This is a genomic window from Algibacter lectus, assembly GCF_004368925.1.
Classification (GTDB): domain Bacteria; phylum Bacteroidota; class Bacteroidia; order Flavobacteriales; family Flavobacteriaceae; genus Algibacter; species Algibacter lectus.
This window is the reverse complement of sequence record NZ_SORL01000008.1, coordinates 1-57,671: the sequence shown is the minus strand read 5'-3', so window position 1 is coordinate 57,671 and position 57,671 is coordinate 1. Positions and strand designations below refer to the sequence as shown.

Genomic DNA, 57,671 nt, shown 5'->3' with positions numbered 1-57,671 from the left:
TTTTCGATTTAAATCTTTTCTTTAAGTAGGTTTTTTATTACTTTTCATGATGTGAAATTTTAATAAAACCTGATAGGGTGTTAATATTGTGTGAACTAAAACCAGCGGTCTAAATAATTGTTTATACCTTTGTTTAAAGGTGTTTATAAATAGTTTAAGGTTTGTTTCGAGATAAATACTTGTTGATTTCTAAAAAATAAAAACAAAAATTTATTATGCGTGCATAGTATTTTTCGAAATAAAATAATTAACTTCGTAAACTCAAACAAACATATTCTTACTAAATAGCGATTATTATGAAAATATTAGTGTGCATTAGCCACGTTCCCGATACCACTTCTAAGATTAATTTTACAGAAGACAATACTAAGTTTGATGCCAATGGCGTACAATTTGTGATAAACCCTTATGATGAATTTGGATTAACACGTGCCATGTGGTTTAAGGAAAAACAAGGTGCCAGTGTAGATGTTGTAAATGTTGGTGGTCCAGAAACCGAGCCTACATTACGTAAAGCTTTGGCTATTGGTGCAGATGCTGCAATACGCATAAATACAGTAGCTACCGATGCTTTTTCTGTAGCTAAGCAATTAGCCCATGTTGTTAGTAATGGTGGTTACGATTTAGTTATTGCTGGTCGTGAATCTATTGATTACAATGGCGGAATGGTGCCTGGTATGCTTGCGGCTTTAACTAATGCAAATTTTGTAAATAGCTGTATTGGTTTAGAAATAGACGGTACAAGCGCTAAAGCGGTTAGAGAAATCGATGGTGGTAAAGAAACCGTTTCTACAAGTTTACCATTAGTAGTTGGTGGACAAAAAGGATTGGTAGAAGAAAGTGATTTACGTATTCCAAATATGCGTGGTATTATGATGGCTCGTAAAAAACCATTAACAGTATCAGAACCTGTAGAAGCTTCTCCGGAAACACAATCTGTTTCTTTTGAAAAACCAGCTCCAAAAGGTGCAGTTACTTTGGTTTCTCCAGATAATTTAGACGAGTTGGTAAGCTTACTTCATAATGAAGCTAAGGTTATTTAGAGAAAAGGAGTTAGTCTGAGTTTAATTTCAGAGTCTTTTCAAGTTTACAAAATCATTAATGAGATTTTCACTTCCGTGGAAATTAAAAAAATAAAGAATATATTATGTCAGTTTTAGTATATACAGAATCAGAACAAGGTCACTTTAAAAAAGCAGCGTTAGAAGTTGCTTCTTATGCAAAAGCCGTTGCAGACCAATTAGGCACAACTGTTACAGCTATTAGCGTAAATGCCGCAGATACATCTGTTTTAGGGAATTACGGAGTAGATAAAGTGTTACATGTTAATAATGATAAATTAAATAGTTTTAATGCCAATGCTTATGCAAATGTTATTAAGCAAGCGGCCGAAAACGAAAGTGCTAAAGTTATTATTATCAGCTCTAGTGCCGATAGTAAATATTTAGCACCACTTTTAGCGGTAGGGTTAAATGCAGGTTACGCTTCTAATGTTGTAGCAGCACCATCTAGCACAAGTCCGTTTACTGTTAAACGTCCCGCTTTTACAAATAAAGCTTTCGAAAACACGCAAATAAACACCGAAGTTAAAATTATTGGAGTTTCTAATAATGCATTTGGTTTAGTAGAAAATAGTGGTAGCGCTTCCGCGGAAGATTTTTCGCCTGCCATTCCAGAATTTGCTGTAAACGTTGAGTCTGTAGATAAAGCTACAGATAAAGTAACTATTGCAGATGCAGAAATTGTAGTCTCTGGTGGTCGTGGATTAAAAGGTCCTGAAAATTGGGGTATGATTGAAGAATTGGCCGAAGTTTTAGGTGCAGCAACAGCTTGCTCTAAACCAGTGTCAGATTTAGGGTGGAGACCACATAGTGAACACGTTGGGCAAACAGGAAAACCTGTAGCGTCTAATTTGTATATCGCTATCGGAATCTCTGGTGCTATTCAACATTTAGCAGGTATTAATGCCTCTAAAGTGAAAGTTGTAGTTAATACAGATCCAGAAGCACCATTTTTTAAAGCGGCCGATTACGGAGTAGTTGGAGATGCTTTTCAGGTTATTCCAGAACTCATCGAGAAATTAAAAGCTTTTAAAGCGCAGCAATAACATATTTTTTTTTAAATTGTAATAATATTCAGAACTGATTAAATTAGAATTTATCCATCATGCAGTTGGTAAAGTCCTAATTTAAACAGTTCTTTGCGTTTTTATTAATTATGAGTTTAGTAAGATTAAACATAAAGGGGATTTCCTATAGTCAAACCCAAAATGGTGCGTATGCATTAATTTTAAATGAAGTAGATGGCGACCGCAAACTCCCTATAGTTATTGGGGCTTTCGAGGCGCAATCTATTGCTATTGCTTTAGAGAAAGAAATTAGTCCTCCAAGACCCTTAACACATGATTTATTTAAAAATTTTGCAGACCGCTTCGATATTGTTGTAAAACAAGTTATTATCCATAAGCTTGTAGATGGCGTTTTTTATTCAAGTTTAATTTGCGAACGCGATAAAATTGAAGAAATAATCGATGCAAGAACTAGTGATGCTATAGCTTTAGCACTTCGCTTTCAAGCTCCTATTTTTACGTTTAAAAACATTCTTGATAAAGCAGGTATTTACTTAAAAGTGAATCCTAAAAAAGAGGATGATGATACGGAAGATAATATTTTGATGGATGAGTTGGTTGCAAATGAGCTTGAGCCTCAAGAGCCAGGAGAAAACTACAAAGCAAAATCTATCGAAGAACTTCACAACTTACTAGAAGAAGCCGTTTCGAATGAAGATTATGAAAAGGCAGCACATATTCGTGATGAAATTTCTAAAAGAGAATAATACCTAAGTCTATAATATGAATAAGTTGTTTTTGATTACTGTTGCTTTTTTTTTAGTTCTAACTACAACACTAACGGCGCAGGATGTAAACGAAACAATAACTGCCAAAATTACCCAAACTACAGATTCTGTTAGTAATGCTCTGCAAGATTCGTTAGTGGTTACTAAAGCAGAATTAAATGTCGCTCAAGTTGCCGAGTCTGTGCAACCAGAACCGCAAGTAGCAACGGCAACTATCATACCTAGCCAAGGGTTTACTTTAAACAGTTTATGGCGTGGTGTTTTAGGTATGGTTACGCTTATTTTTGTAGCGTTTCTTTTTAGTAGTAATAGAAAGGCAATCGACTGGAAAATTGTTGTTGTCGGTTTAGCTTTTCAACTTTTAATTGCTATTGGTGTTTTAAAAGTAGAATTTATAAAAACTATTTTTGAATTTATTGGAGGCTTATTTGTAAACGTACTCGATTTTACAAGAGCTGGAAGTAAGTTTCTTTTCGAAGGTTTAGTGGTAGATATGGATACATTCGGATTTATTTTCGCGTTCCAAGTGCTACCAACTATTATATTCTTTTCTGCATTAACATCTGTTTTATTTTATTTAGGCATTATCCAACGCGTCGTAAAGGCTATGGCTTGGTTGCTTTCTAAAACATTAAAAATTTCGGGAGCCGAAAGTTTAAGTGTTGCCGGAAATATCTTTTTAGGTCAAACCGAGGCGCCACTTTTAATTAAGGCGTATTTGGAGAAAATGAATAAATCTGAAATGTTATTGGTAATGATTGGTGGTATGGCAACCGTTGCGGGAGCTGTATTAGCAGCATACATTGGCTTTTTAGGTGGAGATGATGCTGATTTAAGATTATTCTATGCAAAACACTTGTTGGCGGCCTCAGTGATGGCGGCACCAGGAGCTATTGTAATTTCAAAAATATTATTCCCTCAAACCGAAGATGTAAATACCGATGTTTCTGTTTCTCAAGAAAAAATAGGATCTAACTTTTTAGATGCTATTGCAAACGGAACTACCGAAGGCTTAAAACTAGCGGTTAATGTTGGTGCTATGTTATTAGTGTTTGTGGCTTTTATAGCTATGTTTAACGGTATTCTTGGCTGGGTTGGAGATGTAACATCTGTAAACAGTTGGATTGCCAGTAACACATCATACGCTAAATTATCTATCGAACTTATTTTAGGTTATGCTTTTGCACCGCTTATGTGGCTTATCGGTGTAGCTAAAGAAGATATGGCTTTAATGGGGCAGCTTTTAGGTATTAAATTGGCAGCCAGCGAATTTATTGGATACATACAATTGCGCGATTTAAAAAATGCGGCAAATGCTACGCATTTAAGTTACGAGAAATCGATAATCATGGCAACTTACATGCTTTGTGGTTTTGCTAACTTTGCTTCTATAGGTATCCAAATTGGTGGTATTGGTTCTCTTGCTCCAGGGCAACGTAAAACCTTGTCTAAATTTGGTATGAAAGCACTTGTTGGTGGTACTATTGCTTCTTTAATTTCGGCGACTATTGCTGGAATGATTATTGGGTAAACAATTCCTGCGAAGACAGTAACTTTACAAAAGTATACAGCTTAATTTTTACAGAAGATTAAATAAACAATTGTTTTTACTAATTTTGTTACTAACTATTTGTAGTTATTTCAAGGTAATAAACAATCACTAAATAATAGAACCCTGTTTCTGCAGGAGCGATAATTATGAAACAATATCACGACTTAGTAAAACACGTTTTAGAAAACGGAAACGAAAAGGGAGACCGCACGGGTACAGGTACAAAAAGTGTTTTTGGATACCAAATGCGCTTCGATTTAAGTGAAGGTTTTCCGATGGTAACCACCAAAAAACTGCATTTAAAATCTATCATTTATGAGCTGCTTTGGTTCTTAAAAGGTGATACCAATACCAAATATTTAACCGAAAACGGTGTGCGCATTTGGAATGAATGGGCCGATGAAAATGGAGATCTGGGGCCTGTTTACGGGCATCAATGGCGTAACTGGAATAGTGATGAAATTGATCAAATTAAAGAAGTAATCCATAGTTTAAAAACCAACCCAAACAGTCGTAGAATGTTGGTTTCTGCTTGGAATCCTTCTGTTTTACCAGATAATTCAAAATCTTTTAGTGAAAATGTGGCGAACGGAAAAGCTGCGTTGCCTCCATGTCACGCGTTTTTTCAATTTTATGTGGCTAATGGTAAATTGTCTTGTCAGCTTTATCAGCGTAGTGCAGATATCTTTTTAGGTGTACCATTCAATATTGCTTCTTATGCCTTATTCACCATGATGATGGCTCAGGTTTGCGGTTACGAGGCTGGTGAGTTTATTCATACCTTTGGAGATGCGCATATTTATAGTAATCATTACGAGCAATTAGAGCTGCAATTATCTAGAGATATTCGTCCGTTGCCAACAATGAAGATGAATCCTGAAATTAAAGACATTTTTGATTTCGATTTTGATGATTTCACTTTAGAAGATTACGATCCACATCCACATATAAAAGGAAAAGTAGCGATTTAAGATTCGTGAGAGATAAAACATAAAAAAAGGGCTTCTAAAATTTTTTAGAAGCCCTTTTTTTATACCGTATTGATATGGTAATTAAACACTAACAACGCTATTCTCAGCAGAAGCGTAATCGCTCCAAACATAAGAGTCTGCAGCAGAGTCGTTAACGTAATCTCCGTCAACTATATATTTGAATTCATAAGAATTCTCAGCATCTAAATCAACAGTGCCTTTAAATGTTCCGTTCTTTAATTTTTTTAACGGTGTTGCTTTTTCGTTCCATTCATTAAAGCTCCCAACAATAGAAACTTTTTTTGCCTCCTCAGCTTCAATAGTAAAAGTTACTTTACAAACTGGTTTGCTTTTTAAATATTGTTTTTTAATAGCCATAGTAAAATATGTTGTTTTATTCTACAAATTTATAAAAGTTTATTAACTCATAATCATTTAAACGCCTTAACATCAAAAAATTATCAATTTAATAATATGGGTTCTAATTATTTCATGGTAAATAATAAAATTAGGCTGAATTTTATATTATTAGCAATCGTTAAATCGGCTTTTTGCTTGATTCTCAATTAGTTTTAGAGCTTATTAAGCTAGTGTTTCTCTAAAATATGACTAATTAAATAAACTTCGGCATATCATTAAAATGTTATAACTTTACATCTATTATTTTTACATCATGTTCGGAAAAAAAAGACCCACTCCACAAATAGATAAAGACCAATTAGAGCTTATAGAAAATGCTCAAAAACGCATTAGGCAAAAGAAAGGATTGTACATTCATTTTGTTATATTTCTTCTTGGTGCTGTTTTTTTAATAATTGCTAATACCGTTTTAGGTATTGGTAAAGAGGTTACTTTTTTTGGTAAAGAATGGTTTTTATACGCTATTCTAGCGTGGTCGTTTTTCTTTGTATATCATTTAATTACTGTGTTTGTTACTCATAAATTTATGGGTAAAGCTTGGGAAAAAGAACAATTAGAAAAACTTGTAGCAAAACAGCAAGTACGTATTGAAGCTTTAAAAAGCACTTTAGATAAAGAAGAGAAACTTATTGTGAAAAGTGAGGTTTTTAAAAGTGAACAGAAGGTAAAAGAAGCTATAAGTACAGGTAATCAAGAGCTTACTGTTATTGTCGCTGCAGCGGAAAACGATGCTATAGGAAAAGGTAATAAACTTATTTGGCATTTAAGTGACGATTTAAAACGATTTAAAAGTTTAACAAATGGCCATCATATCATTATGGGGCGCAAAACATTTGAGAGTTTCCCAAAGCCATTACCAAACCGTACACATGTTGTAATTACAAGACAAACAGATTACAAAGCGCCAGAAGGTGTAATATTAGTTAATAGTTTAGAAGAAGCTATTGAGGCTTCTAAAAGCGATGTGCAACCCTACATTATTGGTGGTGGTGAAATCTATAAGCAAGCCATGGCAGTTGCTGATAAAATTGAATTAACACGTGTACATGAAAGCTTTGATGCCGATACTTTTTTTCCGGAAGTAGATACTTCAATTTGGAAAGAAACAGCGCATAAATTTCATAATAAAGATGATAAGCATGATTATGAATTTACGTTTTTAACTTACGAAAGAAAATAGAAAAGCAAAAGGTTTGTTGCTTTAGAGAACTTCAATATTTATGGTGAAAGAAATTCAACTTCGTATTACATTAAAAGAAGAAGAACGTAGTGATATTCTAGTTTTAAAGGCTGCTTTAAAGTTAGAGATAGATCGAAAAGATATTACAGGAGTAAAAGTTTTAAGAAAGTCTATCGATGCGCGAAAGGCTAAAATTATGCTGAACTATAAAGTAGCTGTTTATATTCGCGAAGCTCTGCCAAAAACATCCGATTATACTTTTAACTATAAAGATGTATCTAAGGCGAAACCAGTTCATATTATTGGTTTCGGACCAGCAGGAATGTATGCGGCATTGCGTTGTATTGAACTTGGCTTTAAGCCTATTGTTTTAGAGCGCGGAAAAAATGTGAAAGATCGTCGTCGCGATTTAAAAGCAATAAATCAAGATCATTTTGTAAACGAAGATTCTAACTATTGCTTTGGTGAAGGTGGAGCAGGAACTTACAGCGATGGTAAACTTTACACCCGAAGTTTAAAGCGTGGTGATGTACGCCGTATTTTTGAGAATTTAGTTTTTCATGGCGCAACCGATCAAATTTTGGTCGATGCACATCCGCATATAGGAACAAATAAACTCCCGAAAGTGGTTCAAAATATTCGAGAAACCATATTGAATTATGGTGGAGAAGTTCATTTTGAAACCCGAGTTACCGATTTTGTTATTAAAGATAATAGCATAAAGGCCATTCAGCTTTTAAATAAAGAAGAAATGCCTGTTGATAAGGTTATTCTAGCAACAGGGCATTCGGCTAGAGATATTTTTTATTTATTAGATAAAAAGGACATCGCTTTAGAGGCCAAATCCTTTGCTATGGGCGTTCGTGTAGAACATCCGCAACATATTATAGATTCTATCCAATACCATTGTTCTGGTCCTCGTCATGAACTTTTACCAGCTGCATCTTACGGGTTAGTACAGCAAGTTAACGAACGTGGTGTTTACTCATTTTGTATGTGTCCTGGCGGATTTATTGTGCCGGCAGCTACTGCAAATGGAGAAGTTGTTGTAAATGGTATGTCGCCGTCTAAGCGGAATAATCTATATGCCAATTCTGGTATTGTAGTAGAAATAGATGTTAATAAAGATTTACCTAAATACGAGCAATTTGGAGCGTTAAAAGGTTTGGAATATCAGAAGAATTTAGAACGTTTGGCCTTTACGGCTGGCGGAAGAAGTCAGGTAGCGCCAGCACAACGTTTAACTGATTTTGTGGAAGGTAATTTATCTTCAAGTTTAAATGATACATCATACCAACCGGGATTAAATTCGGCGCCTTTACATTCGCTTTTACCGAAATTAATCGGGAGTAGGTTACGAAAAGGCTTTCAAGCATTCGGACAAAAAATGAATGGTTATTATACAGAAGAAGCCAATGTGGTTGGTGTAGAATCTAGAACATCATCACCAGTTTCTATTCCTCGAAAAGAGAGTTTAGCACATCCTCAAATTTCCAACTTATTTCCTTGTGGAGAAGGTGGAGGTTATGCAGGTGGTATTGTGTCTGCGGCTATGGATGGTGAACGTTGTGCGGAAGCAGCAACAGATAATTTGTAGTTTGCTAATTGGGTTTATTTTGCTAAAATCATTAAAACTATTGATAATAGCCAATAATTGTTATTTTTGCAGCACTAATAAAAGAACCAATTATGAACGCATATATTTTTCCAGGCCAAGGAGCGCAATTTTCAGGAATGGGTTTAGACCTTTATGAAAACTCTCCTTTAGCACAAAGTTTATTCGAAAAAGCTAATGAGATTTTAGGGTTTCCTATTACAGATATTATGTTTGAAGGAACTGCAGAAGCTTTAAAAGAAACTAAAGTAACACAACCGGCTATATTTTTACATTCAGTAATTTTAGCAAAAACGCTAGGGGAAAGCTTTAAACCAGATATGGTTGCAGGACATTCTTTAGGTGAATTTTCAGCATTAGTAGCTAGTGGCGCATTAACTTTTGAAGACGGATTAAAACTGGTTTCTAAACGTGCTATTGCGATGCAAAAAGCTTGCGAATTACAACCAAGTACTATGGCTGCCGTTTTAGGTTTAGAAGATGCTGTAGTAGAAAAAGTATGTGAAGAAATTGATGGTGTTGTTGTTGCTGCAAATTATAACTGCCCTGGTCAATTAGTGATTTCGGGAGAAGTTGAAGCAATAAATAAAGCTTGTGAGGCTTTAAAAGAAGCTGGTGCAAGACGCGCTTTAGTATTACCGGTTGGTGGAGCATTTCACTCACCAATGATGGAGCCTGCTCGTGAGGAGTTGGCAGCAGCTATAGAAAATACAACATTTAGCAAGCCAAATTGTCCAATTTATCAAAACGTAACGGCAACTGCTATTACCGATGAGGCGGAAATAAAAGCAAATTTAATTTCGCAGCTTACAGCTCCTGTGCGTTGGACACAATCTGTACAACAAATGATAAACGATGGTGCTACCTTATTTACTGAAGTTGGCCCAGGTAAAGTTTTACAAGGTTTAGTTAAAAAAATAAATAGAGCTTCGGAAACAGCTTCTGCAACGTTAGATACAAATAAGTAGATGAAACTTACAAAACGCTCAATTTACATTATTCTAGTCATTGTTTTAACCATTGCTGTCGATCAAATTTCGAAAATATGTGTTAGAAATACTATTGTTGGTCGTACAGATATTCATCCGGGTGAACGTATTTCTTTAATTGGAGATGCTTTTATTTTAATGAATGTTGAAAATACCGGTGCATTTTTAGGTATGGGCAGTGATTTAAATCCAACCTTAAGAATTATTTTATTATTAATTCTACCTATTGTTGTCTTAGCATTTGTACTTCGTCATATTTTAAAAGATACGAGTTTAGATAACCTATCACTTTTTGCTTTTGCAAGTATTATAGGCGGTGGTATTGCTAATGTTTACGATCGTGTGGTTTATGGTTCTGTAACCGATTTTTTCTTTATAGATTTAGGAGGTGTTTTTAGAACAGGTGTTTTTAATATGGCAGATTTATCGGTTACTACCGGAATGATAATTTTGGTAATTATGAGTTTTAAGAAGAAAGAAAAAGAAGCTTAGAGTTAAGCTATGTTTTTAAGAGTATAAAAAAGCCAACTAAATTATTTAGTTGGCTTTTTTTTATTCGATGTATTTTAAAATTTATTTAGTTTGATTTGCTTTAAAGCGATCGAAGTCGGAAGTTGAATCTGCTTTCGGGAATGTATTGTTACTCATATCCGTATCGGCAAGCTCAAAGTTAGGATCTAAATTTACCATAACAACCGTTTTGGCTTTTACGAATGTCTTTTTAATTTCATATTCATTTCGTCTCCAAATTTGAGCAGGAATTCTATCAATTTCCGAAGAACCATCAGAGTAAATCCATTCAATAATAACAGGCATAATTAAGCCGCCTATATTTTTTACAGTAACCTCGTAAATGTTTTTACCAGAAAGTTGTTTGCGTAATTCTTTTTCATCTAAGCGAGATGTAAATTGACCATATCCTCGATCTGGTGTAGATGTCATATTTATAACTTGTGGTCCGTTCGAGAAATCTGTAAAAACATCCTCCGTCATTTCTGCTTCAGTATTATTGTTTTTAGAAGTTTTTGTGTTTTCCTCTTTTACTGTAAACCATTTTACATTATGTAGTTGTTGGTTAACGTGGTCGGTGGTAAAAAACCATCCTTTATAAAACCAATCTAAATCGGTAGCAGTTGCATCTTCTAAGGTTCTAAATAAATCTCCTGGGTTTGGATGTTTGTATTTCCAACGGTTAGCATATTCTCTGAAAGCTTCGTCAAATAAATCTTTACCTATAATAGAGTTACGTAACATTTGTAATCCTACAGTTGGTTTCATGTAGAAATTCGCTCCAAATTGGTTGAATAGTTCATTATCTGAATTTGTCATAATTGGGCGTAGTATGTTTTTATCACCCATCATAAAAGGAACAATTTTTTTGGGAGTTACGTGGCTGTAAGAAGGGTATCTTTCTTTTAACGTGCGTTGGTGTAAAAAGGTGTTTAAACCTTCGTCCATCCACATCCATTTACGCTCATCAGAACTTACAATCATAGGGAACCAGTTGTGTCCTACTTCATGTATAATAGTGCCAATCATACTTGCCTTAGCTTTTTCGCTTATTTTTCCATCCGTTGGGCGGCCTCCGTTGAAACTAATCATTGGGAATTCCATACCTATGTTAGATGTGTTAACCGAAATGGCAACAGGATAAGGGTAATCGAAAGTAGCGTTAGAGTAAACCTCCAAGGCGTTTTTCACTGCTTTTGTAGAGACTTCTTGCCAAACAGGTAAACCTTCTTTTGGGTAAAGTGACATAGCCATAACTGTATGGCTTGGTAATTTTACAGCTTGTGCATCCCACATAAATTTTCTAGATGAAGCAAAAGCAAAATCACGTACATTTTCAGCTTTAAACTTCCAAGTTTTTTTATTGTTAGATTTTGTTTTCTTATTAAGGTCGGCTTCTTCTTCAGTAATAATGATTACCGGTTTGTCAAAGGAAGTTTTGGCTTGTTTTAAGCGTTTAAGTTGTGTTTTGTTTAATACAGATTCGCTGTTCTCTAGCGTGCCAGTTGCAGCAACAACATGATCGGCAGGTACTGTGATTTCAACATCGTAATCTCCAAATTCTAAAGCAAACTCACCAAGCTTTTGAAATTGTTGGTTTTGCCAACCTTCAGTATCGCTATATACGGCCATTCTAGGAAACCAGTGCGCAATTAAAAAGGCACTGTTATCATCTTCCGGAAAGTATTCATACCCTTCCCGCGAAAGCGTATACATACTTCTATCTGTTATTGGGTAAGACCAAGAAATTGAAAAACTAATTTGTTCACCAGATTTTAAAGGTGTATTCAATTTAACCTTCATCATGGTGTTGTTAATAAGTATTTTTAGATTGTTATTATTTGCATCTTTTACTTCTTTTATAGAGTAGCCAGCAGGAAAATCGATAACGCGGGTTAGAAATTGCATTTTCCGAGTGGTAATAAAATCTTTTACTTCATTATTAATACTACCAAAATCTTCGTTTTCTTTTTTGTTTACGTTTTGCTCTAATTGAAGCCATAAGTATGATAATTCATCTGGAGAATTATTAAAATAGGTTATGGTTTCTTCCCCCGAAAGGGTATTTGTTTTTTCGTCTATAGTTGCTTTAATGTTATAGTTAGCGCGTTGTTGCCAATAATCTTTCCCCGGAGCACCACTAGCTGTTCTGTACGTGTTTGGTGGGGCAATTAAATTATCGATAGGTTCGAATTTACCTTGCCACGGCTGGGTTTGTGCTGTTAAGTTGAAATTAACTAAAATAGTTATGATTAAAACAGGGAGTAGTCTCATAATATGACGCTTATATATCATTGATTTAAAAAAACACAAGATACTAATTATGGTTAAGTTTTGTAATAATTGTAAGGGTTTTGTAGAGAAAGAGGCCGGATTTTTGAATAAAAAAGGAATTGAATTACAATGTGTATCTTTTTATTTCTTAATTAATATAAGGTAAAAGTAGAATTAAGCTTTCAATTTAGTGTTAAAACAGGCGTTTTTATCTTGTTTACTGCTTTCGTGTTCAGTACATTTGTACCTTGATTACAGAAAATTAAGATTCTTCTCTTGAAGAAGAAAAATAAAATAAGATTTAATATGAGCAAGAAACAACAACCGTTAACTTTTGATGTTTTAATTGAAATACCTAAAGGAAGTAGAAATAAATACGAATACGATTTTACATTACACAAAATCCGTTTTGATCGTATGTTATTTTCTTCAATGATGTATCCTGGTGATTATGGATTTATTCCAGAAACTCTAGCGTTAGATAAAGATCCTTTAGATGTGTTAGTTTTAGGTCATCAGCCAACATTTCCAATGGTTGTAATGGAAGTTCGTCCAATTGGTGTGTTTTACATGACGGATGAAAAAGGACCAGATGAAAAAATTATTTGTGTACCGGTATCAGATCCTATTTGGAGTAATAAAATGGATATTGCTGATTTAAACCCACACAGATTAAAAGAAATAGAACATTTTTTCCAAGTTTATAAAGATTTAGAGAAGAAAAAAGTTGATACAGGTGGTTGGGGAAATGCTGAACAAGCAATTAAAATTTACCACGAATGTGTAGATCGTTATGATAAAAGTGAGCACAAGAAAAAACGCACTTTTACTATCTAATTAGTATATTCTTAAAATATTGCAAAATAAATGAGTCATCTTTAACTAAAGGTGACTTTTTTTATTAATTATATTTCCTTATTTTTAGCTTGGTAAAATTAACAACAACCAAAAATCAACTAACTCTTATGGAATTAATAATCAAATTATTACCGCTCTTCGGGGTAGGTGCATTAGTGTTCGTCTTTATTAAAAGTGCTTGGGTAACTAAGCAGGATCAAGGCGATGAAAAAATGATTCGGATAGCCAAAAATATTGCCGATGGCGCCATGTCTTTTTTAAAAGCTGAATACAAAATTTTATCAATTTTTGTGGTAGCCGTGGCTATTTTGTTATACTTCAAAGGTGTATCAGAAGTTGGATCGAGTGGTATTGTAGCTGTTTCGTTTATTATAGGAGCCATATGTTCTGCACTCGCAGGGTTTATAGGAATGAAAGTTGCTACTAAAGCTAATGTTAGAACCACGCAAGCTGCTAGAACATCATTAGGGCGAGCCTTAGAAGTTGCCTTTGCTGGTGGTGCCGTAATGGGACTTGGAGTTGTAGGTTTAGGAATTCTCGGCTTAAGTGGCTTATTTATGATTTATCAAAACCTCTGGCCTGGTGCAGAAAATTTAGCGATGGTATTAAATGTGCTTTCAGGGTTTTCTTTGGGAGCTTCATCTATTGCTTTATTCGCTCGTGTTGGTGGTGGTATTTATACTAAAGCAGCCGATGTTGGTGCCGATCTTGTAGGTAAGGTTGAAGCAGGTATTCCTGAAGATCATCCATTAAACCCAGCAACTATTGCAGATAATGTTGGTGATAACGTTGGTGATGTTGCAGGTATGGGGGCCGATTTATTTGAATCTTATGTAGGATCTATTATCGGAACCATGGTTTTAGGAGCATTTATTTTAACTCCAGATTTTAATGGTTTAGGTGCTGTGTATCTTCCCTTAGTATTAGGTGCTGTTGGTATTGTGATGTCTATTTTAGGAACCTTTTTTGTAAAAGTAAAAGATGGAGGAAATCCACAAACAGCATTAAACATTGGAGAATTTGGTTCTGCGGGTTTAATGGTTATAGCATCTTATTTTATTATTAATGCCTTGTTACCAGAATCTGTAGAAGGCTTACCATTTGGGGCTATGGGTGTATTTTGGGCTACTATTGCTGGTTTAATGGCTGGTTTAGCCGTTGGTAAAATAACAGAATATTACACAGCTACAGGTAAAAGACCCGTAATGTCTATAGTAGAACAATCGGAAACGGGAGCCGCAACAAATATTATTGCAGGTTTAGGTGTGGGTATGATGTCTACAGCTATTCCAATTCTTTTAATTGCAGCGGCCATTATTGTGTCACATCATTTTGCTGGATTATATGGTATTGCAATTGCAGCGGTTGGTATGTTAGCAAATACAGGCATCCAGTTAGCGGTAGATGCTTACGGACCAATTTGTGATAATGCCGGTGGAATTGCAGAAATGGCAGAGTTGCCAAGTGAAGTACGTGAACGTACAGATAAACTGGATGCTGTTGGTAATACAACTGCAGCAGTAGGTAAAGGTTTTGCTATTGCTTCTGCAGCCTTAACAGCGTTAGCATTATTTGCGGCTTTCATGAAAACGGCTAATGTAATTGCAATTGATGTCTCTCAGCCAACAATTATGGCAGGGTTATTAGTTGGTGGTATGCTACCTTTTGTATTTTCGGCCTTGTCAATGAATGCGGTTGGTCGTGCTGCAATGGCTATGATTGAAGAGGTGCGTCGTCAGTTTAGAGATATTCCGCAGTTAAAAGCAGCTTTAGCTGTGATGCGTAAATACGATTCGGATATGACGAAGGCTACCAAAGAAGATCGTGCTATTTTTGATGCGGCCGATGGTTATGCCGAATACGATAAATGTGTAGATATTTCTACAAAAGCATCTATAAAAGAAATGGTTTTTCCTGGTTTATTAGCTATTGCAGTACCTGTTGCTGTAGGTTTTATTGGCGGAGCCGAAATGTTAGGTGGTCTGCTAGCGGGTGTAACCACTTGTGGTGTGCTTATGGCTATTTTTCAATCTAACGCTGGTGGTGCATGGGATAATGCTAAAAAAACTATAGAGGAGCAAGGTAAAAAGGGTACTGATGCGCATAAAGCTGCTGTTGTAGGTGATACCGTTGGAGACCCTTTTAAAGATACCTCCGGACCATCGCTAAATATTCTTTTAAAATTGATGTCGGTTGTAGCTTTAGTTATCGCACCAAGTATTGCATTATCTGCCGATAGTGTTGTGGCTCATGTAAATAATACAGAAGTTATAGAAAAGGTTGAGGTTAAAAAAGAAGTGAATGTCGAGGTTCATAAAAATGATGATGGTACGGTTAAGGCTATAGTAAAAACGGTAACAACAAAAAATGGTGAAGGTTCTACAACTTACGAAAATTTTGAAGGAACCAAAGCTGAGGTGAAGAAAAGTCTTGCTGCTTTAGGTGCAGATGCTAAAGATGTTTTAATTGAATTAGAAAAAGATATAAATAAAGTTGAAGAAGAGGTTTTAAATTAGGTTAGACTTCTTTTTTTAGTAATTTTGAAAAACCACGTGGAAGCGTGGTTTTTTGTATTTTTACAATCTATATGTTTAAAAAAGACCCTGTCCAAATTATAGCATTTCAAACTTACGGTACTTTCAACCGTGTGTATTTGCGTGGGCGAGCTATAGAAGATGAAAGTATTAATTTAGAACAAAAAAGTGTTTTAAAACTACTGATTAATGCTTGGAAACGTTTTGAAACAGATGAAGTAAAACATGCAGAACTCAGTGTTAGGCTCGGAGATGATCACGTGTTTTATACTAAAACCGACGAGAGAGGTTATTTTTTGCTAGATGAAACTGTTGATGATATTAGTAAATATCAGGATGATGAAGGTTGGGTTGAGTTTGAGTTTTCTTTTAAAAATAAAATTGTTAAACGTTTAATTCAATCGGAGAATAAGTTTTCTGCTCATATGCTTATTCCTTGTAAAAGTGCTGAATTTGGAGTTATTAGCGATATAGATGATACTATTTTACACACCGGTATTGTGTCTATGTTTAAATGGCGTGTGCTTTTTAATACGTTTTTAAAATCCGCAGGAAAGCGATTGCCTTTAGAAGGTGCCGCTGCATTTTATAAGTTATTACATCAAGGTAAAAAGGAACATGAAGCAAATCCTATTTTTTATGTAAGTCATAGCCCTTGGAACTTGTATCGATATTTGGATTACTTTTTAAAGCAAAATAATTTCCCAAACGGGCCAATTATCCTTAGAAAGTTTCCGAGTGTTTTTAAACGAAAACCTAAAGACGAGAAGCCCGAGAAGCAAAAAGAGATCATTAATTTACTGGAATCTTACCCAGACTTAAAGTTTATTCTAATTGGTGATTGTGGAGAGCATGATCCTGATATTTATATAGAAATAGCACAGGTATTCCCTAATAGAATTTTAGCTATTTATTTGCGCAGTGTTAAGCACAAAAAGAAAATGCTTCGTGTTTCTGGGTTGTTTAATGATTACAAAACTACACCAGTTTTATTGGTAGAAACAAGCGAAGAAGCTATTGAGCATGCTCGAAAAAGTGGATTTGTATTGTAGTGCAAACAATAAAATCAACAACAGTTTAAAATAAATTCAGGTTTTAAGAAACAGGTTGTTCTAAAACAGCCCATTTATTTCAGCATCAATAGTGTTTATTACAAAACCTAAATCTTCAGGATTATCAACAAAATCTAAGTGGTCTACATCAATTATTAAAAGTTTTCCTTTGTTGTAACCGTGTATCCAAGCTTCGTAACGTTCGTTTAATCGGCTTAAATAATCTATACTTATAGAGTTTTCGTAATCACGACCACGTTTTTGTATTTGGGATACTAAGTTTGGTATGGTACTACGCAGGTAAATTAATATGTCCGGACCTTGCACAAGAGATTCCATTAACTCGAAAAGCGACTTATAATTTTCAAAATCACGATTCGTCATTAAGCCCATAGCATGTAAGTTAGGAGCAAAAATATGAGCGTCTTCATAAATAGTACGATCTTGTATAATGGCTTTTCCGCTTTCGCGAATTTGTAAAACTTGACGAAAACGACTATTCAAAAAATATACTTGCAGGTTAAAACTCCAGCGTTCCATTTGGTTGTAAAAGTCGTCTAGGTACGGGTTATCTACCACATCTTCCAATTGAGCTTCCCAATTGTAATGTTTTGCTAACAGTTTTGTGAGAGTGGTTTTTCCAGCGCCTATATTTCCGGCAATAGCAATATGCATAGTGTTATTTTATTTTTAATTGAAACTCGTATAAAGTTTTGTGGGTGTAAATATACAAGGTTTCATTGATTACAAAAAACTGATTTATTATTATATTAGGAAGAATAATATGTGCAGGTTGTTCATCGTTTTTATTCAGGTAGAGTAAATTGTTATCCTTTTTTAGTATCAAGTTTTCACCGTCTGCCGCAATAGCTGTGTAACCCTTGTTATCTAGTTTTTTTATTAAACTCCCAAAATAATTATAAGTATACAGTTGGTTTTTAGTAAGTAACCAACAATAATTAAAGTTACTTTTTAGGTCTAAAACTTGGCTTTGTACGGGCTGTGTTTGGGCTCTAGAGGTTTTTTGTTTATAATCGAAAAGTTCAAGGTTTTGAATGTCTTGGTTAAAAACCCAAACCGTGTTATCATGTCCGGTAGAAACATGAGAAACATTTTTGTAGTCGTTAATGGCATTAAAATCGGTTTTAAAAATTTCCGATAAGCGGTTGTCTAGAATTATTAAGGTATTGAAGTCTTTATAGAAGATATTAATTTTTAACGGGTTAAAAGTGTTAGCACTTTCAATATTTCCTAATTGTAGGTTGTTGTAATTTAAAGTTTTATTGTTATGGTTTTTGTAGAGTACATTATTGTTTATATAGCATGTAGTGCCAAAGTTATTAACCGACACTAAATGTTCTACATCTAGTAAAGTTTTTTTGACTAACGTTGCTTCAATAGGTTCTTGAGAGAAAATTGAAAGGGTAAATAAAAAAAGTAGAAATGTAGCGTGTTTCATTCGATTGGGAAATTACAAAAATTGAATCAATTTTTCAGGCATTAAAAACTGTATTTATTTTAAGAGTATTTTAACATTTTAAGATTAAACTATTGGGTATCTCTTTAAGTCTAAGCTAAAATTAAAGTTTAATTTTAGTAACAAAACAAAAATATAAGAATAATGAATTTTAAGATTTTAAAACCAGCATTAACCGCATGTTTACTTTTTGTAACGGTATTATCTTTTGCTCAAAAAGACTTTCAAGGTAAAGCATACTACGAGTCTAAAACTACTGTAGATATGAGTAATTTTGGAGGAGGGCAACTAAGTGAAGAGCGTAAAAAAGAAATTGCTGGCCGAATGAAAAGTATGCTAGAGAAAACTTTTATTCTAACTTTTAATCAATCGGAATCTGTATATAAGGAAGAAGAACGATTAGAGGCGCCAAGTACAGGTAGAGGTCCTCGTTTTGGAGCTATGAGTTTTACTGGTGGCGATCAATATAAAAATGTAAGTAATAAAGAGCTATTGCAAGAGCAAGAATTTTTTGGAAAACAGTTTTTAATTAAAGATGAATTACAACAGTTGAAATGGGAGTTAGGCTCGGAAACCAAAACCATTGGACAATATACTTGTTTTAAAGCTACAGCAGTAAAGGAGGCTTCAGGATTTGATTTTAGTAATTTTGGAAGAAGACCATCTGGAGATGACGATAAAAAAGACGAAGAAGAAAAACCTAAAGAAGTTGTTGTTACAGCTTGGTATACACCACAGATTCCTGTAAACCAAGGACCAGATACATATTGGGGGTTGCCTGGTTTAATTTTAGAAGTTAGTGCAGGCAAAACTACAATTTTGTGTTCTAAAATTGTTTTAAATCCTTCGGAAAAAGATGAAATGAAAGTGCCGTCTAAAGGAAAAGAAGTAACGCAAGCAGAATACGACGCCATTGTGAAGAAAAAAATGGAAGAAATGCAAGCTATGCGTGGTGGTAGAGGAGGAAACCGTGGTGGTGGCGGAAGACGCTAATAGCAATCATTTTATTATAAGTAATTAATCGAAAATTTATTCTGTGAAAAATTTAATCGTTTTTGCACTGCTTTTAGCGGTAAGTACAACCTTTGCTCAAGTTAAACTGGAAGGTGTTGTTAGAGATAGTATTGGTGACCCGTTAGAATTAGCAAATGTTATTGCTATAAATCAAGATACGCAAAAGCTAGATGCTTATGGTATTACAAACCCAGATGGTCGTTACAAACTTTCAGTAGAGAAAAATGCCAAGTATAATATTCAAGTGAGTTATATCGGCATGAGAACGGGACAGGCTGAGGTGATTACAAAAGAAAGCGCAATAATTCAAGATTTTGTTTTAGTTGAAGATAATGCGCTAGATGCTGTAGAGTTAGTTTACGAAATGCCTGTAACCATTAAAGGTGATACTATTGTTTATAATGCAGATTCTTTTAAATCAGGTACAGAACGAAAACTAGGAGATGTTTTAGATAAACTACCAGGAGTAGAGATTAATGATGATGGTGAAATTGAAGTAGAAGGCGTAAAAGTTGGTAAAGTTATGGTTGAGGGTAAAGAGTTTTTTGATGGAGACTCTAAGTTGGCCACTCAAAACATTCCTGCAAATGCTATTGATAAAGTTGAGGTGCTTAAAAATTATGCCGAAGTTGGCCAATTAGGTGGAGTAACCAATAACCAAGATAACATTGCTATAAACATTAGACTTAAACAAGGTAAAAAGAATTTTTGGTTCGGAAATGTTACTGCCGGTGGTGGTACTTCAGATAATGATTTATTGTATTTATTTCAGCCAAAATTGTTTTACTACAGTCCGGAATACAGTATAAATGTAATTGGAGATTTAAATAATATTGGCGAAATAGCGTTTACACGTCGCGATTATTTCAACTTTACTGGTGGTTTTAGAGCTCCAAGCAGAAGTAGTGGAACAAACATAGATTTAGGAAGTAATAATTTAGGATTTTTATCACTTCAGAATAATAGAGCCAAAAATATTAACACCAAATTCGGAGCTGCCAATTTTAGCTATTCACCTAAACCAACTTTAGATTTAAGTGGTTTCGCGATTCTGTTAAGTAACCGAACAGATTTAACAGAAATTAGCGATGTGCAATTTTTAGATGATACTTCTCGTGATGAAAATAAAGAAAGCAATACACGCCAACGTAGCGATATGGCTATGTTGAAGTTTAGTGCCAAGTACAAACCAAACGGAAGTAATCAATTAGATTATGATGTGTTGGCTAGAACATCTAAGGAATCGCAAGATCAGTTTGTATTATCATCTCGAGTTGGAGATGTTAGTGAGCTAGAAAGTTCTTCACCATTTAGTATTAATCAAAACTTGAATTATTATTACACGTTAAACGAGAAGAATATTTTTGCTTTAGAAGTGCAACATTTATGGCAAGATGAAGATCCTTTTTACAATGCTATTCTAGAAAACGACCCGACTAATAACGATAATGATTTAGACGACCCTATTAACCCGAGTGATGCTTATGATGAAACAGCTAGTGATTTAGGTTTCGATAGAGATCAAATTCAATATGATATCAATCAGGATAAGCGCGTAAAATCTAATCAAATGGATGCTAAGGTTGATTATTGGAATATTCTAAATCAAAAAAGTGATGTTAATTTTACTGTGGGAACCATCTATAGTAAACAAGATTTCGATTCTAATATATTTCAAACTTTAGATGATGATACCGATTTTAACTCCACTCCAACCATTAACGATGGTTTAGATACAAATGATATTGCTTACACATTTACCGATGTTTATGCAGGAGCGCATTACCGCTTAAAATCTGGAATTTTTACATTTACGCCTGGTTTTTCTGCACATGCTTATAGTGCGAAAAATGATCAGTTTGATGTAGATTATACCGATAACTTTTTTAGATTACTACCAGATTTTAATATGTTGATTCAGTTAAAAAAGAGTGAGCGTATTATTTTTAATTACGATATGCAAACTAACTTTACCGATGTTAATCAATTAGCTAGAGGTTTAGTTTTAAACGATTATAGTTCTGTTTTTTCTGGAAATCAGGAATTAGAAAGTGCTTTGGCTCATAACTTCAATTTATCTTATTTCAGTTTTAATATGTTTAATTACACCAATGTTTCGGCGCGATTAAATTATAGCAAAACAGTAGATAGAATTAGAACAAATTCCGAATTACCTCTCGGAAGTGTTATTAGAGTTAGTAGTCCTTATAATTCAAATCTAGCCGATGAAAGCGCTAGTGCTAATGCTCGAGTTCAAAAAACAATGGGTAAGTTTAGAGCAACAGCTACGGGTAACTTAAGTTATACCAAATACAACCAGCTTGTAAACGATTTGCCATTTGCTAACGAAACTTATTCGCAAACTTATAGAGGGGAATTAAGAACTAATTTTAAAGAAGCGCCAAATTTTGAATTAGGGTACCGTTACAGTATTCAAGATAATGACCAAGGCACACAAAGAACAAAGTTTTTTACTAAGGCACCATCGGTAGAATTTGATGCTTTAATCTTAAAAAGTTTCACTTTTAAGACCGATTATTCATATAATGACTTTTCAGATGAAGAAAAAACAATAAATTCTTATGAGTTTTGGGATGCGTCTTTAGCTTATAAAAAAGATGAGGACAGCAAATGGGAATACGAAGTTAAAGCAACTAACTTATTAAATACCAGGTCTCAAAACCAGAGTAGTGTGGGCACAATTTCTGTAAGCGCAACCGAATATTATATACAACCACGCTTTTTAACTTTTAGAATTAGATACGAATTGTAAAAAAAACGAAATTTGTTTTGTAGAATTAATAAACAGTAATATATTTGCGGTCAGTTTTGGGGAGATACTCAAGCGGCCAACGAGGGCAGACTGTAAATCTGCTGACTACGTCTTCGCAGGTTCGAATCCTGCTCTCCCCACTTAAAACCGAAAAGCCTGCTATTAGCAGGCTTTTTAATTTTAGATACTTTCTAGATTAAATTAGTTATCATTTCTTAAGTGTTGTGTAAGTATCGGCCTAATGTTTTTTGTTAAATAGAGCTTAAAGCTATTTTGTAGCTATTATAATTTTGTTACATTTGACTGCAAATTAATTTAACACAAAAAAATGAAAACAATTAAAGTTTTAAGCCTAGTTGCTCTTACAGCATTAATGGCATCTTGTAATAACACAGGAGTTACAAAAAAGCCTGTAAAAACAGAATTAGATTCAGTAAGTTATGCTATCGGTATGGATGTTGCTAGAAATGTAAAAACTAGTTTCTCTGAATTTGATAACGAGTTGTTTATTCAAGGGTTTATGAACGCTATTGATTCTACTGATATTTTAATAGATCAAGCAGAAGCTCAAAAAGTAGTACAAGCTTATTTCCAAAAGAAACAACAAGCTGATATCGCTAAACAAAAAGAAGAAGCTGCTAAAAAAGCAGAAGCTGAGTTTGGTGAAGTTAAATTAGCTGGTGAGAAATTTTTAGAAGAAAACAAATCTAAAGATGGTGTTCAGGTAACAGAAAGTGGTTTACAATATATTGTTGAGAAAGAAGGAACAGGTGAAAAACCAACAACAGCTTCTCAAGTAAAAGTACATTACCATGGTACCTTAACCGATGGAACTATTTTTGATAGTTCTGTAGATCGTGGAACTCCAGCTACTTTTGGTGTAACACAAGTTATTCCAGGGTGGACAGAAGGTTTACAGTTAATGTCTGTAGGTTCTAAATATAAATTCTTTGTACCGCAAGAATTAGGTTACGGAGCAACTCCAAGAGGTGGAAAAATTAAGCCTTTCGATGTTTTAGTATTCGATGTTGAATTGTTAGAAATCGTTAAGTAATTTAAAACATTATTCTTTCAATTGTAATGTTGAGGTTTTCAACTTATAATTAGAATGAAATGTTTAAATATATAAAAAAGACTGCCTGAAAATGGCAGTCTTTTTTGTTTTAGTAAATTCAAAAAAATAAAGGTTGTAACTTTGCAACTTAATAAATTGAAGACTATGAACCATAAAGCAGGTTTTGTAAATATTATTGGTAATCCAAACGTTGGAAAATCAACACTAATGAATGCCTTTATAGGTGAAAAATTATCTATCATCACTTCTAAGGCACAAACTACACGCCATAGAATTTTAGGTATTGTAAATGGAGACGATTTTCAGGTTGTATTAAGTGATACTCCTGGTATTATTAAGCCAGCTTACGAGTTGCAAGAATCTATGATGGGGTTTGTAAAATCGGCCTTTGAAGATGCGGATATATTAATTTATATGGTAGAAATTGGAGAACAAGCTTTAAAAGATGAAGCATTCTTTAATAAAATTAAAGCGTCTAAAATCCCTGTTTTATTACTTTTGAATAAAATTGATATATCAGATCAGGAACAATTAGAGACTCAAGTGCAACTTTGGGCAGAGAAAGTGCCAAATGCAGAAATTATTCCTATTTCGGCTTTACAAGGTTTTCAAGTGAAAGAAGTATTTCATAGAATTATCGAGTTATTGCCAGAATCTCCAGCCTTTTATCCAAAAGATCAATTAACGGATAAACCAGAGCGTTTCTTTATAAATGAAACTATTCGCGAAAAAATCCTTCTTCATTACAAAAAAGAAATTCCTTATGCTGTAGAAATAGAAACAGAGGAGTTTTTCGAGGAAGAAAAAATTATTAGAATGCGATCTGTAATTATGGTAGAGCGCGAAACTCAAAAAGGTATCATAATTGGCCATAAAGGCACAGCTTTAAAACGCGTAGGTGTAGAAGCTAGAAAAGATTTAGAAAAGTTTTTCGGTAAACAAATTCACTTAGAACTGTATGTAAAAGTGAATAAAAACTGGAGGAGTAACCAAAAGCAGTTAAGGCGTTTTGGGTATAATCAGTAAAAAAAACTAACGTTATCTTTTTAATTAGGTAACCTTTAGTTAAAACTTGAGTCGCATCTTTGTACCATTCAAAAAATTGGTATTTTGAAAAGTTTGAGTTAGTTTAGTTTAAAAGCTTTGGTTGGTAGCAATTAGAGCTTTTTTTATGCCTTACAAATACTATTCATAAAATTGTATAAGGCATTCATTTCTTTTTGGTTAGAAAATTTACTCACTCTACCAGCAAAGTATAATGCAAACCAAATTCCTGTTAAAACAACCAACCCTATTATTTGCGTTTGGTAAGAGGCTTTTAAAGCCCAATTGCTATAAGCCCAAATGCTAAACACAATAAAAAGCATAGCAACGGCAAAATGAAAAAATATAAACATAGTCCAAACGGTTGGACTTGGCCCAAACAAACCACGTAATAAACAGTTGTTTTCATCGACTTCATTTATCTCTAAATGTAGTTGCGGTGACCAAAAATGTTGTTTTTCTTTGGGAAGTTTGATAAATACATGATCGTCAACTGTAGATACAATAAAATCAGACTGTAGGGTCCTGCTGTCTTCAAAGTCCTTTAAAACCGAGGTATTTGTTCTTGGTAGTTGCATTTTAAACCGAGGTCTAAGTACAATTTCGTTTAGTGGTGTATTCATAATTAATTCATTAGGAAAGTAAAATACTCTTTTCTATCGAACTAAACACTATATTTGCAGCCGCTTACAGGATATGTAATGCATAAAAACAAAACTTATGAGTAATATAGTAGCAATAGTAGGAAGACCAAATGTTGGCAAATCAACTTTTTTCAATCGTTTAATACAACGTCGTGAGGCAATTGTAGATGCCGTTAGTGGTGTTACAAGAGATCGCCATTACGGTAAAAGTGACTGGAACGGTAAAGAATTTTCGTTAATTGATACCGGCGGATACGTTTTAGGTAGTGATGATGTTTTTGAAGCAGAAATTGATAAACAAGTTGAATTAGCAATAGATGAAGCCGATGCCATTATTTTTATGGTAGATGTTGAAACTGGTGTTACTGGAATGGATGAGGATGTTGCAGAGTTGTTACGTAAAGTAAATAAACCTGTTTTTCTTGTTGTAAATAAAGTTGATAACGGTAAACGTGCTGCAGATGCTGTAGAGTTTTATTCTTTAGGTTTAGGTGAATATTATACTATTGCGAGTATAAATGGTAGTGGAACCGGAGAGTTATTAGATGCTTTAGTTGAAGCTTTACCTGAAAAGGAAGAAGTAGAAGAGGAAGTATTACCTCGTTTTGCGGTAGTTGGCCGTCCTAATGCAGGAAAATCATCATTCATAAATGCTTTAATAGGAGAAGATAGATATATTGTTACAGATGTTGCAGGAACAACTCGTGATTCTATTGATACAAAATATAATCGTTTTGGATTTGAATTTAATTTAGTAGATACTGCTGGGATTAGAAGAAAATCTAAAGTGAAAGAAGATTTAGAGTTTTATTCTGTAATGCGATCTGTTCGTGCTATTGAACATGCCGATGTCTGTTTATTAGTTTTAGATGCCACTCGTGGTTTCGATGGTCAGGTTCAAAATATTTTTTGGCTAGCCCAAAGAAACAGAAAAGGTATTGTTATTCTTGTAAATAAGTGGGATTTAGTAGAGAAAGACCACAAATCAATGAAAGAGTACGAGCGCGTTATTAAACAACAAATGGAGCCGTTTACAGATGTGCCTGTTGTTTTTATTTCTGTATTAACAAAGCAACGTATTTTTAAAGCTATTGAAACGGCTGTTGAGGTTTACCATAACAGATCTAAAAAAATAAAAACAAGTAAGCTTAACGAGGTGTTTTTACCACTTATTGAAAACTATCCACCACCAGCATACAAAGCAAAATACGTTAAAATTAAATACATTATGCAGTTGCCAACACCGCAGCCGCAGTTTGCATTTTTCTGTAACTTGCCGCAATATGTAAAAGAACCTTATAAACGTTTTTTAGAAAATAAACTTCGTGAAAAGTTTGATTTTAAAGGCGTTCCAATTAGTGTTTACATGCGTAAAAAGTAAATCAAAAAACTGATAATTTTATAGCGTTGTTTTTAGATTAAGTTATGTATTTTTATATACTAATAACTTAATCTAAAACAATGATAAATCACCTTACAAAGCACCACGCTATATGCTTGGTTCTAGTTAATGTTGTCTTATTTTCTTGTACGTCTAAAACCAAAGAAAAAATAGATGAAATCCAGAATCCTTTAGTTCAAAAAAGTATATTACAATATCAGGCTCCTCAATTTGATTTAATTAAAGATGAAGATTTTGTGCCTGCTTTTAAAGAAGGTCTAAAAATACACGATTCTGAAATTGATGCGATAACCAACAATACAGAAGCTCCAACATTCGAAAATACCGTATTGGCACTCGAATTAAGTGGAGAGGTGTTGGATAGAGCAACAAATGTATTTTACAATCTTACAGGCTCTAGTACCAACCCTACATTACAAGCCATAGAGAAGGAGTATGCGCCTATATTTTCTTCGCATTCCGATAATATTTATCTTAATTCTAAAATTTATAATCGTATAAAAGCATTAGATCTTTCAACCTTAAAGGGTGAAGATTTAAAGTTAGTCGATTACTATTTAAAGCGTTTTGAAATGGCAGGCGCCAGTTTATCTAGTGAAGACAAGGAGAAGATGATGGAAATTAATAAAAAACTTTCCGTTTTAAAAACCGAGTTTAATAGTAGGTTGTTAAAAGCGCGTAAAGAAGCGGCTTTGGTTGTTGATACTGTTGAAGAATTAGATGGCTTAAGTTCTGATGATATTGAAAGAGCAAAGCTAAAAGCTGAAGAAGCTGGACTTGAAGGGAAATATGTTCTTGGATTGTCTAATACTACTCAGCAACCTTTGTTAGCGGTGCTAAAAAATAGAGAAACCCGTAGAAAGTTATTTGAGGCTTCATTTACAAGAGCTGAAAAGAATAACGCTGCAGATACTAGGCAAGTTGTAGAAGAGATAGCGCTTTTACGTATGCAAAAAGCCCAATTAATGGGAAAGAAAAATTACGCAGAATGGAAACTTCAAAACCAAATGGCTAAAACTCCAGATCGTGCTTTAAATCTGTTATCAGAATTAGGCAAAGCATCCGTGGCTCAAGCAAAAAAAGAAGCTGCCAATATACAAAGTATTATAGATGCTCAAAATGGTGGTTTTAAATTAGAACCATGGGATTGGAGTTTTTATGCAGAACAAGTTAAAAAAGCTAAGTACGATTTAGATCAAAAAGAACTTGAACCTTATTTCGAATTAAACTCGGTTTTAGAGAATGGTGTGTTTTATGCTGCGGAACGTATGTATGGTATTACGTTTAAAAAACGTACAGATTTACCGGTTTACAATCCAGATGTTATTACTTATGAAGTTTTTGATAAAGATGGGTCTAGCTTAGCATTGTACTACTTAGATTTTTACACACGCGACACTAAAAAAGGCGGTGCTTGGATGAATAGTTTTGTTAATCAGTCTCATTATTTAAAGCAAAAACCAGTAATCGTTAATGTATTTAATTACATAAAACCTACTGAAGGTAACCCAAGTTTAATAAGTTTCGATAATGTAACCACTATGTTTCATGAGTTTGGCCATACATTACATGGTTTATTTGCTAACCAACAATATGTGTCTTTATCTGGTACAAGCGTACCTAGAGATTATGTTGAATTTCCTTCTCAAATAAATGAGCACGCGGCTTTAGAGCCAGATGTTTTAAAAAACTACGCAATACATTACGAAACTAAAGAAGCCATTCCTCAGGCTTTAATTGATAAGTTAATGAAGGCTGAAATGTTTAATAAAGGTTACGATGTAACAGAATTATTAGCAGCATCTGTTATTGATATGATGTGGCATACTGTAGAAAACGAAGCAGATTTTAAATCTGTTTTAGAATTTGAAAAAGAAGCTTTAGCTAAAAATGGATTACTAGTAAGTGAAGTGCCTTCTAGATACCATACACCTTACTTTGCACATGTTTGGGGTAGTGGTTATTCTGCAGGATATTATGCTTACACGTGGAGTAAAACATTGGATTATAATACTTACGATTGGATTAAAGCAAACGGTGGTATGAATCGTGAAAACGGAGAACGTTTTAGAAAACATATATTATCTGTTGGTAATAGTGTTGACTTAAATAAAGCCTTTACCGATTTTGTTGGACATGATATGGAAGTGGATGCTTACATTAATAATGTAGGCTTCTAAAAGAAGTAGATTAAATTTTTTTTTTAATAAATATAGAAAAGGAAGGCGTTAATAAATGCTTTCCTTTTTTTTATGGTATAAATTTACCAGCCACCAGAAGCACCGCCTCCGCCAAAGCCTCCGCCACCGAAGCCTCCGCCAAAACCACCTCCGCTAGAGCTTCCGCCTCCAAAGCCACCACCAAAACCTCCAGAAGAGCCTCTTCGGTAGTTGCCACGGCCCATATTACTCAAAATAATAGCTTCGAGTATATCGGATCCTGCAGATCTATTTCCTCTGTTATTTCCACCGCCACCGCGATTGTTTTTGGAAATAGAGATAAGTATAACGATAAAAATAAATACCAATAGCATAATAAAACCAACAGGAATACCTTCTTGATTAGAAGCTTGTCTTGTTCCTTTGTATTCACCTGTTAGTACTTCAAAAATAGCATCGGCACCTTTGTTTAATCCACCGTAATAATCATTCTGTTTAAAATATGGAATAATATCAAGGTTAATAATTCTGTTAGACATCGCATCGGTTAGTAAATGCTCTACGCCGTAACCCGTGTTAATGGCAATACGTCTATCATCACGAGCTAATAGAATAAGCACGCCGTTATCTTCTTTCGCTTGTCCAATTCCCCAGGCTTGTCCCCATTTAGCGCCTAAATAGTTAATGTTTTCACCTTCGGTGGAAGCAATAATAGCTACTACTATTTGGGTTGAAGTCGTGTCGGAATATTTTATAAGTTTTTGCTCTAAGTTGCTTTTTTGTGATGCACTTAAAAGATTGTAGTAGTCGTAAACACTCGTTTGAAAATCCGGTGTTTTAGGGATTTCATATTGTGCAAAAGAAAAGTTAGTGCATAAAAGTGTAGTGAGTAAAACAACGAAAAAAAGATTTTTCATTTTAAACTGCGACCGAATACTAGATGCTGAGTGCTGCATGTTTTTCACTATCCTTTTGAGATTTCGTTAGATAATTCGTCGATATCATCATGTTTCCAAGGGAAAAAAGATTCTAACTGTTCGCCGGCTTTTTGAATACCTTCAATAATACCTTGCTTAAAATTACCAGATTTAAAGTGCGATTGCATCACATCTTTTGTGCTGTCCCAAAAGTTTTTTGGAACAACTTTGTTTATACCTTCATCACCATAAATTACAAATGTTTTATCGTCTATAGCGACGTAAATAAGTACACCGTTTTGCAATTTTGTGTTGTCCATTTTTAAATAATGAAACACTTCTAAAGCTCGATGTGCAGCATCGCCATTAGAAGTGTTTTCAATATGAACTCTTATTTCTCCAGATGTATTTAATTCGGCTAAACGAATAGCTTCAACAATGTCTTGTTCTTCTTCGCTTGTTAAAAATGCTTCAACTTTATTAGACATGCTCGTTTTGTTTACTTTGGTGAAATATTAAATATAATAGATGCGTTTATTAGAATTCAAAGTCTACGTCTGGTGCTTTTTCACTTCCAGCTTCAGCTTTGAAATAATTTAATGGTTCAAAATTGAATAAACCTGCTAATATGGAATTAGGAAACGTTTTAATATGCATATTGTATGGCTCTACGGTTTCGTTAAAGCGATCTCTAGCAACGTTAATTCTGTTTTCTGTACCTTCTAATTGACTTTGTAATTCTAAAAAGTTTTGATTTGCTTTTAAATCAGGATAGCGCTCTACAGTTACTAATAAACTTTTTAAAGCTCCAGATAAGCCGCCTTGTGCTTGGTTGAATTTTGCTAATTGTTCTGGTGTAATATTTGTTGGGTCTATAGTAATAGAAGTTGCTTTAGCTCGTGCTTCTATAACGGCTTGTAATGTCCCTTTTTCAAAATCAGCTGCACCTTGTACTGTTTTTACTAAGTTGCCAATTAAATCGTTTCTACGTTGGTAGCTACTTTCTACATTTGCCCAAGTTTTAGTTGCTGTTTCTTTTAAAGTTACAGCGGTATTGTTAAATCCTTTACCCCAAGAGTATGCGCCAATGGCAAGAATTGCAATTATAATTAATGGTAAAAATTTTTTCATGATAAAATAATTTGAATGTTGATTTTAGTTCTCAATATGTTAGACCCAATATTTCTTAAAAAGTTACTGTTTTAACACATAAAATTTAGTTTAACTTCAGTACATCTTTAGTTGAAACTTAAAGATGTTCTTTTATTTTGATAAGTTGCGTTTTAATATTCTCTAAAGTATTAATAATTTCAAAGTTGCTTAGTGCTTCTTTTTTTTCTTCCTTTAAATGTGTTTTCGCACCTTCTAGCGTAAAGCCTCGCTCTTTCACCAAATGATAGATAAATTTTAAGTTTTTAACATCTTCTGGTGTAAATTTACGGTTGCCTTTTGCATTTTTTTTAGGTTTAAGGACATCAAATTCTTTTTCCCAAAAACGTATTAAAGAGGTGTTCACGCCAAAGGCTTTGGCCACTTCTCCAATAGCATAGTATCGCTTTTCTGGTAAATCTATATGCATTAATCTAAAGATTGATTTTCTAATGAAGCGTGTTCTAAAAGTTTGCTGTATTCTTCCGCAGTTAAACTTCCGTAGTAGAAGTTCATTGGGTTTATGCGGTCGCCGTCTTTAAAAATTTCGTAATGTAAATGTGGTGCTTCCGATCTTCCAGTACTACCAACAAATCCAATTAAATCACCACGTTGTACTTTTTGATTTTTTCGCACATTGTATTTGTATAAATGCGCATATAAACTAATGTATCCAAAGCCATGATCTATTCTAATATGGTTTCCATAACCTGTAGATCCAGAATCTGCACGAACCACAATACCATCACCTGAAGCGTAAACAGGCGTGCCACGTGGAGCTGTAAAATCCATACCCCAGTGCATTTTTCGAGCCTTTGTAAAAGGATCCGATCTCATACCATAACCAGAGGCCATACGTTTCAAATCTTTGTTATTCACGGGCTGAATAGCTGGTATTGCTGCTAGCAGTTTTTCTTTTTCTTTAGCAAGTACAGCAATTTCATCTAGCGATTTAGATTGCACAACAATTTGCTTTTGTAAAATATCTAAACGCTTATTACTTTCAATAATAAGTTTAGAGTTATCAAAGCCTTCTAAGTTTTTATATCTGTTAATTCCACCAAAACCAGCGCGTCGTTGTGCTTCCGGAATTGGGTTAGCTTCAAAATAAACACGATAAATATTGTTGTCTCTATCGGCAACATTAGCCAAAACGTTTTCGGCTTCGTTCATTTTTTTATTCAGCAATTCATACTGCAATTGCATGTTATGTAATTCTCTTGCGAGAGACCGTTCTTTGGGCGATTCTACGTATTGACTTGCTATAAAAACGAACAAAAAACCAAAGAGTGCCGATGCTAAAATAAACATAAAAGCATACTTAAACGTCGTTCTTTTTCGGCGCTCAATCTTTCTGTAAGAAAGTGAATCAGAATCGTAATAATATTTTACCTTACTCATTACTATTTTTATACTATTTTTGCGCTTTACAATTTTTGTTTCAGTGCTTTAAATTTTAAAAGCAGAACGAACAAAGCTAATCATTTATTATTAATAGAATAATAAAACCGCTGTTTGTAGTTTTTTTAACTGAAAAGTAAAGATAAAAATTGTTTTGTAATTAATAGAAAATAACTGAAAAGAGAATATTTTATATATGAAGTCTCAAGACATCCGCGCTAAGTTTTTAAGTTTTTTTGAAGATAAAAAGCATAGTATTGTGCCATCGGCTCCCATGGTTTTAAAAGATGATCCAACCCTTATGTTTGTAAATGCAGGGATGGCGCCTTTTAAAGAATATTTTCTTGGAAACGCCCAGCCTAAAAATAATAGAATTACCGATTCGCAAAAATGTTTGCGTGTTTCTGGAAAGCATAACGATTTAGAAGAAGTTGGTTATGATACTTACCACCATACATTATTCGAAATGCTTGGTAACTGGAGTTTTGGCGATTACTTTAAAAAAGAAGCTATTGCTTGGGCTTGGGAACTTTTAGTTGATGTTTATGGCATAGATAAAGATATCTTGTACGTTACTGTTTTTGAAGGTAGTGACGACGACGATAATTTAGGTATGGATACCGAAGCTTACGATTTTTGGAAACAATATATTTCTGAAGATCGTATATTAAAAGGTAACAAAAAGGATAACTTTTGGGAAATGGGCGATCAAGGACCATGTGGTCCTTGTAGTGAAATACACGTAGATATTCGTTCTGCGGAAGAAAAAGCTAAAATTTCGGGTAAAGATTTGGTAAACATGGATCATCCACAAGTGGTTGAAATATGGAACCTAGTTTTTATGCAATACAATAGAAAAGCGAACGGAAGTTTAGAGGCTTTACCAGATAAGCATATTGATACAGGTATGGGGTTTGAACGTCTTTGTATGGTTTTACAAGGTGTTCAATCTAATTATGATACCGATGTGTTTACGCCAATTATTCGCGAAATTGAAGCGGTTACTAATAAAACATATAATAAGGACGAAGAGGTAGATGTTGCCATTCGTGTGATTTCCGATCACGTTCGTGCCGTAGCGTTTTCAATTGCAGATGGCCAGTTGCCAAGTAATACTGGAGCAGGTTATGTAATTCGAAGAATTTTACGTCGTGCTGTACGTTACGGATTTACATTTTTAGAGAAAAAAGAACCTTTTATTTATAGATTAGTTACTGTTTTAAGCGAAAAAATGGGAGATGCTTTCCCGGAATTGAAAGCTCAAAAACAACTTATTGAAAATGTTATAAAAGAAGAAGAACAATCATTTTTAAGAACATTAGATCAAGGTTTGGTGTTATTAAATAGAATTGTAGAAACTACAAAAGGTGATACAGTTTCGGGAGAGAAAGCTTTCGAATTATATGATACTTATGGTTTTCCTATAGATTTAACGGCGCTTATTCTTTCTGAAAAAGGATTGAAGTTAGATGAAAAGGGCTTTAATGAAGAATTACAAAAGCAAAAGAATCGTTCGCGTGCAGCTAGTGAAATGTCTACAGACGATTGGACGATTTTAAGTAACGATTCTGAAGAAGAATTTGTTGGTTATGATTCGCTTGAAGCTAATGTAAAATTAACAAGATACCGTAAAGTTGTTTCTAAAAAAGATGGCGAAATGTATCAGTTAGTATTTAACTTAACACCGTTTTACCCAGAAGGCGGAGGGCAAGTTGGAGATAAAGGTTATTTGGAAGACGCCCATGGCGATGTGGTTTATATTTTAGATACTAAAAAAGAAAGTAACGTTATTATTCACTTTGCTAAAAATTTACCAAAGCATATTAACGAAAACTTTAAAGCGGTAGTAGATGAAAAACAGCGTAATCGTACGGAGAGTAACCATACAGCAACACACTTATTACATCAGGCCTTAAGAGAGATTTTAGGAACTCATGTAGAACAAAAAGGATCGGCTGTAAACTCTAAGTATTTGCGTTTTGATTTCTCGCATTTTTCTAAATTAACAACAGAAGAATTGCAAGATGTAGAGAACTTTGTAAATGCCAGAATAGAAGGTAAGTTGCCTTTAGTTGAAAAAAGAAATGTACCAAAAGAAGAAGCTATTGCTGATGGTGCAATGAGTTTGTTTGGAGAGAAATATGGCGATACGGTTCGTGCTATTCGTTTTGGACAATCTATTGAGCTTTGTGGTGGAACACACGTTAAAAATACAGGTGATATTTGGCATTTTAAAATAGTTTCGGAAGGTGCTGTTGCAGCTGGAATTAGAAGAATTGAAGCTATCACTAACGATGCTGTAAAAGATTTTTATTCTGAAAACAACAGAACATTCTTCGAAATGAAAGATTTACTTAACAATGCTAAAGAGCCTGTAAAAGCACTTCAGAATTTACAAGATGAAAACAACAATCTTAAAAAGCAAATTGAAGGTTTATTAAAAGATAAAGCTAAAAATATAAAAGGTGAATTAAGAAGTGAATTAGCCGAAATTAACGGCATTCAGTTTTTAGCCAAAAAATTAGATTTGGATGCTGGCGGATTAAAAGATGTTGCTTTCGATTTAGGATCGCAGTTTGATAATTTATTTTTATTATTTGCAACCGAACAAAACGGAAAAGCATTATTATCTTGTTACATCTCGAAAGAACTAGTTGCGAGTAAAGGCTTAAATGCTGGGAAAGTAGTTCGTGAACTTGGTAAACATATTCAAGGTGGTGGTGGTGGACAACCATTTTTTGCAACTGCTGGAGGTAAAAATCCAGATGGTATTACAAAAGCATTAGATGGGGCAAAGGCTTATATTGTATAAAACAGAACAGTTTTAGTCCATTGTTAATAATGAAAAAGCGCTAAACCTTAATTAAGGGTTTAGCGCTTTTTTGTATGTAGAAATAGCACGTTCTCGTGCAAATTTATGTTCGACCATAGGTTGCGGATAGGTTAATTCATCATAATCTTCAACCCAACGGCGTATGTAAATAGCATCTTTATCAAATTTTTTCAACTGCTCGGCAGGGTTAAAAACTCTAAAATAAGGTGCGGCATCACAACCTGTGCCAGCAGCCCATTGCCAATTTCCGTTATTTGCAGAGAGTTCGTAATCTAGCAACTTTTCAGCGAAATATGCTTCGCCCCAACGCCAATCTATTAAAAGGTGTTTACATAGAAATCCGGCAGTAATCATGCGTACACGATTATGCATATATCCCGTTTTGTTCAATTCGCGCATACCTGCATCTACCATGGGGTAGCCCGTTCTTCCTTCGCACCAAGCTTTAAAGTCTGCTTCGTTATTCCTCCAAGGTATCGCATCGTATTTTTGTTTGAAATTTTCGGTAACTACTTTAGGAAAATGAAAGAGGATTTGCATGAAAAATTCGCGCCAAATAAGTTCACTTAAGAATATAGCATTTGTTTTTAATGCTAATTTCACCATGTTTCTGGTGCTAACAAGTCCAAATCTTAAATGTGGTGAAAGGTATGATGTTTGATCTTGTGCTGGAAAATTTCGGACTTCATCATAGCGATCTAAAGCCGTTAAATTATATGGTTTTACTAGTATTTTACTTTTAGTAAATCCAATATCTTCTAAAGAAGGAAAAGTTAAATTAATCTTGTGAAATCGAGTGTTATCAATCTCATAATTTAATACATCTGCTTTCTCATCGAATTTTTTTAACCACTTATTTTTAAATGGTGTATATATTGTATATGGGGTATTATCGTTTTTTAGAATATCGTTTTCTTCAAAAATTACTTGGTCTTTGAACGACTTTGTTTCTATGCCCTTAGATTTTAATAATTTTGAGATTTCAAGGTCTCTTTTTATGGCGTAAGGTTCGTAATCTTTATTAAAAAATACACGCTCAATGTTATGCTCTTCAATTAGAGCTTTCCAAACTACTAGAGTCGAGCCTTTTTTTACAACAAGGCTCGATCTAAACTCGGTAAGTTCTTTGTTTATGTTTTCTAGAGTGTTGTGAATAAAGGAAACCCTAGCATCGTCTTTAGGTAGTGAGTCTAAAATATCATCATCAAAAATAAAAATAGGTAATACATTATTACTCGATTTTAGAGCATAATGTAAAGCCGTGTTATCTTCTAGTCTTAAGTCGCGTCGAAACCAAAATAGAGTTATTTTATTTTCCATTAAAGTAGGTTTCTAAGGTTTTATAACGGTATTCGAAAATACCTTTTAATTGTTTTTTTATGAAAAGAGTTTGAGCTAAATCACCTAAAATTCCAAAAGGTATTTTATATGAGATTTTATCTTTCATTAATGTTTTTCCGTCAGGTTGGCTGTAAAACCAATGTTCATGATGCCACATCCTGTATGGACCAAAACGCTGTTCGTCTATAAAGAAAGATTCGTGTTCAACTTGTGTTATTTCTGTAACCCAATTTGTTTTTATACCTGGAAGAATACCAACTTTATAAGTTATTATTTGTCCGGCATAAGCCTTTTTATCAACTTCAGATGTGATTTTAAAACCCATTTCTGAAGGAGTGATTTTTTCTAGATTATTAGGAGAGCTAAAAAAAGACCAAGCTTCATGTAGCGGAATGTCGATTTCTTGTGTAGCCTCTAAGGTGTAAATTCCAGAATGTTTTTTTATATTAATCATAATAAAAACTTAGAGTTTTAGACTAGTTATTCCCGCATCTATTGGGAATGTTTGTCCGGAAATTGATTTAGCATCGCTAGATAACAAGTATTTGGTTAGTGCAGCTACTTCATTAGGATCTAAAATAGATTTTAATGGGTGGCGTTCGCTCATGGTTTCTCTTTGTTTTTCATTACGTAATAGTCTGGAAGCTAATGGTGTGTCTGTAATAGTTGGCGCAATAATATTGAAACGTATTTTTGTTGCATATTCTGCTGCTAACGATTTTGTTAAACCTTCTAAAGCCGCTTTACTTGTTGCAATACTAGCGTGAAAAGGCATGCCCATTTGTGTGGCTACACTACTGAATAAAACCACGCTTCCACGACCTTCTATTAGAGCTTTTTCATAATGTTTTATAGTTTTTATAGCACCTAAAACGTTAATGTTGAAATCGTTTTTAAAGTCGTCTAATTCTAAGCGAGATAGTGCTTTTAGATTGATACTTCCTGGGCAATAAACTAAAGCGTCTATGCTATCTATTTCTGGTAACTCATCTTCTAAAACATCTAAAGTGTGTTGCGTAATTGTAGAAGATGTTTCTATTGCCGTACGGCTTATGTTTACAATGCTATACGTGTCTTTTAAGGTGTTTATAATGGCTTGGCCAATACCTTTACTGCCACCAATAATGACTAGTTTTTTCATAATTATTTATTTAGGTCTTTGGTAGGTTAATCTTTTATTTTTAGTTGGTATGGCGTAAGTGTCTAAGCCATTAATAACAGCTGTGTTAGCTTTCATTAAGTCTGCAAAACCATCATGCTCCACAAGATCATCGTTAATGTATAAATCTGTTATTTCACCTAAAATTAAAATAGTACCATTTGCTTCTATATCTATTTTTTGTAAAAATGTCATACCCATTTTTATTGTCGATTGCTTTACAAAAGGCGCATAAAAATCGTTATTGTATTCCTCCTCTAATCCTGTTTTATTAAACTCTGAAACATCTTTAGGGTACTTGGCAGATGTATGATGAGCATCTTCAACTATCGCTTCGTTAATATGATTAATGGTGTAATAACCTGTTTCTATAATATTATCGAAAGTATGGCGCCTTACCGTAGTTGGTCTCAGTACAAAACCTAAAATAGGTGGGGCAGAACCGTAATGCACTACGGAGCTAAAAACAGCAACATTTGTTACTCCTGATTTAGATTTTGTCGCTATTAAATTTGCAGGTTTATAGCCCGTAATACTATTAATTAGGTTTATTTTATAAATGTGATCGAGTTGGTCTATATCGTTACGGTTAAAATACATTTATAAGGTTTTATAATTGTTTATTATAATATGGTTTGGTTGTAAATCGTGCATTAAATTATACAATCCGAAAAATGTTCTATTGATATATATGAAATGTTTCGAGCCACGATTACCATTCATTTTTTTAAGTTCTGTGCTTTGTGCGTATTTAGTGCTTAGCTCTGCTATTTTGTTGAAAAATGTAGGATTTGAAAAATCGAAAACCTCTTGTTGCAAAGGCGTTGTGAAAAGCGATAGCATTTCGTGAAATAAGGTTTTAAAAAACACAATTTCTTCGGATGTATCCGTTGGTTTTAAAATTTCTAATTCATATAATTTCGCTTCAAAAAAAGCTGGGTCTTCGATGTTTTCTTTTTCAGCTAACTCAAAATAAGGCGTGTAAAAAGTTAGCGGAACTTCTTTCATACAACCAAAATCGATAGCGACTAACTCATTTTCTGGCGATACTAAAAAGTTACCAGGATGGGGATCTGCATGTACTTTTTTTAAGGTATGCATTTGGAACATGTAAAAATCCCATAAAGACTGACCAAGTTTATTTGAAACCGCAGGATTATTATTCTGTTTTGTGAATTCTGAAATATGAAGTCCGTCCATCCAATCCATTGTTAAGATTTTGTTAGATGAAAATTCTTCGTAATATTTCGGGAATTTTAAATTCGGAATATGTTTGCAAGCTTCAGATATTTCAATACTTTGCTGAAGTTCGAGCGTATAGTTTGTTTCTTCTATAAGTTTATTCTCGATTTCTTTAAAATAATCGTCGGTACCTTCACCTTTAATATTGAACATACGTAAAGCGATAGGTTTAACAAGAGCCAAATCTGATGAAATACTATCTGCAACACCTGGGTATTGAATTTTAACGGCAAGTTTTTTGTCTCCTTTTGTGGCCTTGTGTACTTGACCAATACTGGCTGCATTTACAGATTCTGCTGTAAACGTATCGAAAACTTCCGATGGTGTTTTTTTGAAATATTTTTTAAATGTTTTAGCAACTAGTGGTGCTGATAAAGGCGGAACAGAAAATTGCGACAAAGAAAATTTATCTACATAAGCATTGGGCAAAATATTTTTCTCCATGCTTAACATTTGAGCTACTTTTAGAGCGGAGCCTTTCAGGTTTTTTAAACCATCGTATATATCGGTAGCATTGGCTTCATTTAAATTATCTTTAGCTTCAGCCTCTGTTTTTACCATTTTCTCACCATAATATTTGGCGTAATTTACGCCAACTTTTAGGCCTGTACTCACTAGTTTAGTGGCACGTTGTATTTTTGATGTTGGTATTTTGTCTATTGTTTTCATGTGGACATTGTTTTTTCTTTCCAAAGAAACTTTGCAAAATCTAAAACACTTTCTAGTGGTTTTATTTCTTTTAAATCGAAACTAACTTGTACCGATTTTTCTATGAAAATATCTGTTTTTTCAAAATTTGGTGATGTGTCTTCCAACCAAAACTGTATGGTGAATAATAATTGCGCCCAAGCGGTTTCGTTGGCGCCCTTTTTATTTAGAGAATTCAGTGTTTTGTTTTTTAGATCTACGCTATGGGTGTAAATCTCACTTTCTATATATTTAAGAAAAGTTGACCTAAGTTTAGATAATAGCTTTAAGGCTTCTAGCTTATTTTTATTTTGTGCTAATTTTAAATAAACATAAGATCTGTTTGCGTTTAGCATTTCGAAAAAGGTGAAATAAAAGCTTAATAACTTATCCTTTGGTGCGTAATGCGTATAATCTTCATTTTCTACTAATAGCGCCAAAGTGTTTTCGCAAAAAAGTGAAAATATATGTTTTTCTAAAACATCAAAATTGCTAAAATATTTATAGAAATCGTTTTCTTCAAAATTGTTAGCATGTGCAAATGCATACACTGTTTTTGGTATGTTCTCGTCTGTCAATAAAGCAGACATGTATAAATCTATTATTTTTTCTGCTGTAATATTTTTTTTTCTAGCCATGAGTTTTTGTTTTAATTGTTAAATACAATGTAGACGTTTAGACTTGTTGCAATCGTCATCCATATTAAATATGGAGCTATAAATAGGGTGTAATACTTTACCGTTTTTATATAGTTGAAGGTGAAATAACCTATTAATAACCATAGTGAAACAATAAAAATTAAAGCGATTAGCGTTTGGTGCTGATTAAAGAATAGGTAATTCCATGATACATTTAAAAACCATTGCAAAGCGTAGAGCTTCATTAAAGGTTTAAAGCCAAACGGAAAATTAAGGCTTAGCGCTGCCATGTAAACAGCAAAACTTATCATAATCGTGGTCCAAGCAGCCCCAAAAACCCATCCTTCTGGTGTCCAAGGGGCTTTGTTTAAGGAGGCGTACCAAGGTGATGTTTGTCCGTTATCCATCAAGAGAACACCAACACCAAGTGCTAAAATGTTTATGCACAAAAAAATAGTGAATCTTACTAGTTTGTTATTTTCCATGTGCTTTTTGTTTAAATGAATTGAAAATTAATTGTACTGAAAATAATAAGGTGAAGGCGTAAAAAATATCTTCAAATGGTATCGTGAAAATTCTAAAACCTAAGTTTTCGTTGTTATTATACCATACAACGGGTTCATCTATAAAGCTTCCTGTTAGTATTCCGTTTACTAAAAGAAACGGTAATAAAATGATTAAAAAACTTAAGAAGTAACGTTGTAATACTTCCAAATGAAATTTTAAACCATAAATTAAAAGCACCATAAAAAATATAAAATTTAAAGTTGTGTACCATTTCCCGAAATGAAATAACAATAAAACAAATACTAGAATGAGTATTAAACCTCCACTTATTATGGTTGCTGTTTTCGAGAGTTTAAAATTTGGTAAATAATAGGCTAAAACTTCGTGCGTAAACAAACAGGCATAAGGAATACAGAAGAAAAATAACCACTCTTCTATTGGCATACCTAAAATTGCAATTGGTAAATGGTAGGAATCGTTAAATCCCCAAATGCCAAATTTTGTAAAAAGAACATCCCAAATTATAAAAGGTATTGCCACTATTAAAATGCTTAAAAAGGCACTTTTAGCGTATTGTATAAAGTGAAATTTTTTTTCAAAAACACTATATAGCAAGGGAATACTTAAACTCCCTAATGTTAATATGAGATATAAGTATGGCATTATTGTACTTTTTTAAAGTATTTTAAAGGAACAAAAAGCATCCCGAAGCATTCGCCGTCTGGTTTGTCTAAGTGTTTGTGGTGTATTTTATGCGCTTTTCTTAAGCCGCGTAAGTACCAATTTTGAGTGTTTTTAAACCAACTAAAACGTCTATGTATTAACACATCATGGATTAAAAAATAAGCTAAGCCATATAATAAAATACCTAAGCCAATAAAGAATAAAAAATTAAGTTCTGGTCGAATCCCGAAAAAGAACAATAGAATACTAGGCGTTGCAAAAATGATGAAGAACGCATCGTTTTTTTCGAAAACATGTGGGTATCCCGGTTGGTGGTGGTCTTCGTGTAAAAACCAACCAAACCCATGCATAATATATTTGTGTGTGCACCAAGTAACACCTTCCATAATTATAAAGGTGATTAATGTTGTGAGTATATAGGTTAAAATGATCATAGGGTTGTGTAATTTAAAATGTATGTATCCAAGTAATCGCTGTTGTCTTTAATTTTTAATAGTTCTGATAAAAACTGTTTGTCATGTTCTATATCCGAATTATAATTTAACATCTTGGGTAATTGTTCTTGTATAACCAAACGCACATATATTAAGTTCGCGTTTTTTGGATCTTTTATTATCAATTGCTCAAGCTTAGTTTTTCCCTTGTTAAAGGTGTTAAGTTTTTGCCATGGTAATACTTTATATTCTGCTTGTTTCATTTCTAAAGAAATAACATAGGCTTGAATATCTGTGCTATTACTTTTTATATATTTTGTTATGTATTCTATTTCTTGAGTTTTATTTTTAATATCATGATACTCAACAATGTGTTCTGGTGTCGAGTTCTGAAATAAAAAGAGTAACACACACCAATAGTACATTACATTAAATTTAGCTTATATTTTACGTAGCTTCGAGCTAGTAGATTCATCTTCATTGGGTTAGATACTCTGATTCGAGTATTTATAATTTTTTCTGAAGGCGTGTTTTTAAGTTTTTTAAGTAATTTTCTATAGTATCTATAAGCCATGTACACTCCAAATTTAGCTTCAACAGGTAGGTTTAAGATACCGTTTTTATAAGCAAATTCAAAATCAGATTCAATATCTTGAATAATGATATTTTTTGAAATGGCATCGAGCTCTTTAAGGTTTATGTTCGGAAAATATGAACGGTTTAAAACGTTAATATCATCTTTTAAATCTCTTAAAAAATTTACTTTTTGAAATGCAGAACCTAAACGTTTTGCGGCTTCTTTTAGATCTTCATATTGCTCGTCGTTTCCATTTACAAAAACTTTTAAACACATAAGGCCAACAACATCGGCAGAACCATAGATATAAGCTTTGTATTCTTCGTCGGTAGTATATTCGGTTTTATGCAAATCGGCACGCATACTTTTTAAAAATGCCTGAGTTAAATGATCGGGAATTTTATATTGATTCACCGTATGGATAAATGCATTCAAAATAGGGTTAAGGCTAATGCCTTGCGCTTTAGATGCGTAATAATCTTCTTCAAATTTATTTAATAGAAGTTCCTTGTCATATTCATGGAAAGAGTCTACTATTTCGTCAGCAAAACGGACAAAACCATAAATATTATAAATAGCCGATCGTATTTTTGGTGAAAGCATTTTTGTAGCTAACGAAAACGAAGTGCTATACTTTTGGGTTACCAACTTACTACAAGAGTAAGAAACCTCGTCAAACAGTTGTTTCATAGTTGTTGTGTTTCTAGTTATCGTTTTTCAAAATTAAATCAGAAGCTATTTTTCCAGAAATTAATGCTGGAGGAACTCCTGGTCCAGGAACTGTTAGCTGCCCTGTAAAATATAGGTTCTTAACTTTTTTACTTTTTATTTTTGGTCTTAAAAATGCGGTTTGTGTCAAAATGTTAGCCAAACCATAAGCGTTTCCTTTATAAGAGTTGTAATCTTTTTTAAAGTCGTTAACACAGAAGCTTTCTTTAAATAGAATATGATCTGTAACGTTTTGGCCGGTTAATTTTTCTAACCTTTTTATTATAATGTTGAAATATTTTTCTCTTAATTCTGGTGTATCCTCTAAATCTGGAGCTAACGGAATTAAAAATGTAGCCGCTTCTTGGTGTTCCGGAGCAAAAGTATCATCCGTTATGGACGGAAAACTTGCATAGAATAAAGGTTCTTCTGGCCAACTCGGGTTATCGTAAATGGTTTTAGCATGGGTGTCAAAATCTGTATCAAAAAATAAAGTGTGATGACATACATTCTTTAATTTTTTATCTAACCCTACATAAAACAATAAAGAAGATGGAGCAAAAACTTTCTTATCCCAATATTTTTCCGAATATTGACGGTGAGATTGTGGTAATAATGTTTCTGTATGGTGGTAATCTGCGCCACTTAAAATTAATGTCGAAGGAATAAATTCGCCATTAACTGTAAGTCCTTTTATGTTTTTGGTTGCATCCACTTCAATAGATTCTACGTTAGCATTTGTTTTGAATGAAACACCTAAGCTTTTTGCTAGTAATTCCATAGCTTCAATGACTTTATGCATGCCACCTTTTGGGTGCCAGGTACCTAAACCAAAATCGGCATAATTCATAAAGTTATAAAAAGCTGGCGTATTACTTGGCTTAGCACCGAGAAATAATACGGGAAATTCTAAGATTTCGATTAATTTAGGGCTTTTTATATCTTTTCTTACCTGAGTTCTTATGCTCGAGAAGAACTGAGTAATTTTACTAATGGTTGTTGGAGTCACCAACTCTAAAGGAGAAACACCTGGTTTGTAAACCAAATCGTTAATAGAAACATCGTAATTAAACTTAGCCGATTTTAAAAAGGCTTTTAAGTGTTTAGAGCTTCCTGCTTCTTCGCGCTCAAAAAGTTCGTAAATTTCTTTTAAAGTTCCTGGGATTGTAAGAGCTTCGCCGTCTTCAAAGTAAGCTTTGTAAGCTGGGCCTAATTTTTCTAACTCGTAGTAATCTGATGGTTTTTTGCCAAAATCAGCAAAGAATTTTTCGAATACATCCGGCATCCAGTACCAAGTTGGTCCCATGTCGAATGTAAAACCATCCTTTTTTAATTGGCGTGCTCTGCCTCCAATTAATTCGTTTTTTTCTAACACTTCAACGTTGCATCCTGCTTGTGCAAGATAGCACGCCGCCGATAAGGCAGAGAACCCGGATCCGATAATATGTATTTGTTTTTCCATTTTGTTTAACAAATATACAAAATAAGTTAAACAAAAATTAAATTAATTAAACTTCTTTTAAAAGAGGAAGTATATTCGGAAAGAATTTAATGTCCGATTTAAATGCCGATTCATCAAGTTCCTGTAATTTATAACCTGCTGCTAGTAGTTTGTGTTGTGTTGGTGCTAAGTTTTTGTCTAAATCTTTAAAGTATCCTTCTACTAGATCTACACTCGGACTTACGGTAATAGACGTTATAAAACACATTTTAGAGTCGCTATTAAAAAAGGAATTTAAGTTGTCCATTGGTAAGCTTCGTCCTAAATATATGGTTTTGTATCCTTTTAATAATAATTCGTAGTTAATATAGAGTAAGCCAATTTCGTGTATTTCATTTTCTGGCAAAAAGAGCACATAAGTTGTAGTGTCGCTTAAGTTAGAATAGCCTAGTTTTTCGGTTTCAATTAATATTTTCTGTGTTATTAAATTTGATATAAAGTGTTCGTGTGCAGGTATTAAAGTGTTAGTTTGCCAGAGCAGTCCAATAAAATTTAATAAGGGTATTAAGTTTGTTTTTATAACTTCACTAAAGGTGTTTTGTTGAAGGAGTTTAGCGTATGTGGTGTTAAATAATACGCTGTCAAATTGTATCATGGCAAGTTTAAAAGCTTGCGTAGAATGTTGGTTTAGGGCATTTTTGTTGGCTAGTTCTCTTGCGGTGTGTTGAATAACATCGTAAGGCATTTCTGCAATTTTAGAAATTTTATAGTTGTTATCCTTTAGTAATACAATGTTTAAGAGCTTTTTTAAGCTTTCGGTAGTGTAGTATCTTATATTGGTATCTGTTCGCTTTGGAGCTAATAAATTGTATCGTTTTTCCCAAATACGAATAGTATGCGCTTTAATTCCTGAAATATTTTCAAGGTCTTTTATTGTAAAGTTGTCTTTAATTTCGTTCAACGTATTTTAGTTTTTGTTAAACAAATGTAAGCTTTTTAAATAAACTAGCGACATAGGTTTGTTCATTTATGTTTACTTTTGAAGCATAGAATTATAATATTAGTATGAAATTGAAAACGGAAATACCTTTTGTCTCGAATGAAATTGGTTTAGTAGATTATAGTTCTGAAGTGCTTTTGTTTGGTAGTTGTTTTTCTGAAAACATCGGAGAAAAGTTAGAGTATTTCAAATTTAAGAGTCATCAAAATCCATTTGGAATTCTTTTTCATCCGCAGGCAATTTATAATTTAATTGAAAACGCCATTCAACATAAAATATACACAGAAAGTGATGTGTTTTTTCATAACGAACAATGGCATTGTTTCGATGCACATTCAAAATTAAGTCATTCATCTAAAACTAATTTAATAAACCAACTTAATACACAGGTAGTAGCTACTGGAAATTATGTAAAAAACGCGTCGCATATTATTATTACGCTAGGCACAGCTTGGGTTTATAGTTTTACTGAAAGTGATAATGTAGTTGCTAATTGTCATAAAGTTTCTCAAAAACAATTCAAAAAAGTGTTATTGTCTGTAGACGAAATTTCGAATACACTTAGAAATATATTAACGCAAATTAGATCGGTAAACTATAACGCAACAGTAATTTTTACGGTATCGCCAGTAAGGCATTTAAAAGATGGTTTTATTGAAAACTCGCAAAGTAAAGCACATTTGTTAGCGGCTATTCATGCTGTAGTATCTAATAAATCTTATTATTTTCCTTCCTATGAAATTATGATGGATGAACTGAGAGATTATCGTTTTTACGCGGAAGATATGATTCACCCGAATACAACAGCAATCAACTATATTTGGGAGAAGTTTCAAAAGGTTTGGTTGTCTCCAGATACTTCAAAAATAATGAATAAAGTAGATGTTGTTCAAAAAGGGATGAAGCATAAACCTTTTAATCCTAGTTCCGAAGCTCATTTAAAGTTTTTAAAACAGCTAGAAATAAAAAAAGAGCAGCTTCAAAATCAGTTTGCACATATGGTTTTTTAGTTTATCATTCACTTATTTACGTAGTCTAAGTCTAACATCCTTCTGTAATTATTTTTTTTAGAAGCTAAGAGGGTACTGTTTGTCGGGAAACTAGATTGCTTTTAAACTTATTTAAATAACGTTTTGTCGAAAAATTACCACAAATAAAGATGATTCAGTTAATTTTAGATTGCTATTAATCAGTTCATTTAGAAACACCATTCTTGCAGATTTTTTATAATTTTTGCAGATGGTGTTTTTTATTTCTATACTTTTCAGAATAGTGAATTATGTTTTTATTAATTTAAAAGACTGTTAACCTTAATGTAACACCAGTGAAACGGTAGTTGTCTATATTTGTACCGTTAGCAATTGCTAACATAAATTACATTAGTTAGGCTTCATATGTCGAAGTAAACTGATGTTTTTTTATTTTAGCCATATGCGAAAAATTCTATTTGGTGTTGTTATTACTTTAGTTGTGTTATTCATCTTTAAATATTGTGGTGAAAAACAAGAAGATAAAATGGTTCTTAAAGAGAGCTCGGCACTTATACAAGAGCAAATAAAAAATGTTGGAAAACTAATAGTAACCGAAGGGCATTTTAGTGAGGTGTTTAATTACAAAAACTCTAAAGACATTTTCGGAGCCTACTTAACTTCAGAAAAAAAGGCACTCGTAGTTGTTAATGCCGATGTTACTATTGCTTACGATTTGAGTAAAATTGAATTTCAGGTCGATGAGGCTACTAAAACATTAACTATTATTAGTATTCCAAAAGAAGAAATCAAAATTAGTCCAGATTTTGAATACTACGATATACAAGCCGATTTTTTAAACCCCTTCGAAGCTAAAGATTATAATGATATTAAAGCTATTGTCAATAAATCTTTAGACAAAAAACTAGAAAAATCAGATTTAAAAAGTAATGCGCAAAACCGTTTAATAAGCGAGCTTTCTAAATTCTATATTTTAACCAATTCTTTGGGCTGGACACTGCAATATAATAGTACGCCAATTACCAAAACAGAAGAACTACTTAATCTAAAATTATAGTTTCCCCTGTAGGCTTTTCCAGCCGCCGCCATTAGTAGCTTCTATGTTGTTTGTGTTTAAAATTTTTGCAGCATTTGCAGAGCGTCCACCGCTTGCACAACATGTAATAACGGGCTTGTTAAGCTTTTTTATGTAGTCTATTTTAGTGTTTATAGTCTGTAACGGTATGTTTTTAGAACCTGTAATTGCACCTTGTTGGTATTCGCCAGGTGTTCGTACATCAATAATTATTGCGCCTTTTTCTTTAAACTCGGTTATAGCGTTGTTTTTGTTACCGAAAAGAAAATTTAATAGTCCCATTTTTTTATAATTTTAAGCAAATATGGTTATGTTTTATTAAAAGAATGTAACTGCTGTTACTTAATAATTTTATGTATATTCAAATCTTAATTTATTAAATAAACATGGAGCCATACGTTACGTTAAATATAGAGAATAAAGTTGGATATGTGGAGTTTTATCATCCCAATAGAAATTCTATGCCAAGCGATATTTTAGATTTACTGGCGCAAACTATTAAAGGTGCTGGTGAAAATGATGATGTAAATGTAATTGTTTTAAAAAGTGGAGGCGATAGAACATTTTGTGCCGGAGCAAGTTTTAATGAAATAATAGCGATTGAAGATGAAGAAACAGGTTTTCAGTTTTTCTCTGGTTTTGCAAAAGTAATTAATGCCATGCGAAAATGCCCAAAGTTTATTATTGGCAGAGTGCAAGGTAAAAGTGTTGGTGGAGGTGTTGGTTTGGCGGCAGCGACCGATTATTGTTTAGCAACCCAATATGCTTCTATTAAATTAAGTGAATTAAGTATTGGTATTGGTCCATTTGTGATTGAGCCTGCTGTTTCTAGAAAAATTGGCAAGAATGCCATGTCGCAAATGACTATAGATGCAGAAACGTTTTTTTCTTCGGAATTTGCAAAAGAAAAAGGCTTGTTTTCTGAAGTGTTTGAAACCGTAGAAGAACTGGATAATGCTGTTAAAGTTTTGGTAACTAAGTTAGCAAGTTATAACCAAGAAGCAGTAAAAGAAATGAAAAAAGTGATGTGGGTCGGTACCGATTACTGGGACGATTTACTAAGTGAACGCGCTAAAATTAGCGGAAAATTAGTGCTTAGTGAGTTCACAAAAAACACATTAAAACGCTTTCGTTAAGTTTAAGCGAGCTGTTTAGTTGTTCTAACAATTTCTAATCCGTCGTCAATTAATTGCCCAACGTTTGGTCTGTTTTGTTTTACGGTTTCTAAGTGTTTAACAATACTGTTACAAAGCTTGGTTTCATTTTCAATAGAAGCCAATTCAAAAATTTCTATAGCTAGAAGCCAATCTGTCGGGTGGTTTTCCATAAGTTCTTCTAGTACTTTTGTTCTCGAAATGGTCTTGTTTTTTCCTTCACGATAGTCTCTAATTTGTTGATAGAGATTTTCGAGTTCTAATCGTCTTTTAGATTTTTTAATATGAATAGTTTTAGATGAAGGTTTATGTGTTATTAAATCAAAACTATTTAAATCGGCAGGACCAGAAAAAGCAGAAACAACCGTTTTACCCACGGCCATATGATAGATGCCAAATTCTGGTTTAAATAATATAGAATCTAAGTGCGTTACAGTACAATTGTTAAAACTGATAAGAATTATTTTACCTTGAAGATTGCGTTTGCCGGTAATAATTTCTCCAGAAACGGTTACGCCACCTTCAAATTCTAGTGTGGTTACTTTTTCTTCATATATATTGTAGGCGCTTAAATCACGCGGACTCATATCTTCAATGGCAATGTTTATACCTTTTAATTTTCCGATAGGCGAACCAAAACCGTTAGTATGATTTTTGGTGCCGTGACCAACCAATTCTTTTTCTCGGTAAGCTAAAGCTGTTTTGCCTTTGGTTTGTATGTAAATTACTTGTCCGTCACTATCTTTTACATCAGAGAAAACGCCTGAAATTTGAAGTCCTGTACTCAGTTCTATAGATCCTAAAGCTTCAGATTCAATAAGCTTTTTTACACCCAAAAGACCGCCTTTTCTAACAGACATGGTATTGGCAAATTCTTCTAAAATTAAGCTTAAATGCGCAAAATTAGGTGTTACAAAAAGTTGAGGCTGTGGTTTTGTAATATCAAAATCTTGATAAGTTGCGTTGATTGTGTACGGTAATTTTTTTACTTTATCGGTAATGCACCATGCGCTTTCCCCAATAGAAGATAGTAAGCCGGCTCCATAAATCTTGGGGTTTTCAATGCTACCAATTAATCCATACTCTACTGTCCACCAATGTAAATTTCGTATTAAAGACATTTCGCTTGGTGTACCCATATTTTGCTGTAGATGTTTTACTTTTTTTTCCGCGGAAGCAATAGCGTCTTCGTTAGCATTCGATGCTTCTTTTATAATAGATAAGTGTCTAACGGCTTCGTAGAGTTCGTAATCTTTAGCTGAAGAAATAGCTTTACAACCAATTTCTCCAAAACGACGTAAGTATTCGGCATATTCTGGGTTTGCAATAATAGGAGCGTGGCCTGCACCTTCATGAATAATGTCGGGAGCGGGAGTGTATTCAATATGTTCCAATTGTCTAATGTTACTGGCAATAACCAAAACATTATAAGCTTGAAATTCCATAAAAGCATTTGGCGGAATAAACCCATCTACGGCTACAGCGGCCCAACCAATATCTTTTAAAATACGATTCATGCCATACATGTTGGGTATACTATCAATAGAGATTCCTGTAAGTTTTAGTCCGTCTAAATACGATTTGTGTGCTACCGTTTTTAAGAAACTAACATTTTTACGCATCACATAGCGCCAAACTGCCTGATCTATTGCTGAGTAATCGGTATAGTTTTGTGGCTTTATAAATTGCTTTAGATGCTTTGGTAAACGATTTAAAATAGCGTTTGGTTCTATTGATGTATCCATAAATATAAACGGTTTTACTTATGTAAAAATACGAATTATTCATTGGTATAGTGTTTTGTTTCATTTATTTTGATTGTGTAGAGTGTAATAATGGTCTTTTTTCATTTCTACTATATGTATTGGTGGTAAGCTAATAATAGTTTTATTTTCGCTCAAATTTAAAAATCACCTATATGAAATTTAATAAACTACTTTGTGTATTTGCCTTTGTTCTATCTTTCTTTAATTGTGCATCACGCTACAGAGTGATTGAGCCAAATAACTTAAATTACGTATCTAAAGCTGAAGCGGAAGGAGTAACATTAGAATATAAATACGATTTGCTCGATAAGAAGTACTCTAAGAAAGAAGATAAAAAAGGTATACGATTGGTAGCTGTAAAAATTTCTAATAATTCTGAAAGAGATTTAGTTTTCGGAAGAGATTTAAACTTGGTTTATGCAAACGGAAATGAAATTTATGTTTTAGATAAAGAGAAAACTTTCAAAACTTTAAAACAAAGCCCGGCAACACATTTGTTTTATTTGTTATTAACTCCGGTTAATTTTTACACAACTAAAACAAACGAGTATGGGTTACAAGAAACAACGAGTTCAACGCCTGTAGGCTTAATTTTAGGACCTGGTTTAGCAGCAGGAAACTTAATAGCAGCAAGTTCTGCTAATAAAAAGTTTAAAACTGAATTAGAAAATTTTGATATAAAGGGATCGGTAATAAAGCAAGGCGAAGTGAAATACGGGTTAGTAGGTATTGATTCTCAATCTTATGATGCTTTAAAGCTAAGCTTACAATAGGAATTGAAAAGTGAGATATAAAAAAAGGCGATTCTAATATTAGAATCGCCTTTTTTTATAATTATTTATTCACTTCCGGAGGATATTTCATCATAATTTCCGCAACAAACTCTTTAATGCGCTCATCTTTCTTTTCCATATTTTGGGTTAAATAACCGCTACCCATACCTTGCCAAACTAATTCTTTTTTCTTGGCATCGATTAAATCAATAAATAAAACACCTTGTGTAGATGTTGATACGCTTGGTTGATTAAAACCCCAGCCCCATCCAGGACCAAAGCCACCGTAACCGCCCCAACCCCAGGCGCCTCTACCCCAAGAGTTATTGTAAACGTCAACACGTTGGTTTGCTTTTGTAAATAAGCTAATTAATAAGTCTGGATCTTCAGATTTAGTAAAGCCTTTTGCAATAAGTTCTGCTTCAATAGCTCGTAAAATACGTCGTTTATCTAAATCGCTAATTTCAGCTTTGTCAATACCTGTTTTAAAAAAGGCAAATGTTTTATAGCTATTAAAGTTAGCGTCTTTGTCATAATCGGCAGCAACTTTAACCGAACTACACGAAGTAACCACGATCAACAAGGCTAAAAGCGGTAATGTTTTTAAAAATGTTTTCATAAGGAAGCGTTTTTTTTTTGTTTTTTTGTTTCTATTTTCAATGTACAACTTTTAGTTATTTCATTGATTTTAAGTTGGTTTTGTGTTTTTTTAAAGTATCAATAATCATACCAATATATTGTTTTTTTAATCGGCTGTAATTATTTTAACGTTTACTATTCTTGGTTTTCTCGTTAAATCCATAAGGGCAATGGCGGCATCCGCTTTCGCAACAATATTCTCGTTTTAGTAAGTATTGCGCTGTAAAACAACGGTAACCTTCCGGTGTCCAGTAAAAATCGCCATCTTCAATTGGGATAATTTTTTTCATAGATTACAAAGATAACGTAAAATCAAATTATTTATTTCTGAAAACTTTTATATCTTGGATTGGTTTTTGTTTCCTCTATAATATGGTTTTCATTTCTAAATATTTAGTTCCAAAAGGGTATTCTGGTATTACCTTATATCCATTCGTGTTTTTGAAAACTAAAAAAATGAAGAATGATACTGTGTTACTTAATCACGAAAAAATTCATTTAAAGCAACAACTAGAGCTGCTTATTCTTCCTTTCTATATATGGTATGTTTTAGAGTTTGTGTTTCGTTTTATTCAACATAAAAATTGGCACGCGGCTTACATAAATATTTCCTTTGAAAAAGAAGCTTATGTAAACGAAAGGAACTTACAATATTTAAATGAACGTCGGTTTTGGAGATTTTTAAAGTATCTTTGAAACCATGATTTTTCAACTGGAAAATAGCGTAAATCAAAGGGTGAAGTTGCCTGATAATAGTACTGTAGAGCTTTATTTAAAGCGAGAAGATGCTATTCACGATTTTGTTTCAGGAAATAAATACCGAAAGCTTAAATATAATATTCTTGAAGCTCAGGGTTTAGGTTGTAAAACGCTGCTTACTTTTGGTGGTGCTTATTCTAATCATATTGCAGCTGTAGCTTCGGCAGGTCAAATTTATGGACTTAAAACTATTGGTGTTATTCGTGGTGAGGAGCTAATTGATAAAATTGATAGCAATGCGACTTTAAGCTATGCTAAGGCATGTGGTATGCAGTTTAAGTTTGTATCGCGTGAAGCTTATAGAAATAAAACGTCTACAGATTTTATAAATAGCTTAAAAGAAGAATTTAAAGAATTCTACAATATTCCGGAAGGAGGTACAAATACTTTAGCTGTAAAAGGTTGTGAGGAAATTTTAACCGCTGAAGACGCTAGTTTCGATTATATCTGTTGTGCTGCTGGAACTGGAGGGACAATCTCAGGACTTATCAATGCTTCAAAATCAAATCAACAAATTTTGGGTTTTCCGGCTTTAAAAGGCGACTTTTTACAAGAAGATATTAGTAAATTTGCAACCAAAACAAATTGGGAATTAATTCTAAAGTATCATTTTGGTGGTTATGCTAAAATAAATTCAGAATTAGTAAGTTTTATTAATCAGTTTAAGTTAGAAAATAACATCGCACTAGATCCTGTTTATACAGGAAAAATGCTATATGGTATTTTCGATTTAATTGAAAAAGGAAAATTCCCGAAAGGTTCAAAAATATTAGCGATACATACTGGAGGTTTACAAGGTATTAAAGGAATGAACGTTAATTTGAAAAAGAAAAATTTACCATTAATTGAATAGAGAAAGAATGAAGAAGTTTTTAATGTTGCTATGTGTTGTAGCTGTGTGTTTTAGTTGTAAATCTAAAAAAACAGTAGTTACTAAAAAGAAGAAGACTAAAACCGAGCGTGTTGTAAAAAACAATGAAAAGGAAACGGTTAGAACAACATCTGGTAATACAGTTTCCACTACAACATATGCAAATGCTACAGACGAATATATAGCAACTTATGCACGAGTTGCTGTTGACGAAATGGAACGTTATAATATACCAGCAAGTATTACTTTAGCGCAAGGTATATTAGAATCGGCCTCAGGAAATGGGCGTCTTGCTAAAGAAGCCAATAATCATTTTGGTATAAAATGTCATACTTGGGATGGAGATAGAATTTATCATGATGATGATGCCGCACAAGAATGTTTTAGAAAATATGACGATGCTAGCAATTCTTTTCGCGATCACTCATTATTTTTATCAGAACGTAGTCGTTATGCTGGTTTATTCAAATTGAAAAAAAACGATTACAAAGGTTGGGCTAAGGGCTTAAAAGCTGCGGGTTATGCAACCGATCCTAAATATCCTGCTAAATTAATTAGTTTAATCGAACGTTATAATTTGGATAAATATGATAGTAGAAAAGCTTCTTCAAATTTAAAAGAAAGAAATAAAATTGAAGTGAACGCAAAAACTAATGTGGTTAGTATTCGCGAGGTTCCAAAACAAATTACGCATGTTGTTGTGAAGGGAGATACCCTATATTATATATCCAAAATGCATAATATTAGCGTTGAAGATTTAAAAGCTCTAAATGATTTAGAAGATAATAACATAAAAATAGGACAAATTTTAACAGTGAGTCCAAAATAATATATATGATTTATAAACGAAGTAGCGCCTTGTTTGCTGAGGCAGAAAAAGTAATTCCTGGAGGTGTGAACTCTCCGGTTAGAGCGTTTAATGGAGTTGGTGGAACGCCAATTTTTGTAAAAGAAGCCAAAGGTGCTTATTTGTACGATGAAGATGGCAACCGATTAATAGACTATATTAATTCTTGGGGACCTATGATTTTAGGGCACGCCCACGAGCCTGTTGTAAATGCGGTAATAGAAAAAGCTAAAAAAGGCACGTCTTTTGGGATGCCTACCGAAATAGAAACACAAATTGCAGAACTAGCGGTTTCTATGGTGCCTAATATTGATAAAATTAGGTTTGTAAATTCGGGAACCGAAGCTTGTATGAGTGCGGTGCGTTTAGCACGTGGCTTTACAGGGAAAGATAAAATTATAAAATTCGCAGGATGTTATCATGGACATTCCGATTCATTTTTAATTCAAGCCGGAAGTGGCGCAAGTACTTTCGGTACACCCAATAGTCCGGGTGTTACAAAAGGTACGGCAAAAGACACCTTGTTGGCTACTTATAATGATATCGAAAATGTTAAAGCATTAGTAGAAGCGAATAAAAATGAAATTGCTTGTGTTATTATAGAACCTGTAGCTGGTAATATGGGGTGTATACCTCCAACAAAAGGTTTTTTAGAAGCTCTAAGAGAAGTTTGTACAGTAAATAATATCCTTTTAATTTTTGATGAAGTCATGACCGGCTTCCGTTTAGCAAAAGGTGGTGCTCAAGAATTATATAATATCAAGGCAGATATTGCATGCTTCGGTAAAGTAATAGGAGGTGGTTTACCTGTAGGGGCTTTTGCTGCTCGAAACGAAATCATGAATTACCTAGCGCCAATAGGTCCTGTTTATCAAGCAGGAACATTAAGCGGAAACCCGTTGGCTATGGCTGCAGGTTTAGCAATGTTAACTGAGTTGAACAACAAGCCTGAAATTTTCACTAGTTTAGCAGAGAAAACAGCTTACTTGCATACGGGTATCGCTAAGGTCTTAACTGAAAATAATATCACACACACCATTAATAGAGTAGGATCTATGATTTCTATTCATTTTGATGACGCTGAGGTTGTCGATTTTAATTCGGCAGCAAAAGGAAACAACGATACTTTCAAAGCGTTTTTTCACGGTTTACTAAATGCAGGTGTTTACATTGCACCAAGTGCATTCGAAACTTGGTTTATTACAGATGCTTTAAGTTACGATGATTTAGATTTTACTATTGCAGCAATAAATACTGTTGCTAAAACATTATAATTAATAAGTCAAACAAGTATTTAGCTTGTTCAATATACTATATCGATCATCATGTAAATGGTGGTCGATATTTTTTTTATTCAAAAACCAGAATCAAAACATACTATAAAGACAGCTTCTTAAGTTGCTTTAAGTTTTTTAATGTCCTTCTTCAGGAATACTTCCCAAATAAAAACAGCGTACACAACAATATATTCTATAGCTATTACCCATAAATTTTCCGATTTATCAGCTTTGTCAACATTTACATAAGCCAAGTAGCTTAGTATAATTACAAAACTCCATACTAACGGAAACTTATATTTAGTAAAAACGCTCAAAATTAAAAGGGTTGCAACATACCAAGGATGTATAGTCGTTGCTGTAAAGTAATAAAAAGATAAAACAAGCAACATAGCCGAAATCAACTCAACCATAGTTTTGTTCTTCCTGAAAAAAGTAACAATCAAAATAAATAGAATAACTAAAACTGGAGTCACCTTTCCTATAATACCAATTTCATTATAACCTCTAAACGTATATCCAATTTCACGTGCTATATAATAAAGACTTGCGTTAAATTCAAAATTCTGAAACCACAAGCCAACCGTTTTAGCATAGTTTCTAAAAAACGCTTCAGATAAAAAGGGCAAGAATAATAAGAGCGTAGTAATTAAAACAATACTGTAAAAGCTAGTTAACTTCCAAAAGCCGTTCAACCAATTTGGTTTTTTCGTAGCACTATCATCAGTGTTCAATAAAAACCATTTAAAAAACAGTGGTAGAAATATTAAAGGAATTAACTTAACACTAATCGATAAAGCTAAAACTACAGCTGCAAATTGCCATTTTCCACAATGTAGTAAATACAAACTCCAGATTAAAAAGAAAATCATTACACCCTCAAAGTGTAAATTCCCGGTAAGTTCAATAATTATAAACGGATTTAAAATATACCAGAAAATATTACAGACAGGAATATTGAGTCGTTTCAGTAATTTGCTGCCATAAAAAAACGTTCCAAAATCTGCGGTAATAATAAGGAGTTTAAAAACAACCACAGAACCTAGTATGCTCTTTCCTGAAAAAAGGGCAGCAATAAAAAAACAAAGTTGATTAATCGGTGGGTAATTTGTAAAATGGCTACCATTAAGCACGCCCATTCCTGCGTACAAAGTTTCGGCTTGCGCGACAGGTAGTTGTTCTGAATTTATAAACGATTCAGGCGTAAAGAGATACGGGTTAAAACCAGCTAAAATCATTCGTCCATCCCAAATAAAACGATAAAAATCTTGAGATAAGTTCGGTATAGCTAAAACAAAAATCACCCTAAATCCAAAAGCTAAGTAAGTTAAAAGCTTAATGTTGTCTTTAAAAACAGATACCAAACGGTAAAACAACACAAACAAGGCGACATAGAGCCCAATAAGCTTTACATAATCGGTCCGCACCAAACTATAAGCAAAAGCCCAATAGAGTAAAACAGAGAAAAGGGCAAGGAGCAACGGCTGCTTATTAAGTTTTAAAAAAGTCGAATTCATAAACATGCGGTAAATATATTAAACCTAGTCATTATATATAGGTATATTTCTTTTAGAATAATTTGGGCGTTACTCTTGCTGCACCCTTAGTCGTGCATCAAGAGTCGGGCTTTCACTACTCGCTTTTTTGTGTTGCATAGGTGCAACCACACAAAAAGAGCTCAAACATGCCGTTCAATCCCTAACGCAGAGCTGGGCCGTTAAGCTTATTTTCTTCAAAAGTGAATTTTAAATCTGTTGAGGTATCGAGTCTTTAATAATATTACAATATATAAGGAACATGAATTTTAAAGTAGATAGAATATAAGGTTCTTAAGAAAGGATGTCTATATAGTAGTAAGTTTTATTATAAAATATATGTATAACATATTGTAGAAGAAGAAAAACAAATAGATTGTATTTGTTTTCTCTATCACATAAGAGGATTTTATTGCTTAAATCATAAAAAATGAAATAAAACTCAAGTCTAATCGAATAAAAGCAACAAAATATACAAGTAAGAATTACAGCAAATGGCGCTATATTCACGGAGATGTAAAGCGTTATCCAACTAAATATATAAATCACAGTAAAATCTAATAAAAAAGAAGTATTGTAAAATACTAAAAATCAATTAATTAAAATGATTTCGAATAATAATTAAAAATACTTCATAAAAAAGGTTGTCAGAACCAAAAAGGGATCTATATTTGCACCCCGCTAAAAAAGGTAAAACTTTAAAGGCGTAACGTTCATAAACAGGTTGGTTGATTAAGATTTTAAAAGTGGTAAAAAACTTTTAAAAAAAGAATCAAAAAACATTGTGAGTTTCAGAAAAGGTTGTAAGTTTGCAGCCGCTAAAAACGGTAACGTAATTAGCTATAAAGTTCATAAGTATATTGTTTAGT

Annotated in this window: 54 protein-coding genes and 1 tRNA gene; 27 read left to right on the top strand and 28 right to left on the bottom strand. The window is 33.5% G+C overall.

Going from position 1 to position 57,671, the window contains the following annotated elements; genetic code table 11:
* Positions 1-296 precede the first annotated feature (296 nt).
* The 5 genes from DFQ06_RS08745 (at position 297) to DFQ06_RS08725 (ending at position 5,379) form a co-directional block, all read left to right on the top strand.
* Positions 297-1,043 (top strand): electron transfer flavoprotein subunit beta/FixA family protein, encoded by a 747-nt coding sequence (locus tag DFQ06_RS08745; RefSeq protein WP_042496682.1) that lies wholly within the window; start codon positions 297-299, stop codon positions 1,041-1,043.
* Positions 1,044-1,147: 104 nt separating this feature from the next.
* The gene (locus DFQ06_RS08740; RefSeq protein WP_074937055.1) at positions 1,148-2,107 is read left to right on the top strand and encodes an electron transfer flavoprotein subunit alpha/FixB family protein; all 960 of its coding nucleotides are present in this window, start codon (positions 1,148-1,150) and stop codon (positions 2,105-2,107) included.
* 110 nt (positions 2,108-2,217) lie between these two features.
* Complete coding sequence (locus DFQ06_RS08735) at positions 2,218-2,835, top strand: bifunctional nuclease family protein (protein WP_042502640.1); 618 nt, start codon at positions 2,218-2,220, stop codon at positions 2,833-2,835.
* Positions 2,836-2,851: 16 nt separating this feature from the next.
* The gene (locus DFQ06_RS08730; RefSeq protein ID WP_083415735.1) at positions 2,852-4,387 is read left to right on the top strand and encodes a NupC/NupG family nucleoside CNT transporter; all 1,536 of its coding nucleotides are present in this window, start codon (positions 2,852-2,854) and stop codon (positions 4,385-4,387) included.
* 167 nt (positions 4,388-4,554) lie between these two features.
* The gene (locus DFQ06_RS08725) at positions 4,555-5,379 is read left to right on the top strand and encodes a thymidylate synthase (RefSeq protein WP_133967277.1); all 825 of its coding nucleotides are present in this window, start codon (positions 4,555-4,557) and stop codon (positions 5,377-5,379) included.
* 81 nt (positions 5,380-5,460) lie between these two features.
* Here the strand turns inward: DFQ06_RS08725 and DFQ06_RS08720 are convergent, their stop codons facing one another.
* Positions 5,461-5,757, bottom strand: a complete 297-nt coding sequence (locus tag DFQ06_RS08720; RefSeq protein WP_042496690.1) for an isoamylase early set domain-containing protein — start codon at positions 5,755-5,757, stop codon at positions 5,461-5,463.
* A gap of 295 nt (positions 5,758-6,052) precedes the next feature.
* Between DFQ06_RS08720 and DFQ06_RS08715 the strand changes: the two genes are divergently transcribed.
* The 4 genes from DFQ06_RS08715 (at position 6,053) to lspA (ending at position 10,075) form a co-directional block, all read left to right on the top strand.
* Positions 6,053-6,979: a dihydrofolate reductase gene (locus DFQ06_RS08715; RefSeq protein WP_133967275.1), complete on the top strand. Its 927-nt coding sequence runs from the start codon at positions 6,053-6,055 to the stop codon at positions 6,977-6,979.
* Between the two features lie 40 nt (positions 6,980-7,019).
* The gene (locus DFQ06_RS08710) at positions 7,020-8,576 is read left to right on the top strand and encodes an NAD(P)/FAD-dependent oxidoreductase (protein WP_074937062.1); all 1,557 of its coding nucleotides are present in this window, start codon (positions 7,020-7,022) and stop codon (positions 8,574-8,576) included.
* A gap of 92 nt (positions 8,577-8,668) precedes the next feature.
* Positions 8,669-9,562 (top strand): ACP S-malonyltransferase, encoded by an 894-nt coding sequence (gene fabD, locus DFQ06_RS08705; RefSeq protein WP_133967273.1) that lies wholly within the window; start codon positions 8,669-8,671, stop codon positions 9,560-9,562.
* On the top strand, positions 9,563-10,075 hold the full coding sequence (gene lspA, locus DFQ06_RS08700) for a signal peptidase II (RefSeq protein ID WP_042496702.1): 513 nt from the start codon (positions 9,563-9,565) through the stop codon (positions 10,073-10,075).
* Between the two features lie 81 nt (positions 10,076-10,156).
* On the opposite strand, the gene DFQ06_RS08695 is transcribed toward lspA, so the two are convergent.
* A complete protein-coding gene (locus DFQ06_RS08695; protein WP_235833515.1) occupies positions 10,157-12,388 on the bottom strand; it encodes a M1 family metallopeptidase in 2,232 nt (743 codons plus the stop codon).
* 285 nt (positions 12,389-12,673) lie between these two features.
* Here DFQ06_RS08695 and DFQ06_RS08690 point away from each other — a divergent pair, with 285 nt between their 5' ends.
* The 3 genes from DFQ06_RS08690 to DFQ06_RS08680 all read left to right on the top strand — a co-directional run bounded on the left by DFQ06_RS08690 (position 12,674) and on the right by DFQ06_RS08680 (position 16,811).
* On the top strand, positions 12,674-13,204 hold the full coding sequence (locus DFQ06_RS08690) for an inorganic diphosphatase (protein ID WP_042502653.1): 531 nt from the start codon (positions 12,674-12,676) through the stop codon (positions 13,202-13,204).
* Between the two features lie 128 nt (positions 13,205-13,332).
* Entirely contained in the window at positions 13,333-15,741 is a 2,409-nt protein-coding gene (locus DFQ06_RS08685; protein ID WP_133967271.1) for a sodium-translocating pyrophosphatase, read from the top strand.
* A gap of 71 nt (positions 15,742-15,812) precedes the next feature.
* Complete coding sequence (locus tag DFQ06_RS08680) at positions 15,813-16,811, top strand: App1 family protein (RefSeq protein WP_042496708.1); 999 nt, start codon at positions 15,813-15,815, stop codon at positions 16,809-16,811.
* Positions 16,812-16,871: 60 nt separating this feature from the next.
* On the opposite strand, the gene DFQ06_RS08675 is transcribed toward DFQ06_RS08680, so the two are convergent.
* Together DFQ06_RS08675 and DFQ06_RS08670 are read right to left on the bottom strand one after the other, a co-directional pair.
* Positions 16,872-17,486 (bottom strand): deoxynucleoside kinase, encoded by a 615-nt coding sequence (locus DFQ06_RS08675; RefSeq protein ID WP_042496710.1) that lies wholly within the window; start codon positions 17,484-17,486, stop codon positions 16,872-16,874.
* A gap of 4 nt (positions 17,487-17,490) precedes the next feature.
* On the bottom strand, positions 17,491-18,270 hold the full coding sequence (locus tag DFQ06_RS08670; RefSeq protein ID WP_133967269.1) for a hypothetical protein: 780 nt from the start codon (positions 18,268-18,270) through the stop codon (positions 17,491-17,493).
* A gap of 162 nt (positions 18,271-18,432) precedes the next feature.
* On the opposite strand from DFQ06_RS08670, the gene DFQ06_RS08665 reads away from it, so the two are divergent.
* The 5 genes from DFQ06_RS08665 to era all read left to right on the top strand — a co-directional run bounded on the left by DFQ06_RS08665 (position 18,433) and on the right by era (position 24,176).
* Positions 18,433-19,281, top strand: coding sequence for a GLPGLI family protein (locus DFQ06_RS08665; protein ID WP_042502658.1), 849 nt, complete (start codon positions 18,433-18,435; stop codon positions 19,279-19,281).
* A gap of 43 nt (positions 19,282-19,324) precedes the next feature.
* Positions 19,325-22,075: a TonB-dependent receptor gene (locus DFQ06_RS08660; RefSeq protein WP_133967267.1), complete on the top strand. Its 2,751-nt coding sequence runs from the start codon at positions 19,325-19,327 to the stop codon at positions 22,073-22,075.
* A 58-nt stretch (positions 22,076-22,133) separates the two neighbouring features.
* Positions 22,134-22,215, top strand: a tRNA-Tyr gene (locus tag DFQ06_RS08655).
* 188 nt (positions 22,216-22,403) lie between these two features.
* Complete coding sequence (locus DFQ06_RS08650) at positions 22,404-23,129, top strand: BamJ family beta-barrel-assembly machinery protein (RefSeq protein ID WP_042502659.1); 726 nt, start codon at positions 22,404-22,406, stop codon at positions 23,127-23,129.
* A 165-nt stretch (positions 23,130-23,294) separates the two neighbouring features.
* The gene (gene era, locus DFQ06_RS08645) at positions 23,295-24,176 is read left to right on the top strand and encodes a GTPase Era (protein WP_042502661.1); all 882 of its coding nucleotides are present in this window, start codon (positions 23,295-23,297) and stop codon (positions 24,174-24,176) included.
* 143 nt (positions 24,177-24,319) lie between these two features.
* Here the strand turns inward: era and DFQ06_RS08640 are convergent, their stop codons facing one another.
* Positions 24,320-24,817: a GTP-binding protein gene (locus tag DFQ06_RS08640; RefSeq protein WP_133967265.1), complete on the bottom strand. Its 498-nt coding sequence runs from the start codon at positions 24,815-24,817 to the stop codon at positions 24,320-24,322.
* A gap of 97 nt (positions 24,818-24,914) precedes the next feature.
* Between DFQ06_RS08640 and der the strand changes: the two genes are divergently transcribed.
* Positions 24,915-26,219 (top strand): ribosome biogenesis GTPase Der, encoded by a 1,305-nt coding sequence (gene der, locus DFQ06_RS08635; protein WP_042496722.1) that lies wholly within the window; start codon positions 24,915-24,917, stop codon positions 26,217-26,219.
* An 80-nt stretch (positions 26,220-26,299) separates the two neighbouring features.
* Positions 26,300-28,420: a M3 family metallopeptidase gene (locus DFQ06_RS08630; protein ID WP_133967263.1), complete on the top strand. Its 2,121-nt coding sequence runs from the start codon at positions 26,300-26,302 to the stop codon at positions 28,418-28,420.
* 83 nt (positions 28,421-28,503) lie between these two features.
* On the opposite strand, the gene DFQ06_RS08625 is transcribed toward DFQ06_RS08630, so the two are convergent.
* The 5 genes from DFQ06_RS08625 to DFQ06_RS08605 all read right to left on the bottom strand — a co-directional run bounded on the left by DFQ06_RS08625 (position 28,504) and on the right by DFQ06_RS08605 (position 31,866).
* Positions 28,504-29,355: a TPM domain-containing protein gene (locus DFQ06_RS08625; RefSeq protein ID WP_394345339.1), complete on the bottom strand. Its 852-nt coding sequence runs from the start codon at positions 29,353-29,355 to the stop codon at positions 28,504-28,506.
* An 8-nt stretch (positions 29,356-29,363) separates the two neighbouring features.
* The gene (locus tag DFQ06_RS08620) at positions 29,364-29,804 is read right to left on the bottom strand and encodes a TPM domain-containing protein (protein WP_042496726.1); all 441 of its coding nucleotides are present in this window, start codon (positions 29,802-29,804) and stop codon (positions 29,364-29,366) included.
* A gap of 49 nt (positions 29,805-29,853) precedes the next feature.
* Complete coding sequence (locus DFQ06_RS08615; RefSeq protein ID WP_042502666.1) at positions 29,854-30,447, bottom strand: LemA family protein; 594 nt, start codon at positions 30,445-30,447, stop codon at positions 29,854-29,856.
* Positions 30,448-30,565: 118 nt separating this feature from the next.
* Entirely contained in the window at positions 30,566-30,895 is a 330-nt protein-coding gene (locus DFQ06_RS08610) for a MerR family transcriptional regulator (RefSeq protein ID WP_042496730.1), read from the bottom strand.
* Positions 30,895-31,866, bottom strand: coding sequence for a M23 family metallopeptidase (locus DFQ06_RS08605; protein ID WP_042496732.1), 972 nt, complete (start codon positions 31,864-31,866; stop codon positions 30,895-30,897). The genes DFQ06_RS08610 and DFQ06_RS08605 overlap by 1 nt, the downstream gene beginning before the upstream one ends.
* A gap of 196 nt (positions 31,867-32,062) precedes the next feature.
* On the opposite strand from DFQ06_RS08605, the gene alaS reads away from it, so the two are divergent.
* Positions 32,063-34,678: an alanine--tRNA ligase gene (gene alaS, locus DFQ06_RS08600; RefSeq protein WP_133967261.1), complete on the top strand. Its 2,616-nt coding sequence runs from the start codon at positions 32,063-32,065 to the stop codon at positions 34,676-34,678.
* 51 nt (positions 34,679-34,729) lie between these two features.
* Here the strand turns inward: alaS and DFQ06_RS08595 are convergent, their stop codons facing one another.
* Genes DFQ06_RS08595 through DFQ06_RS08535 form a run of 13 tightly spaced genes read right to left on the bottom strand, consistent with a single transcriptional unit; the run spans position 34,730 to position 45,078 of the window.
* A complete protein-coding gene (locus DFQ06_RS08595; protein ID WP_133967259.1) occupies positions 34,730-36,019 on the bottom strand; it encodes a cryptochrome/photolyase family protein in 1,290 nt (429 codons plus the stop codon).
* Positions 36,009-36,494, bottom strand: coding sequence for an SRPBCC family protein (locus tag DFQ06_RS08590; protein WP_042496736.1), 486 nt, complete (start codon positions 36,492-36,494; stop codon positions 36,009-36,011). Before DFQ06_RS08590 ends, DFQ06_RS08595 begins: the two co-directional genes overlap by 11 nt.
* A 9-nt stretch (positions 36,495-36,503) precedes the next feature.
* Entirely contained in the window at positions 36,504-37,181 is a 678-nt protein-coding gene (locus DFQ06_RS08585; RefSeq protein ID WP_042496738.1) for an SDR family NAD(P)-dependent oxidoreductase, read from the bottom strand.
* A gap of 6 nt (positions 37,182-37,187) precedes the next feature.
* Positions 37,188-37,799, bottom strand: a complete 612-nt coding sequence (locus DFQ06_RS08580) for a flavin reductase family protein (protein ID WP_133967257.1) — start codon at positions 37,797-37,799, stop codon at positions 37,188-37,190.
* A complete protein-coding gene (locus DFQ06_RS08575; RefSeq protein WP_133967255.1) occupies positions 37,800-39,110 on the bottom strand; it encodes an ABC1 kinase family protein in 1,311 nt (436 codons plus the stop codon).
* On the bottom strand, positions 39,107-39,766 hold the full coding sequence (locus DFQ06_RS08570) for a TetR family transcriptional regulator C-terminal domain-containing protein (protein ID WP_133967253.1): 660 nt from the start codon (positions 39,764-39,766) through the stop codon (positions 39,107-39,109). Before DFQ06_RS08570 ends, DFQ06_RS08575 begins: the two co-directional genes overlap by 4 nt.
* Before the next feature lie 11 nt (positions 39,767-39,777).
* Positions 39,778-40,251, bottom strand: coding sequence for a TspO/MBR family protein (locus DFQ06_RS08565; protein ID WP_133967251.1), 474 nt, complete (start codon positions 40,249-40,251; stop codon positions 39,778-39,780).
* Positions 40,241-40,936 carry a lycopene cyclase domain-containing protein gene (locus DFQ06_RS08560; RefSeq protein ID WP_133967249.1) on the bottom strand — a complete coding sequence of 232 codons (696 nt, stop codon included), beginning with the start codon at positions 40,934-40,936 and terminating at the stop codon, positions 40,241-40,243. Before DFQ06_RS08560 ends, DFQ06_RS08565 begins: the two co-directional genes overlap by 11 nt.
* Complete coding sequence (locus DFQ06_RS08555) at positions 40,936-41,391, bottom strand: sterol desaturase family protein (protein WP_042496748.1); 456 nt, start codon at positions 41,389-41,391, stop codon at positions 40,936-40,938. The genes DFQ06_RS08560 and DFQ06_RS08555 overlap by 1 nt, the downstream gene beginning before the upstream one ends.
* A complete protein-coding gene (locus DFQ06_RS08550; RefSeq protein ID WP_133967247.1) occupies positions 41,388-41,816 on the bottom strand; it encodes a hypothetical protein in 429 nt (142 codons plus the stop codon). Before DFQ06_RS08550 ends, DFQ06_RS08555 begins: the two co-directional genes overlap by 4 nt.
* A complete protein-coding gene (locus tag DFQ06_RS08545) occupies positions 41,816-42,658 on the bottom strand; it encodes a phytoene/squalene synthase family protein (RefSeq protein ID WP_042502677.1) in 843 nt (280 codons plus the stop codon). The genes DFQ06_RS08550 and DFQ06_RS08545 overlap by 1 nt, the downstream gene beginning before the upstream one ends.
* 13 nt (positions 42,659-42,671) lie before the next feature.
* A complete protein-coding gene (locus DFQ06_RS08540) occupies positions 42,672-44,138 on the bottom strand; it encodes a phytoene desaturase family protein (RefSeq protein WP_133967245.1) in 1,467 nt (488 codons plus the stop codon).
* Between the two features lie 46 nt (positions 44,139-44,184).
* Positions 44,185-45,078 carry a MerR family transcriptional regulator gene (locus DFQ06_RS08535; protein ID WP_042496753.1) on the bottom strand — a complete coding sequence of 298 codons (894 nt, stop codon included), beginning with the start codon at positions 45,076-45,078 and terminating at the stop codon, positions 44,185-44,187.
* A gap of 104 nt (positions 45,079-45,182) precedes the next feature.
* On the opposite strand from DFQ06_RS08535, the gene DFQ06_RS08530 reads away from it, so the two are divergent.
* On the top strand, positions 45,183-46,127 hold the full coding sequence (locus tag DFQ06_RS08530; RefSeq protein WP_133967243.1) for a GSCFA domain-containing protein: 945 nt from the start codon (positions 45,183-45,185) through the stop codon (positions 46,125-46,127).
* Positions 46,128-46,548: 421 nt separating this feature from the next.
* The gene (locus DFQ06_RS08525; protein WP_133967241.1) at positions 46,549-47,163 is read left to right on the top strand and encodes a DUF4230 domain-containing protein; all 615 of its coding nucleotides are present in this window, start codon (positions 46,549-46,551) and stop codon (positions 47,161-47,163) included.
* On the opposite strand, the gene DFQ06_RS08520 is transcribed toward DFQ06_RS08525, so the two are convergent.
* Positions 47,158-47,463 carry a rhodanese-like domain-containing protein gene (locus DFQ06_RS08520; RefSeq protein WP_133967239.1) on the bottom strand — a complete coding sequence of 102 codons (306 nt, stop codon included), beginning with the start codon at positions 47,461-47,463 and terminating at the stop codon, positions 47,158-47,160. The genes DFQ06_RS08525 and DFQ06_RS08520 overlap by 6 nt on opposite strands.
* 104 nt (positions 47,464-47,567) lie before the next feature.
* Here DFQ06_RS08520 and DFQ06_RS08515 point away from each other — a divergent pair, with 104 nt between their 5' ends.
* Positions 47,568-48,317: an enoyl-CoA hydratase/isomerase family protein gene (locus tag DFQ06_RS08515; RefSeq protein ID WP_133967237.1), complete on the top strand. Its 750-nt coding sequence runs from the start codon at positions 47,568-47,570 to the stop codon at positions 48,315-48,317.
* A 2-nt stretch (positions 48,318-48,319) separates the two neighbouring features.
* Here DFQ06_RS08515 and DFQ06_RS08510 read toward each other — a convergent pair whose 3' ends face one another.
* Positions 48,320-50,080 (bottom strand): aromatic amino acid hydroxylase, encoded by a 1,761-nt coding sequence (locus tag DFQ06_RS08510; protein WP_133967235.1) that lies wholly within the window; start codon positions 50,078-50,080, stop codon positions 48,320-48,322.
* Positions 50,081-50,253: 173 nt separating this feature from the next.
* Between DFQ06_RS08510 and DFQ06_RS08505 the strand changes: the two genes are divergently transcribed.
* A complete protein-coding gene (locus DFQ06_RS08505) occupies positions 50,254-50,874 on the top strand; it encodes a hypothetical protein (protein WP_042502684.1) in 621 nt (206 codons plus the stop codon).
* A gap of 61 nt (positions 50,875-50,935) precedes the next feature.
* On the opposite strand, the gene DFQ06_RS08500 is transcribed toward DFQ06_RS08505, so the two are convergent.
* Entirely contained in the window at positions 50,936-51,493 is a 558-nt protein-coding gene (locus tag DFQ06_RS08500) for a DUF4136 domain-containing protein (protein WP_133967233.1), read from the bottom strand.
* Between the two features lie 145 nt (positions 51,494-51,638).
* Positions 51,639-51,803, bottom strand: coding sequence for a C1orf53 family protein (locus tag DFQ06_RS19400; protein ID WP_159018398.1), 165 nt, complete (start codon positions 51,801-51,803; stop codon positions 51,639-51,641).
* Positions 51,804-52,213: 410 nt separating this feature from the next.
* Between DFQ06_RS19400 and DFQ06_RS08490 the strand changes: the two genes are divergently transcribed.
* Genes DFQ06_RS08490 through hemL form a run of 3 tightly spaced genes read left to right on the top strand, consistent with a single transcriptional unit; the run spans position 52,214 to position 55,264 of the window.
* The gene (locus tag DFQ06_RS08490; RefSeq protein WP_133967230.1) at positions 52,214-53,125 is read left to right on the top strand and encodes a 1-aminocyclopropane-1-carboxylate deaminase/D-cysteine desulfhydrase; all 912 of its coding nucleotides are present in this window, start codon (positions 52,214-52,216) and stop codon (positions 53,123-53,125) included.
* Positions 53,126-53,132: 7 nt separating this feature from the next.
* Positions 53,133-53,972, top strand: a complete 840-nt coding sequence (locus tag DFQ06_RS08485; RefSeq protein WP_042502771.1) for a glucosaminidase domain-containing protein — start codon at positions 53,133-53,135, stop codon at positions 53,970-53,972.
* Positions 53,973-53,977: 5 nt separating this feature from the next.
* Positions 53,978-55,264 carry a glutamate-1-semialdehyde 2,1-aminomutase gene (hemL, locus tag DFQ06_RS08480; protein ID WP_133967228.1) on the top strand — a complete coding sequence of 429 codons (1,287 nt, stop codon included), beginning with the start codon at positions 53,978-53,980 and terminating at the stop codon, positions 55,262-55,264.
* Between the two features lie 119 nt (positions 55,265-55,383).
* Here the strand turns inward: hemL and DFQ06_RS08475 are convergent, their stop codons facing one another.
* Positions 55,384-56,790 (bottom strand): MptA/MptB family glycosyltransferase, encoded by a 1,407-nt coding sequence (locus DFQ06_RS08475; RefSeq protein WP_074937116.1) that lies wholly within the window; start codon positions 56,788-56,790, stop codon positions 55,384-55,386.
* Between the last annotated feature and the right edge of the window lie 881 nt (positions 56,791-57,671).

Bases quoted from the DNA above. Each gene is read 5' to 3' on its own strand.
- DFQ06_RS08485 (WP_042502771.1), top strand. From the start codon at position 53,133: ATGAAGAAGTTTTTAATGTTGCTATGTGTTGTAGCTGTGTGTTTTAGT.
- DFQ06_RS08490 (WP_133967230.1), top strand. From the start codon at position 52,214: ATGATTTTTCAACTGGAAAATAGCGTAAATCAAAGGGTGAAGTTGCCT.
- DFQ06_RS08670 (WP_133967269.1), bottom strand. From the start codon at position 18,270: ATGAAACACGCTACATTTCTACTTTTTTTATTTACCCTTTCAATTTTC.
- DFQ06_RS08685 (WP_133967271.1), top strand. From the start codon at position 13,333: ATGGAATTAATAATCAAATTATTACCGCTCTTCGGGGTAGGTGCATTA.
- DFQ06_RS08725 (WP_133967277.1), top strand. From the start codon at position 4,555: ATGAAACAATATCACGACTTAGTAAAACACGTTTTAGAAAACGGAAAC.
- DFQ06_RS08505 (WP_042502684.1), top strand. From the start codon at position 50,254: ATGAAATTTAATAAACTACTTTGTGTATTTGCCTTTGTTCTATCTTTC.
- DFQ06_RS08555 (WP_042496748.1), bottom strand. From the start codon at position 41,391: ATGATCATTTTAACCTATATACTCACAACATTAATCACCTTTATAATT.
- DFQ06_RS08640 (WP_133967265.1), bottom strand. From the start codon at position 24,817: ATGAATACACCACTAAACGAAATTGTACTTAGACCTCGGTTTAAAATG.
- DFQ06_RS08570 (WP_133967253.1), bottom strand. From the start codon at position 39,766: ATGGCTAGAAAAAAAAATATTACAGCAGAAAAAATAATAGATTTATAC.
- DFQ06_RS08565 (WP_133967251.1), bottom strand. From the start codon at position 40,251: ATGGAAAATAACAAACTAGTAAGATTCACTATTTTTTTGTGCATAAAC.
- DFQ06_RS08720 (WP_042496690.1), bottom strand. From the start codon at position 5,757: ATGGCTATTAAAAAACAATATTTAAAAAGCAAACCAGTTTGTAAAGTA.
- DFQ06_RS08735 (WP_042502640.1), top strand. From the start codon at position 2,218: ATGAGTTTAGTAAGATTAAACATAAAGGGGATTTCCTATAGTCAAACC.
- DFQ06_RS08595 (WP_133967259.1), bottom strand. From the start codon at position 36,019: ATGGAAAATAAAATAACTCTATTTTGGTTTCGACGCGACTTAAGACTA.
- DFQ06_RS08590 (WP_042496736.1), bottom strand. From the start codon at position 36,494: ATGATTAATATAAAAAAACATTCTGGAATTTACACCTTAGAGGCTACA.
- DFQ06_RS08515 (WP_133967237.1), top strand. From the start codon at position 47,568: ATGGAGCCATACGTTACGTTAAATATAGAGAATAAAGTTGGATATGTG.
- DFQ06_RS08715 (WP_133967275.1), top strand. From the start codon at position 6,053: ATGTTCGGAAAAAAAAGACCCACTCCACAAATAGATAAAGACCAATTA.
- DFQ06_RS08520 (WP_133967239.1), bottom strand. From the start codon at position 47,463: ATGGGACTATTAAATTTTCTTTTCGGTAACAAAAACAACGCTATAACC.
- DFQ06_RS08690 (WP_042502653.1), top strand. From the start codon at position 12,674: ATGAGCAAGAAACAACAACCGTTAACTTTTGATGTTTTAATTGAAATA.
- DFQ06_RS08610 (WP_042496730.1), bottom strand. From the start codon at position 30,895: ATGCATATAGATTTACCAGAAAAGCGATACTATGCTATTGGAGAAGTG.
- DFQ06_RS19400 (WP_159018398.1), bottom strand. From the start codon at position 51,803: ATGAAAAAAATTATCCCAATTGAAGATGGCGATTTTTACTGGACACCG.
- DFQ06_RS08710 (WP_074937062.1), top strand. From the start codon at position 7,020: ATGGTGAAAGAAATTCAACTTCGTATTACATTAAAAGAAGAAGAACGT.
- DFQ06_RS08680 (WP_042496708.1), top strand. From the start codon at position 15,813: ATGTTTAAAAAAGACCCTGTCCAAATTATAGCATTTCAAACTTACGGT.
- DFQ06_RS08510 (WP_133967235.1), bottom strand. From the start codon at position 50,080: ATGGATACATCAATAGAACCAAACGCTATTTTAAATCGTTTACCAAAG.
- fabD (WP_133967273.1), top strand. From the start codon at position 8,669: ATGAACGCATATATTTTTCCAGGCCAAGGAGCGCAATTTTCAGGAATG.
- DFQ06_RS08580 (WP_133967257.1), bottom strand. From the start codon at position 37,799: ATGTATTTTAACCGTAACGATATAGACCAACTCGATCACATTTATAAA.
- DFQ06_RS08620 (WP_042496726.1), bottom strand. From the start codon at position 29,804: ATGTCTAATAAAGTTGAAGCATTTTTAACAAGCGAAGAAGAACAAGAC.
- DFQ06_RS08475 (WP_074937116.1), bottom strand. From the start codon at position 56,790: ATGTTTATGAATTCGACTTTTTTAAAACTTAATAAGCAGCCGTTGCTC.
- DFQ06_RS08675 (WP_042496710.1), bottom strand. From the start codon at position 17,486: ATGCATATTGCTATTGCCGGAAATATAGGCGCTGGAAAAACCACTCTC.
- DFQ06_RS08695 (WP_235833515.1), bottom strand. From the start codon at position 12,388: ATGATATATAAGCGTCATATTATGAGACTACTCCCTGTTTTAATCATA.
- hemL (WP_133967228.1), top strand. From the start codon at position 53,978: ATGATTTATAAACGAAGTAGCGCCTTGTTTGCTGAGGCAGAAAAAGTA.
- DFQ06_RS08530 (WP_133967243.1), top strand. From the start codon at position 45,183: ATGAAATTGAAAACGGAAATACCTTTTGTCTCGAATGAAATTGGTTTA.
- DFQ06_RS08730 (WP_083415735.1), top strand. From the start codon at position 2,852: ATGAATAAGTTGTTTTTGATTACTGTTGCTTTTTTTTTAGTTCTAACT.
- lspA (WP_042496702.1), top strand. From the start codon at position 9,563: ATGAAACTTACAAAACGCTCAATTTACATTATTCTAGTCATTGTTTTA.
- DFQ06_RS08665 (WP_042502658.1), top strand. From the start codon at position 18,433: ATGAATTTTAAGATTTTAAAACCAGCATTAACCGCATGTTTACTTTTT.
- DFQ06_RS08500 (WP_133967233.1), bottom strand. From the start codon at position 51,493: ATGAAAACATTTTTAAAAACATTACCGCTTTTAGCCTTGTTGATCGTG.
- DFQ06_RS08745 (WP_042496682.1), top strand. From the start codon at position 297: ATGAAAATATTAGTGTGCATTAGCCACGTTCCCGATACCACTTCTAAG.
- DFQ06_RS08740 (WP_074937055.1), top strand. From the start codon at position 1,148: ATGTCAGTTTTAGTATATACAGAATCAGAACAAGGTCACTTTAAAAAA.
- era (WP_042502661.1), top strand. From the start codon at position 23,295: ATGAACCATAAAGCAGGTTTTGTAAATATTATTGGTAATCCAAACGTT.
- der (WP_042496722.1), top strand. From the start codon at position 24,915: ATGAGTAATATAGTAGCAATAGTAGGAAGACCAAATGTTGGCAAATCA.
- DFQ06_RS08525 (WP_133967241.1), top strand. From the start codon at position 46,549: ATGCGAAAAATTCTATTTGGTGTTGTTATTACTTTAGTTGTGTTATTC.
- alaS (WP_133967261.1), top strand. From the start codon at position 32,063: ATGAAGTCTCAAGACATCCGCGCTAAGTTTTTAAGTTTTTTTGAAGAT.
- DFQ06_RS08540 (WP_133967245.1), bottom strand. From the start codon at position 44,138: ATGGAAAAACAAATACATATTATCGGATCCGGGTTCTCTGCCTTATCG.
- DFQ06_RS08575 (WP_133967255.1), bottom strand. From the start codon at position 39,110: ATGAAAACAATAGACAAAATACCAACATCAAAAATACAACGTGCCACT.
- DFQ06_RS08615 (WP_042502666.1), bottom strand. From the start codon at position 30,447: ATGAAAAAATTTTTACCATTAATTATAATTGCAATTCTTGCCATTGGC.
- DFQ06_RS08585 (WP_042496738.1), bottom strand. From the start codon at position 37,181: ATGAAAAAACTAGTCATTATTGGTGGCAGTAAAGGTATTGGCCAAGCC.
- DFQ06_RS08625 (WP_394345339.1), bottom strand. From the start codon at position 29,355: ATGCAGCACTCAGCATCTAGTATTCGGTCGCAGTTTAAAATGAAAAAT.
- DFQ06_RS08545 (WP_042502677.1), bottom strand. From the start codon at position 42,658: ATGAAACAACTGTTTGACGAGGTTTCTTACTCTTGTAGTAAGTTGGTA.
- DFQ06_RS08560 (WP_133967249.1), bottom strand. From the start codon at position 40,936: ATGCCATACTTATATCTCATATTAACATTAGGGAGTTTAAGTATTCCC.
- DFQ06_RS08650 (WP_042502659.1), top strand. From the start codon at position 22,404: ATGAAAACAATTAAAGTTTTAAGCCTAGTTGCTCTTACAGCATTAATG.
- DFQ06_RS08630 (WP_133967263.1), top strand. From the start codon at position 26,300: ATGATAAATCACCTTACAAAGCACCACGCTATATGCTTGGTTCTAGTT.
- DFQ06_RS08605 (WP_042496732.1), bottom strand. From the start codon at position 31,866: ATGAGTAAGGTAAAATATTATTACGATTCTGATTCACTTTCTTACAGA.
- DFQ06_RS08550 (WP_133967247.1), bottom strand. From the start codon at position 41,816: ATGTACTATTGGTGTGTGTTACTCTTTTTATTTCAGAACTCGACACCA.